At 35.1% G+C, this 44,340-nt stretch carries 38 protein-coding genes and 1 pseudogene; 21 read left to right on the top strand and 18 right to left on the bottom strand.

What is annotated here, in order from left to right; all coding sequences use genetic code 11:
* Positions 1-133 precede the first annotated feature (133 nt).
* The 6 genes from AACY93_RS09160 (at position 134) to AACY93_RS09185 (ending at position 8,069) form a co-directional block, all read left to right on the top strand.
* The gene (locus AACY93_RS09160) at positions 134-1,282 is read left to right on the top strand and encodes an alpha/beta hydrolase-fold protein (RefSeq protein ID WP_286852953.1); all 1,149 of its coding nucleotides are present in this window, start codon (positions 134-136) and stop codon (positions 1,280-1,282) included.
* A 59-nt stretch (positions 1,283-1,341) separates the two neighbouring features.
* The gene (gene radA, locus AACY93_RS09165; RefSeq protein ID WP_286852952.1) at positions 1,342-2,700 is read left to right on the top strand and encodes a DNA repair protein RadA; all 1,359 of its coding nucleotides are present in this window, start codon (positions 1,342-1,344) and stop codon (positions 2,698-2,700) included.
* Between the two features lie 70 nt (positions 2,701-2,770).
* Complete coding sequence (ileS, locus tag AACY93_RS09170) at positions 2,771-6,175, top strand: isoleucine--tRNA ligase (RefSeq protein WP_287005706.1); 3,405 nt, start codon at positions 2,771-2,773, stop codon at positions 6,173-6,175.
* 4 nt (positions 6,176-6,179) lie between these two features.
* On the top strand, positions 6,180-6,563 hold the full coding sequence (locus AACY93_RS09175; protein WP_007646941.1) for a TraR/DksA C4-type zinc finger protein: 384 nt from the start codon (positions 6,180-6,182) through the stop codon (positions 6,561-6,563).
* 178 nt (positions 6,564-6,741) lie between these two features.
* Positions 6,742-7,362 carry a hypothetical protein gene (locus AACY93_RS09180; protein ID WP_287005704.1) on the top strand — a complete coding sequence of 207 codons (621 nt, stop codon included), beginning with the start codon at positions 6,742-6,744 and terminating at the stop codon, positions 7,360-7,362.
* 86 nt (positions 7,363-7,448) lie between these two features.
* A complete protein-coding gene (locus AACY93_RS09185) occupies positions 7,449-8,069 on the top strand; it encodes a lipoprotein signal peptidase (protein ID WP_007646937.1) in 621 nt (206 codons plus the stop codon).
* On the opposite strand, the gene AACY93_RS09190 is transcribed toward AACY93_RS09185, so the two are convergent.
* Genes AACY93_RS09190 through AACY93_RS09205 form a run of 4 tightly spaced genes read right to left on the bottom strand, consistent with a single transcriptional unit; the run spans position 8,070 to position 10,935 of the window.
* Positions 8,070-8,633, bottom strand: coding sequence for a 5-formyltetrahydrofolate cyclo-ligase (locus tag AACY93_RS09190; RefSeq protein WP_287005701.1), 564 nt, complete (start codon positions 8,631-8,633; stop codon positions 8,070-8,072).
* A gap of 6 nt (positions 8,634-8,639) precedes the next feature.
* A complete protein-coding gene (locus AACY93_RS09195; protein WP_287005699.1) occupies positions 8,640-9,614 on the bottom strand; it encodes a succinylglutamate desuccinylase/aspartoacylase family protein in 975 nt (324 codons plus the stop codon).
* Positions 9,614-10,486, bottom strand: a complete 873-nt coding sequence (gene rimK, locus AACY93_RS09200; protein WP_007646933.1) for a 30S ribosomal protein S6--L-glutamate ligase — start codon at positions 10,484-10,486, stop codon at positions 9,614-9,616. Before rimK ends, AACY93_RS09195 begins: the two co-directional genes overlap by 1 nt.
* A gap of 20 nt (positions 10,487-10,506) precedes the next feature.
* Complete coding sequence (locus AACY93_RS09205; protein WP_007646931.1) at positions 10,507-10,935, bottom strand: RimK/LysX family protein; 429 nt, start codon at positions 10,933-10,935, stop codon at positions 10,507-10,509.
* 204 nt (positions 10,936-11,139) lie between these two features.
* Between AACY93_RS09205 and uvrC the strand changes: the two genes are divergently transcribed.
* The 10 genes from uvrC (at position 11,140) to AACY93_RS09255 (ending at position 25,803) form a co-directional block, all read left to right on the top strand.
* The gene (gene uvrC / locus AACY93_RS09210; RefSeq protein ID WP_287005696.1) at positions 11,140-12,933 is read left to right on the top strand and encodes an excinuclease ABC subunit UvrC; all 1,794 of its coding nucleotides are present in this window, start codon (positions 11,140-11,142) and stop codon (positions 12,931-12,933) included.
* Positions 12,930-15,161, top strand: a complete 2,232-nt coding sequence (locus tag AACY93_RS09215; RefSeq protein ID WP_287005694.1) for a patatin-like phospholipase family protein — start codon at positions 12,930-12,932, stop codon at positions 15,159-15,161. The genes uvrC and AACY93_RS09215 overlap by 4 nt, the downstream gene beginning before the upstream one ends.
* 260 nt (positions 15,162-15,421) lie before the next feature.
* Positions 15,422-16,582: a homogentisate 1,2-dioxygenase gene (locus tag AACY93_RS09220; RefSeq protein WP_287005692.1), complete on the top strand. Its 1,161-nt coding sequence runs from the start codon at positions 15,422-15,424 to the stop codon at positions 16,580-16,582.
* Between the two features lie 14 nt (positions 16,583-16,596).
* Positions 16,597-17,757: a 4-hydroxyphenylpyruvate dioxygenase gene (gene hppD / locus AACY93_RS09225; protein WP_286852943.1), complete on the top strand. Its 1,161-nt coding sequence runs from the start codon at positions 16,597-16,599 to the stop codon at positions 17,755-17,757.
* A 147-nt stretch (positions 17,758-17,904) separates the two neighbouring features.
* On the top strand, positions 17,905-18,729 hold the full coding sequence (locus tag AACY93_RS09230) for a DUF3108 domain-containing protein (RefSeq protein WP_286852942.1): 825 nt from the start codon (positions 17,905-17,907) through the stop codon (positions 18,727-18,729).
* On the top strand, positions 18,729-19,652 hold the full coding sequence (locus tag AACY93_RS09235; protein WP_007646922.1) for a tryptophan 2,3-dioxygenase family protein: 924 nt from the start codon (positions 18,729-18,731) through the stop codon (positions 19,650-19,652). Before AACY93_RS09230 ends, AACY93_RS09235 begins: the two co-directional genes overlap by 1 nt.
* Positions 19,652-20,908, top strand: a complete 1,257-nt coding sequence (locus AACY93_RS09240) for a peptidoglycan DD-metalloendopeptidase family protein (RefSeq protein ID WP_286852941.1) — start codon at positions 19,652-19,654, stop codon at positions 20,906-20,908. Before AACY93_RS09235 ends, AACY93_RS09240 begins: the two co-directional genes overlap by 1 nt.
* Positions 20,909-20,912: 4 nt before the next feature.
* Positions 20,913-22,556: a glucose-6-phosphate isomerase gene (pgi, locus tag AACY93_RS09245; protein WP_286852940.1), complete on the top strand. Its 1,644-nt coding sequence runs from the start codon at positions 20,913-20,915 to the stop codon at positions 22,554-22,556.
* Between the two features lie 161 nt (positions 22,557-22,717).
* On the top strand, positions 22,718-25,258 hold the full coding sequence (locus tag AACY93_RS09250; RefSeq protein WP_286852939.1) for a TonB-dependent receptor: 2,541 nt from the start codon (positions 22,718-22,720) through the stop codon (positions 25,256-25,258).
* 104 nt (positions 25,259-25,362) lie between these two features.
* On the top strand, positions 25,363-25,803 hold the full coding sequence (locus AACY93_RS09255) for a hypothetical protein (protein ID WP_007646915.1): 441 nt from the start codon (positions 25,363-25,365) through the stop codon (positions 25,801-25,803).
* Positions 25,804-25,997: 194 nt separating this feature from the next.
* Here AACY93_RS09255 and AACY93_RS09260 read toward each other — a convergent pair whose 3' ends face one another.
* The gene (locus AACY93_RS09260) at positions 25,998-27,050 is read right to left on the bottom strand and encodes an endonuclease/exonuclease/phosphatase family protein (RefSeq protein ID WP_286852938.1); all 1,053 of its coding nucleotides are present in this window, start codon (positions 27,048-27,050) and stop codon (positions 25,998-26,000) included.
* Between the two features lie 138 nt (positions 27,051-27,188).
* Between AACY93_RS09260 and AACY93_RS09265 the strand changes: the two genes are divergently transcribed.
* The 3 genes from AACY93_RS09265 to AACY93_RS09275 all read left to right on the top strand — a co-directional run bounded on the left by AACY93_RS09265 (position 27,189) and on the right by AACY93_RS09275 (position 31,736).
* Entirely contained in the window at positions 27,189-29,720 is a 2,532-nt protein-coding gene (locus tag AACY93_RS09265; protein WP_339611790.1) for a carboxypeptidase regulatory-like domain-containing protein, read from the top strand.
* A 39-nt stretch (positions 29,721-29,759) separates the two neighbouring features.
* Positions 29,760-31,184, top strand: a complete 1,425-nt coding sequence (locus AACY93_RS09270) for a DUF5689 domain-containing protein (RefSeq protein ID WP_286852936.1) — start codon at positions 29,760-29,762, stop codon at positions 31,182-31,184.
* 99 nt (positions 31,185-31,283) lie between these two features.
* Entirely contained in the window at positions 31,284-31,736 is a 453-nt protein-coding gene (locus AACY93_RS09275; RefSeq protein ID WP_238307538.1) for a hypothetical protein, read from the top strand.
* Between the two features lie 88 nt (positions 31,737-31,824).
* Here the strand turns inward: AACY93_RS09275 and AACY93_RS09280 are convergent, their stop codons facing one another.
* On the bottom strand, positions 31,825-32,730 hold the full coding sequence (locus AACY93_RS09280; protein WP_286852935.1) for an endonuclease: 906 nt from the start codon (positions 32,728-32,730) through the stop codon (positions 31,825-31,827).
* Between the two features lie 130 nt (positions 32,731-32,860).
* Here AACY93_RS09280 and hflX point away from each other — a divergent pair, with 130 nt between their 5' ends.
* Positions 32,861-34,072 carry a GTPase HflX gene (gene hflX / locus AACY93_RS09285; RefSeq protein WP_286852934.1) on the top strand — a complete coding sequence of 404 codons (1,212 nt, stop codon included), beginning with the start codon at positions 32,861-32,863 and terminating at the stop codon, positions 34,070-34,072.
* Between the two features lie 36 nt (positions 34,073-34,108).
* Here hflX and AACY93_RS09290 read toward each other — a convergent pair whose 3' ends face one another.
* The 12 genes and pseudogenes from AACY93_RS09290 to AACY93_RS09345 form a co-directional block, all read right to left on the bottom strand.
* Positions 34,109-35,044, bottom strand: a complete 936-nt coding sequence (locus tag AACY93_RS09290; protein WP_286852933.1) for a DUF3078 domain-containing protein — start codon at positions 35,042-35,044, stop codon at positions 34,109-34,111.
* Positions 35,045-35,164: 120 nt separating this feature from the next.
* Positions 35,165-35,680: a DUF2480 family protein gene (locus AACY93_RS09295; protein WP_286852932.1), complete on the bottom strand. Its 516-nt coding sequence runs from the start codon at positions 35,678-35,680 to the stop codon at positions 35,165-35,167.
* Positions 35,681-35,739: 59 nt separating this feature from the next.
* Positions 35,740-36,063, bottom strand: coding sequence for a DUF59 domain-containing protein (locus AACY93_RS09300; protein WP_007646897.1), 324 nt, complete (start codon positions 36,061-36,063; stop codon positions 35,740-35,742).
* A gap of 66 nt (positions 36,064-36,129) precedes the next feature.
* Entirely contained in the window at positions 36,130-36,552 is a 423-nt protein-coding gene (locus AACY93_RS09305) for a SufE family protein (RefSeq protein ID WP_286852931.1), read from the bottom strand.
* Positions 36,553-36,600: 48 nt separating this feature from the next.
* Positions 36,601-37,401, bottom strand: coding sequence for an META domain-containing protein (locus tag AACY93_RS09310; protein WP_286852930.1), 801 nt, complete (start codon positions 37,399-37,401; stop codon positions 36,601-36,603).
* Between the two features lie 53 nt (positions 37,402-37,454).
* Positions 37,455-38,669 (bottom strand): cysteine desulfurase, encoded by a 1,215-nt coding sequence (locus AACY93_RS09315; RefSeq protein ID WP_286852929.1) that lies wholly within the window; start codon positions 38,667-38,669, stop codon positions 37,455-37,457.
* A 63-nt stretch (positions 38,670-38,732) separates the two neighbouring features.
* On the bottom strand, positions 38,733-40,046 hold the full coding sequence (sufD, locus tag AACY93_RS09320) for a Fe-S cluster assembly protein SufD (RefSeq protein ID WP_286852928.1): 1,314 nt from the start codon (positions 40,044-40,046) through the stop codon (positions 38,733-38,735).
* 64 nt (positions 40,047-40,110) lie between these two features.
* Positions 40,111-40,501, bottom strand: a pseudogene (locus AACY93_RS09325) (four helix bundle protein).
* Between the two features lie 28 nt (positions 40,502-40,529).
* Complete coding sequence (sufC, locus tag AACY93_RS09330; protein WP_286852927.1) at positions 40,530-41,279, bottom strand: Fe-S cluster assembly ATPase SufC; 750 nt, start codon at positions 41,277-41,279, stop codon at positions 40,530-40,532.
* A gap of 52 nt (positions 41,280-41,331) precedes the next feature.
* Positions 41,332-41,739, bottom strand: a complete 408-nt coding sequence (locus tag AACY93_RS09335) for a hypothetical protein (RefSeq protein WP_286852926.1) — start codon at positions 41,737-41,739, stop codon at positions 41,332-41,334.
* A gap of 95 nt (positions 41,740-41,834) precedes the next feature.
* Complete coding sequence (gene sufB, locus AACY93_RS09340; protein ID WP_286852925.1) at positions 41,835-43,283, bottom strand: Fe-S cluster assembly protein SufB; 1,449 nt, start codon at positions 43,281-43,283, stop codon at positions 41,835-41,837.
* Between the two features lie 73 nt (positions 43,284-43,356).
* Entirely contained in the window at positions 43,357-43,686 is a 330-nt protein-coding gene (locus AACY93_RS09345) for an iron-sulfur cluster assembly accessory protein (protein ID WP_007646870.1), read from the bottom strand.
* A gap of 386 nt (positions 43,687-44,072) precedes the next feature.
* On the opposite strand from AACY93_RS09345, the gene AACY93_RS09350 reads away from it, so the two are divergent.
* A partial coding sequence (locus AACY93_RS09350) for an AIR synthase related protein (protein ID WP_339611797.1) occupies positions 44,073-44,340 on the top strand: 268 nt, incomplete at its 3' end.

Below are 44,340 nucleotides of genomic sequence, written 5' to 3' on the forward strand. Positions count from 1 at the left end.
AGGTAATTTATTACCTTGCATGGCATCCTTAACCATGTTAAAATGAAACATCCATGACCAAAAATTTTGTCACACAGTGGAATGATTATGGGGATGTTACATGTGACCTTTGAAAAACAATAAATATAAACACATGAAAAAACATATCTACTTATTAGTCTTTATTGCTTGTATGCAATTTATTGAAGCGCAAGTTATATATGAGCCATTTAACTCTGCAAAACTGGGTGAAACACGCGAAATAAAAATTCAACTCCCAAGAGGTTACGACGCGAATCCAGATAAAAAATATCCAATAATTATGGTGTTTGATGGCGATTATATGTTTGAAGCTGTTGCAGGAAACGTAGACTATTATGCGTATTGGGATGACATGCCAGACGCTATTGTGGTAGGTGTGAATCAAGTAGATAGCAGAGAGGCAGACATGTATTATTCTGAACAGAATTCCTTGCCTATAGAAACGGGTGCTGCTTTTTTCGAGTTTGTTGGAATGGAATTGATACCTCACTTAGAAAAAACCTACAGAACCGAAAACTTTAGAGTGGCTGTTGGTCATGGCGAAACAGCAAATTTCATTAATTACTATTTGTTAAAAGGCGATCCGTTGTTTAAGGCTTATATAGTAATAAGTCCAGATTTGGCACCAGAGATGACCAGCTATATTCCTGAAAGACTGACAAAATTTCAAACCAAAATATTTTATTATTTAGCAACCTCCAATAACGATGTGGCCTCTTTAAAAGCAGGTTCTGAAGCTTTAAACACGGCCATTTCAGGAATAGACAATAAAAATGTTCTTTACAATTTCAAAACACTGGAAGAGCCATCTCATTATGCTTTGCCTGCTTACGTGATTCCAGATGCCTTACAAAAAATATTTTTGGTCTATCAACCCATCAGCAAACAAGAATATAAAGACACTATTTTAAAGTTGGAATCTTCTCCTGTTTTGTATTTAGAGGAAAAATATCAAACCATACGCGATCTTTTTGGCATAGACAAACAAATTCTTGTAAACGATTTTAAAGCCATAGAAGCTGCCATAGAAAAAACAGAGCAATTTCAATATTATGAAGACCTAGGAAAAATAGCCAGAAAACAATATCCAGAAACCATGTTGGGAAGCTATTACTTGGCTCGTTTTTATGAAGAAACAGGAGAACCTAAAAAAGCCATGAAAACCTATCAATCGGCTTATGTTTTAGAGGAAATAGGAGGTGTTACCAAAGATTTGGTTCTTGAAAAAGCAGAAGAGATAAAAGCAGATTTTGGCTATTAATTTTTCCGATTTTTTTAAATCGATATAACCTCTCTCCAAAAATAGATAAGAAGAAGCTTATGGCTAAAGTAAAGACAACTTTTTTTTGCCAAAATTGTGGCACGCAATATTCCAAATGGCAAGGGCAATGTACAGCTTGCAAGGAATGGAATACCATAGCAGAAGAGGTGGTACAAAAAGCAGAGAAAAGCGATTGGAAAACAGCAACTTCAGCATCAAAACGTGTTTCAAAACCCTTATTAATTAACGAAATTGATGTATCCCAAGAAGCCAGGATGGTTACAAGCGACCAAGAATTCAATCGCGTGTTGGGAGGAGGGATTGTTCCTGGTTCATTAATATTGTTAGGAGGCGAACCTGGCATTGGAAAAAGTACCTTGTTGCTTCAAATAGCCTTAAAATTGGCTTATAAAACCCTATATGTTTCTGGCGAAGAAAGTCAGAAACAAATAAAAATGCGTGCCGAACGCATCAATCCAAATAGCAGCAATTGTTATATTTTAACCGAAACAAAAACACAAAACATCTTCAAGCAAATTGAGGCTTTAGAACCAGATATTGTAGTTATAGATTCTATTCAGACTTTGCATAGCGATTATATAGAGTCGTCTTCGGGAAGTATTTCCCAAATAAAGGAATGCACAACCGAACTGATTAAATTCGCAAAGGAAACGGCAACTCCAGTCATTCTAATTGGGCATATAACCAAAGATGGTAACATTGCTGGACCAAAAATTTTAGAACACATGGTTGATACGGTTTTACAATTTGAAGGCGACAGGAACCATGTGTTTAGAATATTGCGAGCCCATAAAAACCGTTTTGGCTCAACCAATGAGTTGGGAATTTACGAAATGCAAGGCTCGGGTTTAAGAGAGGTTTCCAATCCTAGTGAAATATTGATTTCCAAAAAAGACGAAGAACTGTCTGGAAATGCAGTTGCAGCAACTTTAGAAGGCATGAGGCCTTTAATGATCGAGGTTCAGGCCTTGGTAAGTACTGCAGTTTACGGAACACCACAGCGTTCGGCAACTGGTTTTAATGCCAAACGTTTAAACATGCTTTTGGCAGTTTTAGAAAAACGAGCAGGTTTTAGATTGGGAGCAAAAGACGTGTTTTTAAACATTACAGGAGGCATTACTGTGGACGATCCAGCAATCGATTTAGCAGTGGTTGCAGCCATTCTATCCTCCAACGAAGACGAAGCCTTGCCAAAAGATTTCTGTTTTGCTGCAGAGGTTGGCTTATCTGGGGAAATCCGTCCGGTACAACGTGTGGAACAACGTATCCTTGAAGCCGAAAAATTAGGCTTCTCAACCATTTTTGTCTCTAAATACAATAAAATATCCCTTAAAAACACGGTTATTAAAATTCAATTGATTTCTAAAATTGAGGATTTGGTAAACTTTATAGTTTAAAAACCTATATTTCAATGCCTATTTTACTAAAAATCATTATTTTCGCAGGTCGAAAAGAATGAATGATACAATGAGTACAAAATTCCCTGAATATAAAGGACTTGACTTGCCAAATGTAGCAAATGAAATAAGCAACTATTGGCAGGAAAATAACATTTTTGAAAAAAGCGTCACAACCAGAGAAGGCAACAAACCCTTTGTGTTTTTTGAAGGACCTCCTTCTGCCAACGGTTTGCCAGGTGTGCATCACGTATTGGCTCGTGCCATCAAAGATATCTTTCCTCGATATAAAACCATGAAAGGCTTTCAGGTGAAGCGTAAAGCTGGTTGGGACACACATGGATTACCTATTGAACTTGGTGTTGAAAAAGAATTAGGAATTACCAAAGAAGATATTGGGAAAACCATTTCAGTAGAAGATTACAACGCAGCCTGTAGAAAAGCAGTCATGCGCTATACAGATGTGTGGAACGACCTTACACAAAAAATGGGTTATTGGGTAGATATGGACAATCCTTACATTACCTACGAACCCAAATATATGGAATCTGTTTGGTGGTTGTTAAAACAGATTTATAACAAAAACCTCTTGTACAAAGGTTACACAATTCAACCTTATTCACCAAAAGCAGGTACTGGATTAAGTTCGCATGAGTTGAACCAGCCAGGAACCTATCAAGATGTTACAGATACAACGGTTGTTGCCCAATTTAAAGCAAAAGAAGACGCTTTGCCTGATTTCTTAAAAAATGAAGGAACAATTTACTTTTTGGCCTGGACCACAACACCTTGGACCTTACCAAGTAACACAGCGTTAACAGTTGGGCCAAAAATAGATTATGTGTTGGTTGAAACGTACAACCAATATACTTTTGAACCTATAAATGTGGTTTTAGCTAAGTCTTTAGTTAATAATCAATTCGATGGAAAATTTAAAAGAGTTGAAACAAAACCAGAATTATTAGATTATAAATCCGGAGATAAAAAAATTCCATATTACGTTGTCAAAGAATTTAAAGGGAAAGATTTAGTAGGAATCACCTACGAACAACTTTTGCCATATGCCTTACCAAACGACAATCCAGAAAATGCCTTTCGCATAATTTCTGGGGACTTTGTAACTACAGAAGACGGAACAGGAATTGTACATACAGCACCAACCTTTGGAGCAGACGATGCCTTGGTTGCCAAACAAGCCTCACCAGAAGTGCCACCAATGTTGGTGAAAGACGACCATGGAAATTTAGTACCTCTTGTGGACTTGCAAGGAAAATTCAGACCGGAAATGGGAGAGTTTGCAGGCAAATATGTAAAAAATGAGTATTACAACGATGGCGAAGCACCAGAGCGTTCGGTAGATGTGGAACTAGCCATTAAATTAAAAGAAGAGAACAAAGCCTTTAAGGTTGAAAAATACAAACACAGTTATCCAAACTGTTGGAGAACAGATAAACCCATTCTTTACTATCCATTGGATTCTTGGTTTATAAAAGTAACTGATGTAAAAGAACGTATGTTCGAATTGAACGAAACCATCAATTGGAAACCAAAAGCAACAGGTACAGGACGTTTTGGCAACTGGTTGGCCAATGCCAACGATTGGAATTTATCCCGATCACGTTATTGGGGAATCCCTTTGCCAATCTGGAGAACCGAAGATGGAAAAGAAGAAATTTGTATTGGTTCCGTAGAAGAGCTTAAAACTGAAATGAAACGTGCTGTTGAAGCAGGCGTTTTAGCAAAAGATATTTTCGAAGATTTTGAAGTAGGAGACAATTCTGAAGAAAACTATGCAAAAATTGATTTGCATAAAAATATCGTTGATGAAATTGTTCTAGTTTCAAAAAGTGGTCAACCCATGAAACGGGAAGCCGATTTAATTGACGTTTGGTTCGATTCTGGTTCCATGCCTTATGCACAATGGCATTACCCGTTTGAGAACGCCGACTTAATTGATGAGAAAAAGGCTTTCCCAGCCGATTTTATTGCAGAAGGTGTCGACCAAACTCGTGGTTGGTTCTATACCCTTCATGCCATTGCATCCATGGTGTTCGATTCGGTTGCCTATAAAAATGTGGTTTCAAACGGCTTGGTTCTCGACAAAAACGGACAAAAAATGTCCAAACGTCTTGGGAATGCCACAGACCCTTTTGAAACTCTATCCACTTATGGTGCCGATGCCACCCGTTGGTACATGATTGCCAATGCCAATCCTTGGGACAATCTAAAATTTGACGTGGATGGAATTGAGGAGGTTAAACGCAAATTCTTCGGAACGCTTTACAACACCTATTCTTTTTTTACTTTGTATGCTAATTTGGACAACTTCAGTTATACCGAAGCCGATATCCCTTTAAACGAAAGACCCGAAATTGATAGATGGATACTTTCAGAATTACATACCTTGATTCAAAAAGTGGATGCATTTTATGCAGACTATGAGCCAACAAAAGCAGCAAGGGTTATTTCAGATTTTACCCAAGACCATTTAAGCAATTGGTTTGTGCGTTTAAGCAGAAGACGTTTTTGGAAAGGGGATTATCAGGCAGATAAAATTTCGGCATATCAAACCCTCTATACCTGTATGGTTGCCATTGCCAAATTAGGAGCGCCAATTGCACCATTCTTTATGGATAGATTGTACATGGATTTAAATTCGGTTACCCAGAAGGAAGCATTTGAGAGTGTTCATTTAGCAGATTTTCCTGTGTTTAACAACAGTTATGTAGACAAGAGCCTGGAACGTAAAATGGAAGCTGCACAAATAATATCGTCTTTGGTTTTGTCGTTAAGGGCCAAAGAAAAGATTAAAGTGCGTCAGCCATTGCAGAAAATCATGATTCCTATTGATTCCAAACAACAAAAGGAAGAGATTTTAGCTGTTGCTAACCTAATTAAACACGAAGTAAACGTTAAGGAAATAGAACTCCTGGAAGACGCTTCAGATATTTTGGTAAAACAAATAAAACCTAATTTTAAAGCTCTGGGACCTCGTTTTGGTAAGGATATGAAATTGATAGCCAATACCATTATTGGTTTTACTGCTGAAGACATTAAAAAAATCGAGCAAAGTGGCCAAATTGAGGTTGAAATTAACGGAAAAAGTATTACTTTAGGACTTGAAGATGTAGAGATCACATCGCAAGACATAGAAGGTTGGTTGGTGGCCAACGAAGGCGCATTAACAGTTGCCCTGGATGTTACCATTTCTGAGGATTTACGAAAAGAAGGGATTGCTCGTGAGCTCGTTAATCGTATTCAAAATTTACGTAAAGATTCAGGTTTTGAAGTGACAGACAGAATAAACGTAATGCTACAAAAAGATGAAAAGATAGTGGATGCTGTACAAACAAATATGTTGTATATTAAAGCAGAAACTTTAACAGAAGAATTAGAAATTATAGATCAAGTAAATAATGGTATAGAAGTTGTATTTGACGATGTAAACACCAGATTATTTATTCAAAAACATTAAGAACATGGCAGAAGAATTAAACGTTAGGTATTCAGACAAGGATTTAGCAGAGTTTAAAGCATTGATTCAAGAGAAAATTGAAAAAGCAAAACACGATTTAGATTTAATAAAAAGTGCATATATGAACGACTTAAATAATGGAACAGACGATACGTCCCCAACTTTTAAAGCGTTTGAGGAAGGTAGTGAAACCATGAGTAAAGAAGCTAATTCGCAGTTGGCCATAAGACAGGAAAAATTTATTCGTGACCTTAAAAATGCGCTTATTAGAATTGAGAACAAAACCTATGGTGTTTGTAGGGTAACAGGAAAACTAATAAACAAAGATCGTTTAAAATTGGTACCTCATGCAACCTTAAGTATTGAAGCCAAAAATATGCAGCAATAAGATTCCAATTAAAAAAAGGATACCATTCAATAAATCTAAACGCTTCAAGAAATGAAGCGTTTTTTCATTTTTTTAAATTTTATCAAGACCCTGTGGTCTAGCTACTTAAATATGTGATAGATGTGGTCATTGTTTGCCAAATGCCCATTATGGGCTTTTATAATTTTATTTTTGCAATATGAAAAAGGTTCTCTACCTCATTCTCTTTTTTTTGGCTTTGCAGGCCCAGGCTCAAAAAGTAACCAATAAATCGTTTTCTTCCAAAGGGGTTTCTACATTGGTAATTAATGGAGATATGGTTTTTAAAATGCATATTGAAACAGCAAAAACCCAAACCATATCCATACGATCTTTAGCAGAAGGAGAACATAGCGAAGAGGTTGTTTTAATCACCCAAATTAAAAGCAATACGCTTTATATTTCCAGTATATATCAGCCTTTATTTGTTGCAGACAATGATAAACTGAGTGCACACAAAGTACTTTCTGTAGAATATAAATTAGTGATTCCAGAACAATTGAATTTATCCATTTCCAGTAGTATAGCATCGGTATTTTTGTTTGGCAATTACAATAAGGTAACCACAGAACTCATGAATGGCTCCTTTTTTGCAAAGAGCTTTAAAGGAGACCTTTTGGTAAATACCATTCATGGAGATATTGAAGTGGAAACCCATCAAGCTACTGCTGAGGCTTCAAGCAAACATGGGAAAGTAGATCAAGCCGTTTTGGGGAACGGAAACAACCAAATAACCTTAAATTCAATAAACGGCAACATAAGGATAAGCAAATCTGAATAATATGTTTATTTTTGCTCAAAGATTTCAACTACCATTAAAAAGGTTTCCACTTTCCTGTCTGCCAACAGGCAGACGTTCTATATGTTATGACCCTAAAAAAATCCATTCTTTTTATCGTTCTTATTTTGTTCATAGACCAAATAAGCAAAATTTATATTAAAACACATTTTGTTATTGGCGAAGAGCTAAAAGTACTGTCGTGGTTTAGAATTTATTTTGTGGAAAACGATGGCATGGCTTGGGGAACCAAATTGAGTGATTTTATATCTTTTATTTCTGATAGAACAGCTAAATTATCTTTAACTATTTTTAGGATAGTAGCCATTTTTGGCATTGGCTACTGGTTGTATGATGCCGTAAAAAAACAACAATCACCTGTGCTTATTTGGGCCATTGTTTTCATTTTTGCAGGCGCTTTAGGTAATATTCTAGACTCCGTTTTTTATGGCGTTTTATTTAATGACAGTTTTGGGCAAGTAGCTTCTTTCTTGCCTCCAGAAGGGGGTTACGATACATTATTGCATGGTAAAGTGGTGGATATGCTTTATTTCCCTATTTGGAAAGGCTATTTGCCGGAATGGTTGCCGTTTTATGGAGGACAATATTTCACCTTTTTCGAACCTGTTTTCAATGTGGCAGATGTAGCCATTAGTACAGGTTTTGGGTTGCTTGTCTTTTTTAATAAAAAAGCATTCTCCAAAGACTGATTAAAATCTATAAACCTGTTTAGGAGTCACGCAATAATCCAAAGCCATGTCACCCTTAAAAATATCTTCAATTTTAGTTTCTGCTTCAAAAAAAGACACCCCAATTTTAAGGGTTTCCGGTTTGCATTCAGCTAAAAAAGAATCATAAAAGCCTTTGCCATAACCAACTCTATGGCCTTCCTCATCAAAAGCAAGAAGAGGTATAAAGACCACTTCTAGGTTTTGTGCAGGAACCTCAATTCCATCTAGTGGTTCTGGAATGTTGTATGCGTTTTTCTTGATTACGGTACTGTCTGTTAACAGAAAATGGATCATTGTGTTTGTAGTGAAATCGCTTTTGGAAATCACAATATGTTTATCCTTGCCTGAAAGTATGTTCAATAAATAATCGGTATTTACCTCTTTAAGTTCTTCAATGGAAAGAAAAATATGATAAAAAGAAAAATCCCAAATAGGAAGCGTTAAAAGCCTATTGGCAATCTGCAGGCTAAACTCTTCAACAGTTTCAGAAGATAATTCCTGACGTTTAAGCTTATAGGTTTTTCGCAATTCGGCTTTGGTCATATAAAATTACTTTTTCAATTTGGTGGTAATATGAAACAGGGCATCCCCTTGATACACAATGGGAGATTCATTCACATTAATGATATAACCAGTATGGTTTGCTTTAACAAAATGGTTAAATTGACCATATGGATCTGTAATATTTCCAATAATATCACCTTTTGTTACTTTTGTACTTATAATAGCAGAAGCTTTAAACATACCAGAATAATTAGCACGTTGCCATTTTCCACCTGTTATAAACAGACTTTCTTTTTTTGGTGCTGTAACCTTGAATTTGGTTTGCAACATGCCAAAATGGTGCAAAATCCGTTTGGCTCCATTTACAGCAGTATTGGTCACGTTATTATCTATGTGAAACGATTTGCCTCCTTCAAACAACAACATGGTTTTGCCCAATTTAAAACAAGTATTCCTAAAAGATTTTTTTAAATGTTTGGAATAAAGCACAAAAGGGGCTCCAAAAATTTTTGCCAATTGATCCAATTCCGGATTGTTTTTAGCAATACGTATTTGAGGCGCGTTAAATCTGCCAGCACCACCTGTATGGAAGTCTAAGATAAAGTCTACTTCTGTAACTATCTCAGTTGTTAACTCAAAAGCCACACGACTGGCAAGTGAGCCTTTCTTTATCCCTGGAAACACTCTGTTTAAATCCCGACCATCTGGGAATTCACGTTTTAAGTTTATAAACCCAAATACATTTATAATAGGCATGCAGATAATGGTGCCACGTTTAGGTTTGTTGATGCCTTTGGCTATTAATTGTCTTACAATTTCAACACCATTTACTTCATCTCCATGAATACCAGCCGTAAATAAAACCACAGGACCTGGTTTTTTGGAGCGTTCTACAAAAACAGGCACATCTATACTAGAGGTAGTATGTAAATTGGCCACTCCAAAATTGAGCTCGCAACTTTCACCAGCTTTTATTTTTTTACCTAAGATGGTTATATATTCTTTATGAACAAATTCCATTATCTGTTTTTTTCTATGTAAGTAATAATAGCTTTTGCAATATTTCTTCCTGTTGCGCCTTCTATACCTTCCAGTCCAGGTGTGGAATTAATTTCCAAGAGTAAAGGACCACGAGCAGATTGCAACATGTCCACGCCACATACAGGAAGCTTTAAGGCTTTGGCAGCATTCATGGCTAATTTTAATTCTGCATCGCTTAGTTTAATGATTTTTGCAGAGCCACCACGATGCAAATTGGATCTAAATTCGCCTTCTTTTCCTTGGCGTTTCATGGCGCCAACAACTTGTCCATCTACAATCAAAGCTCTTAAATCGGCTCCTTTAGCTTCTTTAATAAATTCTTGAACGATAACCCTGGCTTCTAGTCCGTTAAAGGCTTCAAGAACAGATTCGGCTGCGTTTTTTGTTTCAGCCAAAACCACACCCAAGCCTTGTGTGCCCTCCAATAGTTTTATTATTACAGGAACACCTCCAACATGCGCTATCACTTCTTCAACATCCCTGGAATAATTTGTGAAAACGGTTTTGGGCATCCCAATACCAGCCTTGCTTAAAAGTTGTAGACTTTTTAGTTTGTCCCTGGAACGCAAAATTGCTCCAGAAGATACAATGGAAAACACATTCATCATTTCAAACTGTCTCACTACGGCACAGCCATAAAATGTTATGGAAGCTCCTATTCTTGGGATAATGGCATCTACATAATCTAAGTATCTATCTTTGTAATAAATGGTTGGTTTTTCTTTTTCAATAATGATATCGCATTTTAAAGGGTCGATGACTTCTACTTTATGTTGTCGTTTTCGTCCTTCTTCAATCAATCTTTGGGTGGAATATAAATGAGGGTTTCTTGATAAAATAACAATATTCATGGGTGTGCTTTGTTAAATAATTAGATGGCTTGTTTTTTGTTGAATGATACGTGATGCAAATCTACATCCACCAGAAATTTTTTACTTAGAAATTGCCTTCCTATTAAAACAGGAAATTTCATATCGTCCCTAGTGCTTAATGTTAAGTTTATTTTATAGGTTTTGTTAAAAAATACCACTTCAGATTTTATTTTAAACCGGTTTTCTTTATAGCCGTTACTGCTTTTTACATCTGTTTTGGAAAAGCTATCGAAAACAACTTGTTTACCACTAAAATTAGGGTGTCCCTTACTGTAAAAGGTACACTTTAGTTTTTCGCCTTCAACAATTATTTCTGAACAGTGTATGGCAGAGGTATATGCGCCAGTATCAATTTTGGCGTCAATATTATATAAATTTAATTTTGGAAAGTCTATTTTATCAACTCTTCCAATTATAAGTTTTTCCATTTAAACGTATTAAAAAAAAGTGGAGCAAGTTACTTAAATAGTATTCTGAAAATAGGGATTTATTCATTTATTTTAAAAATAATTAACCTCGTTTTTTAAAACTAAAAAAATTAAAAGAATTACCTTTGGTAAAAGCTGTTAAATTAATGATTCTATCTTCAATAGTTTCATCCATACATAAATTAAATAGACCAAATCCTTTTAATGAGCAAAACATCGCTTGAAATACAAATACAAACCTTACCAAATGAACCTGGCGTGTATCAGTATTTTGATGCAAATGGAACTATTTTATATGTAGGAAAAGCCAAAAACCTAAAAAAAAGAGTCAGTTCTTACTTTACCAAGCAACACGATTATGGTAAAACCAAAGTGCTTGTAAAAAAAATAGCTAGCATTAAGCACATAGTTGTAAACACGGAAACCGATGCCCTTTTATTAGAGAACAATTTAATAAAAAAACACCAGCCAAGATACAATGTCATGTTAAAAGACGACAAGTCGTATCCATGGATCTGTATTAAAAACGAACGTTTTCCCAGGGTGTTTTCTACCAGACGCGTTATTAAAGACGGCAGTGAATATTTTGGACCATACACAAGCATGAAAACAGTAAGTACCTTGTTGGATTTAATAAGAGGCTTGTACAAATTAAGAACCTGTAATTACGATCTGTCCAAAGAAAAAATAGAAGCCGAAAAATACAAAGTATGCTTGGAATACCATTTAGGGAATTGTAAAGGTCCTTGCGAAGGGTTTCAAACCCTTGAGGATTACAATGAAGGAATTGCTGCCATAAAAGAAATTTTAAAAGGGAATTTTAAAGATTCCTTATCACAATTTAGACAACAGATGGCCCAATTTTCTGAAAATATGCAATTTGAAGAAGCGCAAATTATTAAGGAAAAAATAGAGATTCTAGAAAATTACCAGGCAAAATCCACCATTGTCAACCCTAAGATAAGCAATGTGGATGTGTTTTCCATTGTTAGTGACGAGAGCTACGCCTATGTTAATTTTTTACAAGTGTCTTATGGCTCCATCATTCGTTCACATACTTTGGAGATTAAGAAAAAACTTCAAGAATCAGACAAAGAATTACTGGAATTGGCCATCATTGAATTAAGACAGCGTTTTCACTCCAATTCGAAAGAAATTTATGTACCTTTTAAAATTAATTTAGGTGAAGACGTGAAGGTGTTTGTTCCTCAATTGGGAGACAAAAAACATATTTTGGACCTATCCATTCGTAATGCCAAATATTATAGGCTGGAACAATTAAAGCAAGTAAAAATTGTAGATCCAGACAGGCATGCCAATAGGATCATGGCTCAGATGAAAGCCGATTTACGCCTAAAGGAGGAACCCAGGCACATAGAGTGTTTTGACAACTCAAACATTCAAGGTACCAATCCAGTTGCTGCTTGTGTGGTTTTTAAAAATGGCAAACCCAGCAAAAAGGACTATAGGCACTTTAACATTAAAACAGTTGAAGGACCAGACGATTTTGCGTCTATGGAAGAAGTGGTTTACAGACGTTATAAAAGATTGTTGGACGAAGGAAGTCCACTCCCTCAATTAATTATTATCGATGGAGGAAAAGGACAACTTTCCTCGGCATTGAAAAGTTTGGATGCCTTGGATTTGAGACAAAAAATTGCAATCATCGGAATTGCGAAACGTTTGGAAGAATTATTTTATCCAGACGATCCAATTCCCTTATATTTAGATAAAAAAAGTGAAACCCTAAAAATCATCCAACAACTTAGAAACGAAGCTCACAGGTTTGGCATAGAACACCATAGAAATAAAAGAAGCAAAAGCGCTTTAAATACAGAGCTGGAAAGTATTCCTGGAATAGGAGAAAAAACCATTGTGGAGCTCTTGAAGGAATTTAAATCCGTAAAACGGATTTCACATGCCAAGTTAGACGAGTTAGAGGATGTTGTAGGTGTTTCAAGAGCTCAAAAAATTTATAATTACTACCATAATTCATGAAATACCTAGTTATTGTCGTTTCTTTATTTTTTACCAGCGTAATGTTCTCTCAGGAAAACACCAAACAAGATGTAAAAATTGGTGTTGTATTAAGTGGAGGAGGCGCCAAAGGCTTGGCACATATTGGAGCTTTAAAAGTTATAGACAGTCTGGGTATTCGGGTAGATTATATTGCAGGAACAAGCATGGGAGCCATTATTGGTTCTTTGTACGCTTCTGGTTATACTGGAAAAGAAATTGATTCTATTTTTAAGGATGTGAATTTCGATAAAATTATAAACGACGACTTGCCTAGAGCTGCCAAGACCTTCTATGAAAGAGATAACTCAGAAAAATATGCCGTAACATTGCCATTTGAGCATTTTAATTTAAAATTGCCAACAGCCTTGTCCAAGGGACAAAACACGCTAAGTTTACTTTCTAAACTCACTTTGCATGTTAGCGATGTGGAAGACTTTAGCAAGTTGCCAATTCCGTTTTTCTGTATAGCTACAAACGTGGAAACCGGACAAGCTGTAATTTTGGACAAAGGAAACCTGCCCCAAGCCATTACGGCAAGTGGCGCCTTTCCGTCATTATTTCAACCAGTTATTATAGATGGTCAACTTTTAATTGATGGTGGAGTGGTCAATAACTATCCCATAGACGAATTAAGGGCCAAAGGAATGGATTTGATTATTGGTGTGGATGTGCAAGACGATTTGGCCTCCAGGGACGATTTAAAATCTGCATTGGACATTCTGCTTCAAATAAATAATTACCGAACCATCAATGATATGAAGCAAAAAGCCAAAAAAACAGATATCTACATAAAACCGGATATTTCAAACTTTACTGTGGTTTCTTTTAGTGACGGAAGGGAGATTATAGATAATGGTGAAGCAGCAGCCTTAAAAGAAATGGATGCTTTAAAGCATGTGGCTTCTATGCAAACCCAAAAAAAGACCAAACATATAACTATAAAATCTGTAGACAGTATTAAAATAAATGCCATTTATGTTGAAGGAAATAAAAAATATACAGATGCATATGTTTTAGGGAAACTTAAATTTAAACAAAACGTTAAGTTACAATACAACAGTTATGTAGAAGGGGTAAACAACTTGGCTGCTACCAATAACTTTGAGAGCGTTGTGCATAAATTACAACCTTCAAGCAATAACGAGGGTTATGATATGTATTTGACACTAAAGGAAAGCTCCATTACAACTTTTTTTAAATTTGCTGTTCATTATGACGATCTCTATAAAACAGCTGCTTTGGTCAACCTGACCAAAAAGCAATTACTGATTAAAAACGATGTGCTGTCTTTCGATTTTATATTTGGGGACAACATTAGGTATAATTTTGAATATTATATAGATCAAGGGTTTTATTGGAGTGTTGGTTTAAAATCCAGTTACAATCAATTTAAAAAAGTGATACCAGCAACAGCACTTTTAACAGACGATGAATTGCAAACCCTTAATGTAAATAAATTGGATGTGGAATTAAAAGACCTTACCAATCAGTTTTATTTGCAAACCCTTTTTACCAAAGATATGTCCTTGTCACTTGGGGCAGAACATAAACGATTGAAAATTACAACCGAAACCGTTTTAACTGGCAACAATGATAAAAAAACCATTTTTGAGAACAGCGATTATTTAAGTTTGTTTGGTAAATTAAAATACGATTCTTACGATAATAAGTATTTCCCCAACCAAGGGTTTTATTTTGATGGAGACTTTCATCTTTATCTGTATTCTTCAGATTTCAACAATAACTTCAATGAATTTTCCATTGCCAAGGCAACCATTGGCTATGCCTATAGCTTTTCAGATAAACTAACGGCAAACATCACTACTCAAGGAGGTTTTAACATTGGCGAAAACGACAACCCTTATTTAAATTTTGCCCTTGGAGGTTATGGAAACGACTTTATAAACAATTTCGAATCGTTTTATGGTTACGATTTTATCTCGCTTTCAGGCAATAGTTTTGTAAAAGGGGTTTTAACCTTGGATTACGAAATTTTCAAGAAAAACCACATCAATATTGCTGCCAATTATTCCAATATTGCAGACAATATTTTTGACGATGGTGAATGGTTTACATCCCCAGATTATTCAGGTTATGCCATAGGTTATGCCATGGAAACCTTTGTTGGACCAATAGAGTTAAAGTACACTTACTCTCCGGAAACCAAAGAAAGCATTTGGTTTTTTAATTTAGGGTTCTGGTTCTAATCTAGTTTTCCACTCCTTCCAAAATGGAAAATTGTTAAAAACGATATGTCATAAATATTTCCGATATTTGTAGAACTATGAAACATTTTTGGTCAGGTTTATTATCACATCTTCAATTTCTTATCAAAAGAAATCCAGAATAAATAGGCACATTTTGTATCTTTATATAAATTTATTTTATTGTATTGAGGGTTTTTTGAGAGAGAGTTAACCTTTTCCCTCAAACCCTTTTATAAGTAACCCATAATATTTTAAAACCAATGCCATTTTATCATAAATTAGGAAACATACCTCCTAAACGACACATACAGTTTAGAAAACCAGATGGAACACTTTACAACGAACAGCTTTTTGGAACAATTGGTTTCGACGGAATGTCAACAAATTCATACCACGAGCAAAGACCAACACAGGTTAAGGCTATCAAAAAACAGTATAGCGTAGCGCCAAAAATAGCCAAAGAAAACAGCATTCAATCCTATCGGTTTAGAGGCTTTCAAATAAAACCGGAAAACGATTACCTGGAAAGCAGGAAAACAGTACTTACCAATAGCGATTGCAGCATCATTCTTGCTGCTCCAAAACAGTCTACGACAGATTATTTTTATAAAAATTCCGATGCAGACGAGCTCATTTTCATCCATAAAGGCACAGGAAAATTGCGTACTCACCTTGGGAATTTGGATTTTAAATATGGAGACTATTTATTGGTGCCTAGAGGAACCATTTATAAAATAGATTTTGATACAGAAGATAACAGGTTGTTTATAGTGGAGTCCAGAAGGCCCATCTATACCCCAAAACGTTATAGAAACTGGTTTGGACAGCTATTGGAGCATGCACCTTTTTGTGAAAGGGATATTCGTCAGCCTCAAGAATTGGAAACCTATAACGAGAATGGCGATTTCTTGATGAAAGTTAAAAAACAAGACGATATTTTTGAAATGGTTTACGCATCACATCCATTTGATGTTGTTGGTTATGATGGTTACAGCTATCCTTATGCGTTTTCTATTCACGATTTCGAACCCATAACAGGTCGTATCCATCAACCACCTCCAGTACACCAAACTTTTGAGACAGATGCCTTTGTTGTGTGCAGTTTTGTGCCAAGGCTTTACGATTATCATCCGTTGGCCATTCCTGCTCCATACAACCATAGCAATATTGATAGTGATGAAGTCCTCTACTATGTAGATGGCGATTTTATGAGCAGAAATGATATTGATGCTGGACACATTTCCTTGCATCCAGCAGGTATTCCTCATGGGCCACATCCAGGAGCAGCAGAACGAAGTATTGGAAAAGTAAAAACAGACGAGTTGGCAGTGATGGTAGACACCTTTAAACCTTTAAAAATCACAGAAGAAGCATTAAAAATAGCAGACGAAGATTACTATAAATCTTGGTTGGATAATTAAAAAACATTAAAAAAATGAGTAAAGAAATAAAATCAGTAGAATACGGATTGGAAAAAATATTTGAAGGCGCCCAAGATTTCCTTCCATTATTAGGAACAGATTATGTAGAGTTTTATGTAGGGAATGCCAAACAAGCAGCACATTACTATAAAACAGCATTCGGATTTCAATCCTATGCTTACAAAGGACTGGAAACAGGATCTAGAGATGAGGTTAGCTATGTTTTAAAACAAGATAAAATTAGATTGGTTTTAACCACGCCTTTAAACAGCAAATCACCTATAAACGATCATATAGTAAAACATGGCGATGGCGTAAAGGTGGTTGCTCTATGGGTTGAAGATGCCAGAAGTGCTTATGAAGAAACTACCAAGAGAGGAGCCAAATCCTATATTGAACCAAAAGTGGAAACAGATGAGCATGGCGAAGTGGTTCGTGCTGGAATTTATACCTATGGAGAAACTGTTCATATGTTTGTGGAGCGCAAAAACTATAAAGGCAAATTTATGCCAGGTTTTAAAGAATGGAAATCTGATTACAACCCAGAACCTACAGGTTTAAAATACATAGACCACATGGTAGGAAATGTAGGTTGGGGAGAAATGAATACTTGGGTTAAATGGTACGAAGATGTTATGGGTTTTGTGAATTTTCTGTCTTTTGACGACAAACAAATCCATACCGAATACTCAGCATTAATGAGTAAAGTAATGAGCAATGGTAACGGAAGAATTAAATTCCCAATTAACGAACCAGCCGAAGGAAAAAAGAAATCGCAGATAGAAGAATATTTGGATTTTTACGAAGGTCCTGGAGTACAACATATTGCTGTAGCTACAGATAATATTATAAAAACCGTTTCCGATTTACGTTCCAGAGGTGTGGAGTTTTTATCAACACCACCAGAAGAGTATTATAAAGCTGTTCCAGGACGTTTGGATGAATTTAGTCACGAACTACGTGAAGATATTGAAACCTTAAAAAATTTAGGGATCATGATTGATGCTGATGAAGAAGGGTATCTGTTACAAATTTTCACCAAACCAGTAGAAGACAGGCCAACACTTTTCTTCGAAATCATTCAACGTATGGGAGCACGTGGTTTTGGAGCTGGGAACTTTAAAGCTCTTTTCGAGTCTATAGAGCGCGAACAGGAATTAAGAGGCACATTATAACAAATATTTAACTAAAATAAACCTAAAAACTCTATCAAATTTTCTGATGGAGTTTTTTTGTTTCATACATTTGGAATGGTAATTGTAAATAAAAGGTTGAAACAAAAAAATAGGTTTCAATAAGTTACATTTACAGATATATAAATTATGAAAAAAACAGTTCTATTACTCTTATCCATTTTAATATTGCAAACCGTTTTTGGCCAAAGCGAAAACAAATCTGGAATAAATGGTAACAAATTTGTTCAGACAGAAAGCTCTTTTGGTCATGGAGAGTGGTTTCGGTTTGAAATGAGTTATAGCGGGTTTTTAAAAGCTGGGGAAGCAACCATCACGGTTAACGAAACCGTTTATAAAAACAAACCAGTGTATCATGTGGTTGGCAAAGGTTGGACAACAGGAGCCATCTCATGGTTTTTTAAAGTGGAAGACAGGTATGAGAGTTATTTCGATAAACAAGACATTAAACCCTATAAATTTATTAGGGACATCAATGAAGGTGGCCATACCAAAAACATAGAAATTGAATTTGATCAAGTCAACCATAAAGCCTACGTAAACAATATCAAGCACAACAGAAAAAAAGTATTCGACACCAAACCGAATATTCAAGATATGATTTCCACTTTTTATTATTTAAGGGACAATCTGGACATAGATAATTTACAAATTGGAAACGAAGTGCATGTGGATATGTTTTTTGACGACGAAAACTATGGCTTTAAATTAAAATATTTGGGAAAAGAAACCATAACAACAGAATTTGGTAAAATAAGAGCACTAAAATTCAGGCCATATGTAATGGCAGGAAGGGTGTTTAAAGAAGAAGAAAGTTTGACACTTTGGGTCTCAAATGATAAAAATAAAGTACCTTTACGTATCCAAGCAGATCTAGCTGTTGGCTCTTTAAGAGCCGATCTGGATGCTTTTAAAGGATTAAAACACCCATTTAAAATATTAGTAACAGATTAATGGAATTAAATAAAGAATTAACCAGTCAATTAAAAGAAAAATTCGATGATCTTGGGCAAGACCTGGAAGTTCACTTAAAAGGGTTATTATATAGCAAACCCATAAATTATTGGGACTACATTCAAACAGATGCCCTTTTGGACCTTCAAACCCAACGTACGGTTTTGCCAGATGAGATGGTTTTTATTATGTACCATCAAATTAACGAGTTGCTGTTTAAAATGATTCTGTGGGAAATTGACCAAGTGGCAAAAAATGAAAACCTGGACGCTGCGTTCTTCTCCAACAAGCTCATGCGAATTAGCAGATATTTTGACATGCTAACATCTTCTTTCGAAATCATGAAAGATGGTATGGAAGTGGAGCAATACAACAAGTTTAGAAACACCTTAACACCAGCAAGTGGGTTTCAAAGTGCACAATACAGAAAAATTGAATTTGCTTCCACAGAGCTTATCAACTTGATAGATAACAGGTTTAGGGCAACCATAGATAGAAACACCTCTTTTGAACATGCTTTTAACCATTTGTACTGGCAAGCAGCAGGAAAAGACTACAATACAGGCAAAAAATCTTATTTATTAACAGTTTTTGAAGAACGATACAAAGATGAATTTATTAGATTTGCCAAATTCTATAACACTAATAATTTGTGGACCAAGTTTAAGCAGCTGCCACAGGAAGTTAGGGAAGATAAAGAGTTAATTAAGGCCATGCGTCATTACGATTACACTGTAAACATAACATGGGTCATGGCACATTACAATACAGCAAACCACTATTTGAACATAGGAGGAAAAACAGCTGAAGCAACAGGAGGAAGTGAATGGGTAAAATACATGCATCCAAAATATCAAAGAAGAATATTTTTTCCAGAACTATGGAGCGAACAAGAATTGAAAGATTGGGGAGAAAATGTCTAATGCTTTTTGCAATTATTTTAACCTTAAATAGTTGCAAAAATGAAAAATCGCCAGTTATTGAAGAAGAATTGGCCGTTGTAGAGCCAATTATTGAAGATGTTTATGAATTTGGTTTCAACCTAAACGATTTTCACGTTAAAAGAGATACCGTAAGAGCTGGAGACAGCTTTGGCGAAATCATGCAACGTAACAACATAGGTTATCCCAGAATATTTCAAATTGCTGAGAAAGCACGCGATAGTTTCGATATAAGAAAGCTTCAAATAGGGAAACCTTATACCATTCTTTGTACCAAAGACTCACTGCAAGAACCTAAATGCTTTATTTACCAGCCAAATAGGGAAGAATACATTGTCTTGAATTTTCAGGATTCCATTCATGCCTACACCAGCAGAAAACCTATAAAATATGTAGAAAAGGAACTTTCAGGAGTTATCACAAGTAATATTTCTGAAACTTTGGCCCAACAAGGTATCAGTTTTGTATTGGCATACAAAATGTCTGACATTTATGCTTGGACTATAGACTTTACCAGGCTGCAAAAAGGCGACAGGTTTAAAGTTATCTATACAGATAAATATATAGACGATACCATTTATGCAGGAATAGACAACATTAAAGCTGCAGTTTTTGAACATAAAAACGAACCGTTTTATGCCTTTGAGTTTGAAACCGATAGCATTAAAAGAATCAAAGATTATTTTAGTGAAGAAGCCAATAACCTTCGTCGTGCCTTTTTAAAAGCTCCAGTGGAATACAAACGCATTTCATCCAGATACAACCTAAGAAGACGAATTGCGCTTTATGGCAACAAAATAAGGCCTCATAAAGGAACCGATTTTGCTGCAGATATAGGAACACCCATTCGTGCCACTGCCAATGGAACCGTTACCAAATCCAGTTTTACAAGAGGAAATGGTAATTACGTGAAAATTAAACATAATTCTACCTACGAAACCCAATATTTGCACATGAAAAAACAAAATGTAAAAGTGGGACAATATGTAAGACAAGGCGATGTGATAGGTTGGGTTGGAATGACTGGAAACACTTCTGGGCCACATGTATGCTACAGGTTCTGGAAAAATGGGGAACAGGTCGATCCGTTTCGTGAAAAACTACCCGAAGCAGAACCTATTTCAGATAGCTTAAAATCCAGGTATTTAGAATATATTGCTCCTATAAAAGTGCAATTGGACCAGATAGAATTTGAAGCTAAAACACCTTCAGATAAGTTAATTACCCAGGTAAATTAATTTTATGAGCTTACCAAAGATTGATCCAACATCTACACATGCCTGGAAAAAACTTCAGGTACATTTTCAATCTATGGAAGAGGTTCATATGAAAGAGCTGTTTGAACAAAATCCAGATAGAGCAAATAAACTATCCCTTGAATGGGAAGATTTTTATGTGGATTTTTCTAAAAACAGGCTAACCGAAGAAACACTAGCCTTATTGTTTCAATTGGCAAAGGAAGTTAAGCTGGAAACTGCCATAAAAGCTTATTTTTCTGGAGAAAAAATTAACGAAACAGAACAAAGAGCAGTACTTCATACAGCTTTAAGAGCTAAGGAAACCGATGAAATTTTTGTGGATGGAGAGAATGTGGTCCCTAAAGTTTTTAAAGTAAAACAACATATAGAAAACTTTACCAATAGTATTGTTAATGGTTCTAAAAAGGGGTACACAGGAAAACCGTTTACAGATATTGTCAATATTGGGATAGGAGGTTCAGACCTAGGTCCAGCCATGGTTGTTAGCTCCATGGAGTTTTACAAAAATCATTTAAACACCCATTTTATAAGCAATATAGATGGCGATCATGTCCATGAGCTTTTAAAAAAACTGAACCCAGAAACCACGTTGTTTGTAGTGGTTTCAAAAACATTTTCCACACAAGAAACCCTTACAAATGCAAATACTATTAAAAGATGGTTTTTAGAATCTGCTAGTCAAGAAAACGTTGCTCAACATTTTGTTGCAGTTTCAACAAATACCGAAAAAGCTAAGGTTTTTGGTGTAAATAAAGACAATATATTCCCTATTTGGGATTGGGTTGGTGGCAGGTTTTCACTTTGGAGTGCTGTTGGACTTTCCATAAGTCTTGCAATTGGATTTGAAAATTTCAATAAGTTGCTTGCAGGTGCCAATAAAATGGACACCCATTTTAAAACAGAACCATTTCAAAAAAATATTCCAGTTGTTTTAGCCCTAATAAGTATTTGGTACAATAATTTTTTTAAGACCGAAACCGAAGCCGTTATTCCGTATTCGCAATACTTGAATAAGTTTTCAGCATATTTGCAACAAAGTTGTATGGAAAGCAACGGAAAATCGGTAGATAGAAATTCAAAAAATGTTTCTTATCAAACAGGAGGTGTGGTTTGGGGAACTCCAGGCACCAATTCGCAACATGCTTTTTTTCAATTAATCCATCAAGGAACAAAACTTATTCCAACCGATTTTATTGGCTTTGCAAACGCCTTGCATAAAAACAAAGCGCATCAGGACAAATTGATTTCCAATTTTATAGCCCAAACCGAAGCCTTATTATTTGGAAAAACAAAGGAAGCTGTATTACAAGAATTGCAAAATCAAAACGTACCAAAGGAACAAATGGAACGCCTTTTGCCTTACAAGGTTTTTGAAGGCAATAAACCAACCAATACCATTTTCATTCATAAATTAACACCAGAGAGCTTAGGAAAACTTATTGCCATGTACGAGCATAAAATTTTTGTACAAGGTGTTATTTGGAATATTTTTAGTTTCGATCAATTTGGAGTGGAATTGGGAAAGCAATTAGCTGGAAATATTTTAGAAAAAATGCAAAAAAACAGCTTTGATAATCTAGATGCTTCTACTTCAAAATTATTACAATTTTATAAGAAATTAACATAAAACATGTTGAAAAACATGTTAATAGCTTTTTCATTGAAAAAGTGTCAATAGCTTATTTATTCCTTATCTTCAAACAACAAAATTTCTTAACAATTAGATAATATTTATCAATTAATTAAGCGTAGTTTTGCAAAAAATTTAAAACAAATCTTTTTAATACAATGAAAAAAATTACAAGATTATTATTTTTAGCAGGAGCATTAATGTTTACTGCTTTTTCAATGGCTCAAACAGTTGTAACAGGAACTGTTATGGATGCTGAAATGGCTGCGCCACTTCCTGGTGCCAACATCGTTGAAAAAGGCACTACCAATGGTGTGTCATCAAATTTTGATGGTGAATTCTCTATCATGACCCAATCAACCGAAGGGGAAATTGTTATTTCTTATGTTGGTTATACCAAGGTGGTTGTTAAATTTAGTGGAAGCACAAATTTAGGAAACATAACCCTTAAGCCAGATAACACGTTAGAAGAAGTGGTTATTATTGGTAGTGGTGTAATCGATTTAGCTGAAGATAGAAAAACGCCTGTGGCTGTTTCTACCATTACAGCAAATCAAATTAGAGAAAAAGCTGGTAACTCAGATTTACCAGAAGTGTTAAAACAAACACCTTCTGTACAAAGTGTACAAGCTGGTGGTTTTGGAGACGGTCAAATGTTTTTACGTGGTTTCGACCAAACAAACACAGCGTTCTTATTAAACGGACAACCAATTAACGGCATGGAAGACGGGAAAATGTATTGGTCTAACTGGTCTGGTGTTTTAGACGTAGCTAATGCTGTTCAAGTACAACGTGGTTTAGGAGCTTCCAAACTTGCTATTTCTTCAGTTGGTGGTACGGTTAATATTGTAACAAAAACCATAGATAGAAGAGAAGGTGGTTTTGTACAACAAATGGTTGGAAACGACAATTATATTAAATCAACTGCTTATTACTCTACTGGAGTAAATGATAAAGGATGGTCTTTAGGCGTGTTGTTTGGTCACTGGCAAGGTGATGGTTATGTAGATTATACACAAGGTCAAGGACAAACCTATTATATTTCTGTTGGGTATCAACCAAACGATAATCACGCCTTAAACTTTATGTTAACTGGTGCGCCACAATGGCATGCTGCTGCAGGAAGTGGAGATATTCAAGACTTTTTAGACAATGGGAGAAGATATAATTCTTGGAATTTTACTGGTGTTGATAGTGATAACAATTTACATGGAGGTGTGTATCCTGGAGGTAGAAATATTTACCACAAACCAGTAGCTAACTTAAGTTGGGATTGGACTATTAACGATAAATCTGAGCTTTCTACTGTACTTTACGGTTCAATGGGTAGAGGTTCTTTCGCACAAGCAAGAACATCGGGAGATGAAGTAACTTATGCAAGAGGTTCAAACAACAACCACAACTGGTATGGTTTGGTTACTAACTACAACAACCAGTTAACGGAGACTTTAAACTTTAACGTAGGAGCCGATGTACGTTTGTATAACGGTATTCATTTTAGAGATGTAAGAGAGTTTTTGTCTGTAGATTCTGTAAGTGCTAGTTCAGGTTATAGTGGTGGTGAAACCTATTATTTAACCGAAGCAGGAGGAATCAATCCTTGGAATGTGTTTTTTAACCCAAATACAGACCACTTACAACGCTTTGGATACGATTACGAAGAGCAAATTAACTATGCTGGTATCTTTACACAATTAGAATACTCTAAAGATAATTTATCTGCTTTTTTCCAAGGTGCCTTATCTAACCAATCTCATGTTAGAACCGAGTATTTAAACACATCAACTCCAGGACAAGGGGAAGAGGGAGACAAAGTAAATAACATTGGATATAATCTTAAGGTTGGCGCTGCTTACACCATTACAGACATGCACAAAGTGTTTGTAAATGCTGGTTTTTATTCCCGTCAACCTTTCCATGATAATTTATATAAGGATGATAGAGGAAGTAATGAATTATTGGATCCAGAAGTTGAAAATGAAGAGATTACTGGTTTAGAAGCTGGTTATCAATTTGGTGGTGAACGTATTCAAGCCAATTTAAACCTGTACCATACTACATGGGCTAACAGAACACTTTTAGGAAGTAACGGTGAAGAAGGTGACGATTTCTTAAGTTATCAAACTTATGGAGTAAAACAAGTGCATATGGGAGTTGAATTGGAAGTATTTACACAACCGTTTGATAATTTAAGAGTTAATGGTTTCCTTTCTTTAGGAGATTGGCAATTTAAAGATAATGGAGTTCAAAAAACTTTTGATAATAATGGAGACCAAGTTGGTGAAGATATAGAAGTGGTAATAGATGGCTTTAATGTTGGTGGCGCTGCTCAGGTAACTGCAGGAATCAATGCTAGTTATGAATTTTTACCAAGATTAAGCGTGGATGGTGCTTGGAACTGGTACAACGATATGTATTCTACAGGATCTTTAACCAAAGCTACAATTGCTATGCCTTCTTATGATTTGGTAGACGCTGGCTTATCTTACAAAATGTTAGTAGGTAAAGATGATAGAAATTCATTGCAATTTAGAGTGAATATCAACAATATTTTCGACGAGGTATATTTGGAATCTGTTAATGGAAACACTGCAGCTTCTTTAAATCCTGAAGAAAACTACAAAGGTGTTAACACTAGCAATACGGGACGTTTTGGTTACGGAAGAACTTGGAACACAAGTATCCGTTTTAACTTCTAGTATTATTTAAATAATATTTTTAAAAACCTCTTCATCTTGAAGAGGTTTTTTTATGTGTTTATAATGACTACATTTGTGTTTTAATCAATAAAACACGTATAGATATGTATAACATGGTAAAAATACTTCACTCTTATTGGGCTTATTTAGTGCTTTTAATATTAGTGTTGGCAGTTATTAATAGTATTGTTAAACTGGCAGGTAAAAAGGAATATGAAGCCAAGGACTTTAGAATTGCTTTGTTCGCTTTAATTGTCTCCCACATACAGTTGCTTTTGGGATTCATCCTTTATTTTGTATCTCCAAGGTTTAGTTTGTTCAGTGAGTCTGGCATGGGAGAGATTATGAAAAACTCTGTGGACAGATTGTATTTGGTAGAACATCCTTTAATAAACATTATTGCTATCGTGTTAATTACTATTGGGTACTCCAAGCATAAAAAGAAACTGTTGTCCAATGCGAAATTTAAAACCATTTCAGTGTTTTATGCCATTGCGCTGGTCTTGTTTTTATCAAGAATCCCTTGGAACACTTGGTTGGCATAGCAAAGAAAAGTCATCAATTAAAAAAAGACGCTTTCGTTCATTTTGAACGAAAGCGTCTTTTTTAATACAAATAACAAAGTTATTGGGAAATTAAGTTGTTGGGAATTTCATTTTATAACTCAATAACACAGAAACCAGCAACTATTTTATTGTTATCCAGGAAGGATTTTAAAAGCTTATTAAAGCAGCTGTCCTTACTGTATTTCTTTAATCAAGAAAATATATACCGGAAAATGATCGCTAAAACCATCGGTAAATCCACCATCTGCAAAACTACGCAACGGATAGCCTTTCCATCTACCTCTTTTGTTCACCAAATAGTTTTTATTGTAAATTCCAGCTTTATAAAACCTGAAAGAGCTGTAATCTTTTTCCAAAAAAGGTTGAGTCATCATAATTTGGTCAAACAAACTCCAGCTATCTCTATAGCCAGTTGTTCCCATTCCGTTCTTAAAAAAGGTTTCATAAGGGTTGTAAATACCTTTTAGTTTTACATCCTCTTTCTCTTCTTCTGCTTTTAAAACGTCTTTGATACTCGCATTATTTGGGTTGTCATTAAAATCTCCCATGATAATTATTTTAGCATAAGGATCAATGGTTTGTAACGAGTCTATTATTTTTTTACTAAGTTTTGCTGCACCAACACGTTTGGGTCTGCTTCTTGCCTCTCCACCACTTCTAGACGACCAGTGGTTTACAATAATATGAATCATTTCATTTTCCAGTTTTCCACTAACTAGCAGTTGGTCTCTAGTATAAACACGTTCTCTGCTGTCGTCGTCAAAGATTATCAGTTCATGGCTGCTGGTGTGTAAAGGGGTGAAAAATTTCTTCTGATAAAACAATCCAACATCAATACCACGACGGTCTGGAGAGTCGTAATGCACAATGCCATAATCTTTATCCAATAGTAAAGGATCGTTGGCAACGTCTTCCATCACTTCCCTGTTTTCAACCTCAGACACACCTATGATAACTGGTGAATTTTGGGCAACATCTGTACCTATGTCAGAAATCACACGAGCCATATTGCTCACTTTCTTTTTGTACACTTCTTGGATATCGCCTTTCATTTCCATGATAGGACTGGCTTCATCGTTTTTATTAGGGTCGTTAATGGTATCAAACAAATTCTCTAAATTATAGAAGGCAACTGTATGGATTTTAAATGTTTTCTTTTCTTGGGCGTTTACAGTTATAAAAGCAATAAATAGCATAGCCGTAAGCCCTAATTTTAAATGTTTCATTTACTTGTATGTTATGTTATAGTTATGTTAATACAAATGTTCTGCCAAAAGTAGATATTTATTATAAATAATGTAAATTTGCAAGCCTTAATTAATGATAAATTAACGCAAATTAAATTATTAACTATAAATTCAAGTATGAAAAAAAGTTTATTTATTTTTCTATTAGGAATTTTTTCAACTATTACAGCAGTGGCCCAAGAAACTGTTGTAAAGGGAAGTGTCACAGAGGCCATTTCTTTTGAACCTATTCCAAGTGTAACCGTAACTGTTGAAGGAACTGTGCTATCTGTTGAAACTGATGAAAACGGTGAGTTTCAATTTTTAGAACAAGTTCCGTTGGGAGAACAAGTGTTGCACATTTCTAAAAGTGGATATATCTCTAAAAGATATCCAATAGTGGTTAACCAAGGGCAAACTGTTAACATCACAGATATGACCTTAACTAAAGATGTTTCTGAAGCAGATTTGTTTACCATTACTTTAACAGACGATGAATTGGATAGTGACGATAGTGGCCTGGATAATATTTCAGGATTATTACAATCGTCTCAAGATGTGTTTCAACGTACTGCAGCATTCGAGTTTAGCTCTTCTTTCTTTAAAGTAAGAGGATTGGATTCTGAGAACGGTTCGGTTTTAATTAATGGAATCGAGATGAACAAATTGTACGACGGAAGACCTCAATGGAGTGATTGGGGAGGATTGAACGACGTGTTGCGTAACCAAGAGTTAACAACAGGTTTGCAGCCTTCTAGCTATAACTTTGGTGGTGTTTTGGGAACTACTAACATGATTGTTAGAGCGTCTCAATATAGAGAAGGTGGACGTGTTACATACTCTTCTTCTAATAGAAGTTATACAAACCGAGTAATGGCCAGCTATGCTTCCGGATTATTAGATGGAGGTTGGGCTTTCACTTTTATGGCTGGAAGACGTTGGGGTAACGAAGGCTATCAAGATGCTACTCTGTACGATGCCAATTCATTCTTTGCTTCGGTGGAAAAAGTAATAAACGAAAAACATAGTTTAAACTTCACTTCTATTTACACACCAAACCGTAGAGGGAAATCGTCTCCAAACACCCAAGAAGTTTACGATCTAAAAGGGATTCGCTACAACGAATATTGGGGATGGCTAGATGGTGAAAAGAAAAACTCACGTATAAAAGAAGTAGAAGAGCCCATCTTAATGTTAAACCATTATTGGGATATTAACAGCAAAACAAGCTTAAACACAAACGTAGGTTACCAATTTGGTAAAATAGGAAACAGCCGTTTGGATTATGCAGGAGGAGCCAACCCAAGTCCAGCCTATTATCAAAATTTGCCTAGTTACTTCTTGGCAGATGCTGATGGTCCAGATTATGCTGGCGCATATTTGGCAGAGCAAGAGTTTATCAATAATGGACAAATAGATTGGGAACGCATTTTAGATGCCAACCTTACCAATAACATTCCTGTTAATGGCGAAGAACCTGGTGCCTATGTCTTGTATGAAGACAGAAGCGATGACACGCAATTTACTGTAAGCTCTGGATATGCCCAAGCACAATTTAAATACAATAAAATAGATTTTTATGTCTCTGGAAGCTTAACAAGCACTACTTACCAAAGAGAAGGTTTATGGGAACATAGCGCATATCCAGGAAATGAATCTTTAGGGAAAGGTGAAAAATTAAACTTTACAGGTATTGGAGCTAAAGGTGGATTTACTTATAAAATTACCGGGAAACATTTAATAGATGTTAATGCAGGCTATATTACCAAAGCTCCAACTATTAGAAACACGTTTTCCAATTCTAGAGAAAATAATAGCATAGTAGATAATATTACTGAAGAAAAAATAACGTCTGCAGATATTAGCTATATTTTTAGATCCCCAATTGTAAAAGCAAAACTTACAGGGTTTTATTCTAAAATTGAAGATGCCAACGAAATTGCCTTTTACTATGCCGACGGGATAACAGGTACCATTCAACAATATAACGAAACATCTGCCTTTGTTCAAGAAGTGTTATATGGTGTTGATAAAAAACACATTGGAGGGGAATTAGGTCTTGAAGCTCAAGTAACACCAACCATTAAATTAAAAGGCGTGGCTTCTGTGGGTCAATATACTTATGATAATAATCCAAATCTCTACTTAACATCCTCTAGTTTTGATAGAACAAGAACTTTTAAATCAAACTTAAAAGATTATAAGGTGGCTGGTGGTCCACAACAAGCATATTCTGTAGGTTTTGAATATAGAGATCCAGATTATTGGTGGTTTGGAGCTACAGCTAACTTTTTCTCAAATACCTATGTGGACGTGAGCCCAATAACTAGAACAGAAAACTTTTATCAAGATAGTGATGGCTTGCCTTTTAACGATTATAATGAAGATATCGCTAGAGAGTTATTGAAACAAGAAGAGTTTGACGATTATATGGTTGTAAACCTTACAGGCGGAAAATCGTGGAAAATAGGAGATTATTACATTGGCTTCTTTGCAAGTGTCAATAACTTATTGGACGAAGTATATAAAACAGGTGGTTTTGAACAAGGAAGATCTGCCAATTACCAACAGTTATTGGAAGACAACTCAAATCCAAAAAGACGTTTCGGTCCAAAATATTGGTATGGACGTGGAACCACTTATTTTTTAAATGTTAACTTTAGATTCTAAAAAAAGAAAAAGAAAAAAATTAATTAAAAATTATTAATCATGAAAACAAATAAATTTTTAAAAATAGTACTGGGATTAATGGTAACCTTTGCCATTGTTTCCTGTGTACAAGACGACGATTATTCGGTTCCTAGCAGCATGGGAAATGAAGAGAATACAGCATTAAATAATTTATTGGCTACTGGAACAGAAGTCTCTATGGCAGAATTAAAACAAATGTATCTTACAGAGCCAGACCCAGGAGATAATGCAGCTGTTCTTATTGAAACCAATATTTATGTGAAAGGCTATGTGTCTTCTTCTGATAAAACAGGAAATTTCTTTAAAGAATTTTTTATTCAAGACAGTCCTTCAAACCCAACCATTGCTATTAAGGTTATTTTAAACGAAGTGGATACTTACAACCAATTTAATTTTGGAAGAGAAGTATATGTTAGCTTAAAAGATCTTTATGTTGGTGAAGAGCGTATAGAAAATGGTGTTATCACAATTGGAGGAGGCACAGAAACGGACCAATACGGAACAACTGTAACCAGTTTGGGAACTATTCAAACAAATTCACACGTTTTTAGATCTACAGTTACTGAAGAAATTGTACCACTTAATCTTACCTTTTCTCAAATAAACGCTAGCCATGTAGGTTTATTTGTTCAAGTAGATAATGCAGAATTTGCAGACAATTTAATTGGAAAACGTTATTTCGATCCATCTCAAGATTTTGATACCAAAAGAACTTTACAATCTTGTGAAGGGTTTTCATACTCGACATTCCAATTGGAAACAAGTAGCTTTGCCTCTTTTAGAGACGAATTATTACCAGTTAAAAATGGCTCTATTGCTGCTGTAGTTAATAAAACATACGATGGTTCAGGACTTGTATTGGCTTTAAATACTACAGATGATGTAATGTTTAACAATGATAGATGTACACCTTTGGACATTAACGATTTCACTGTTGTCGCTGAAGAAGATTTTGAATCAGCTGTAAACAATACCAATTTAGACTTTCCAGGATGGACTAACTTTGCAGAAGCAGGTGGATGGGTTTGGAGAGAAAAAACGTTCTCAGGCAATGGCTATACAGAATTCAGCACTTACAACTCCGGAGACGCAGTCAACATTGCTTGGTTGGTAACTCCTGGTATCGATATGTCTGGTCTAGAAAACGTTTTTGTGAACTTTGAAGCTGCACAACACCATTTAGAATCACCAGATAATACTTTAGAGATTTTTGTTTCTACAGATTTTGATGGTTCTGATGTGTTAGGTGCCACTTGGGAGCCGGTTTCAGCCAATTTACCTTCTCAAGCTAATTCTTGGTACGAGTTTGTGGATTCAGGATTAATTGATATCTCTGCTTATTCCGGTACTGTGTATGTAGCTTTTAAAGTTACAGGTTCTGGTACAGATACCACTTTGGATGGTGCTTATCAAATTGATAACTACAAAGTATTGGCTAACTAATTTTAGCCATTGTTTCATCGATTTTAAATCATCAAGAACCTGTAGTTCAGAAGATTAATTATTTCGGTGGTTAATGGTATTATATGCCAAATGTCCATTATGGACTTTCATATATTAAAACCTGCCAATGGGAAACATTGGCAGGTTTTTTTAATTTTTATCTCCACATTCTTTATGACACTTTTCGACGCATTGTTCTTCAACGTATTTAAACACTATAAGGAAGCTAAGAGCAAAAAAGCAAATCAAATGGCTACCTTGTATATCTCTATTTTACAAGTAGCTATTTTATTGGTGTTAGGTGCGTTTTTTGCAGGTTTTTTTAATCAAATGAACATGGATACCATGTCTCAGGATAAAGCTTGGTTTTTGTTTGTTTTGGCAGCTGTTTTTATTTTCTTTAAAAATTGGATTCAATATGCTGGCAGAAAACGTAAAGTATTAAATGCCAAAATGCTTAAAAAGAAAGGGACTAACTATTCTATGGTTATGCTTTGGTTATTGCCAATAGCTTGTGTGGTTCTGGCTTTGGTAATTTTACAGGCTATTTAGTTTTTTTGCCAGGAACCAGTTTTGCATCTTTGTGTCTTTGCGAGAAGAAAGGATTAATAATTGCTCAGCAAATCTTCGTGTTATAACTCTAGCCCAAGACAATATACACTGGAAAATGATCGCTATATCCACCATGATATCTGTTTCCTTGAAACGTTCTATTTGGACTGCCTTTATGCTTGCCTTCAGAATTCTTTAAAAAAGCTGCATCAAAAATATTAGCGCTATTAAAAGATAAACTGTTTTTTTCAACATTAAAAAAAGAAGTGGTTAAAAGTATCTGGTCAAACAAATGCCATTGTTTGTTATGGATGGTTGAACCTCGACTAAAAGACCTAAGTGCTTCAAAAGGATTTTGTAATTTGTGCTGATTTACTAAACGTTTCACGCTCTTACTAGTGGGATTATCGTTAAAATCCCCTAAAACAATAATCCTAGCTGATTTATCTTTAGTTATTATGGAAGTGAGAATCTCACTTACTTTATGTGATGCAGCCAAGCGTTTGTATTCCGTTTCTTTATCGTTTTCTCGTTTAGAAGGCCAATGATTTACTAACAAATAAATTTTCTCAGTATTTAAAAAGCCTGAAATGAGTAAAATATCCCTTGTGTATTCTGTTTTTCCAAAAGCATTTTTCAATTCAAAAGAATAGGGTTTGGAGCTTTCAACTTTAAAATATCCAGAATCATACAACAAAGAAATATTTATGCCTCGTTCATCCCTAGATTTATAAAAAACATAATTGTAGTTACAGCCCTTTAAAGGTGCTGATTGAATCAAATCTTCCAAAACGGTTTCATTTTCAACTTCGGCTAAACCAATAATTGTAGGGTGTTTATCAGTTTCAGCCTTCCCTATTTCGAACAACGTATAACCAATATTGTTTAATTTTTCAAGATAGCGTTTTACTGTCCATTTTTTATCTCTTGTTAAGGACAAGTCGCTAAAAGGTTCAAATAAGTTCTCTACATTGTAAAATGCAATACTGTGCATGTTTTTTAGCATTAGTGAAAATTGGTGAAACCTGACAACCTTGTGTCTTTAGTTTAAACGTATTTGAGGATTTAAAAATATAAAAATTAAAATGCTTACAATTACGTAACTTTGTACTTTATTAACATATATGATAGAAAAGAAAGATATAGCATTAGAAAGAGCTGTTTTAATAGGAGTTGTAACAAAAGAACAAGACGAAGCGAAATCCAAGGAATATTTAGATGAGCTAGAGTTTTTAACCTATACAGCAGGAGGTGAAGTAGTAAAACGGTTTACTCAAAAAATGGATATGCCCAATCCTAAAACCTTTATAGGCACAGGTAAAATTGAAGATGTTAGGGTGTTTATTAGTGAAAATGATATTGGTACAGCCATTTTTGACGACGAATTGTCTGCTGCACAAGAACGTAACATCAGTAAAATTTTGGGTTGTAAAGTCTTGGACAGAACCAATTTAATCTTGGACATTTTTGCACAGAGAGCACAGACCAGTTATGCCAGGACACAAGTGGAATTGGCACAATGCGAATACTTACTACCTCGTTTAAAAGGAATGTGGACACACCTTGAAAGACAAAAAGGAGGTATTGGAATGCGTGGTCCAGGAGAAACAGAAATTGAAACAGATAGACGTATTGTTAGGGACAAAATTGCACTTTTAAAAGAAAAAATAAAAACCATTGACAAACAGATGGCTGTGCAACGTGGCAATCGTGGTAAAATGGTTCGTGTTGCTTTGGTAGGTTATACCAATGTGGGAAAATCTACCTTAATGAACGTGATTAGCAAAAGCGATGTCTTTGCCGAAAACAAACTGTTTGCAACCTTGGATACAACCGTTAGAAAAGTGGTGATTCAAAACCTGCCTTTTTTATTAAGTGATACAGTTGGGTTTATTAGAAAGTTGCCCACTCAATTGGTTGAAAGCTTTAAAAGTACTTTAGATGAAGTTCGTGAGGCAGATTTACTGCTTCATGTTGTAGATATTTCACATCCTAATTTTGAGCATCACATAGAATCTGTAAACAAAATTTTGGGAGAAATTGATAGTTCAGACAAGCCAACCATTATGGTGTTCAATAAAATAGATGCCTATAAGCCGGAACCTTTTGATGAAACCGATCTCGAGACCGAAAGAACCGAAGCAAATTATACCATACAAGAATGGAAAAAAACCTGGATGAACCGGGTTGGAAACAATGCTTTGTTTATTTCTGCTTTGAACAAAGAAAATATGGACGACTTTAAAAAACGGGTTTATGATGAGGTTCGGGAAATTCACGTAACACGTTTTCCGTACAACCATTTCCTGTATCCGGATTATAACGAAGAAGAATAAAAAAGGCGCCAATTGGCGCCTTTTTTTTAATATTGTTTAGAAATTATAGCTTAAACCAAAGGTGGTGTAAACCTGTACAGCATTATCAACATTGTCGAAATCTGGTGCAGTACCTGTTCCATCCCATTGGCCCAACGCATAATTAAGCGCTTCTTGCTTACTGTCTCTTAAACCTAGCTCAAAACCAAGACCAATTCCTTTCCAAACGGTATAACTAAGAGAGTTGATCCAAGTCCAGTTTGATAAATCAGAATCTTCATAACTCATAAATGCAGAAAGATTTGAGTTAAATTTCAATCCTCCAAATGAACGGTTGTAGTTAGCAACTACTTTAGCACCCAAAGATGATTCAAAAATAGCATCGTTATCAGCAAAAACAAAGTTATAGTTTAAAGGATGAACCACAACAACCAAATTCTCGATTGGTGTCCAAGTAATACCAACACCTAAATCCAAGTATCCAGGATCGTTAAAGTTTTTAATAATGGTTGTTCTATATTCAGCCAAGGTTGATGCAGCTAAACTTTTGGTTATTTTATAACCAAAAAGGGAGGTTACGTTAAACACATCGCTGGACTCCCTAAAATTATCATCGTCATTTGGATCGTCTTTATCATCAAACTTTACCCAACTTAAGTTAATGTTTGCCGTATTGTACCAAAAATAGTTGTCCCTATCTAATTTAGCATGAGGATTTACTGTAATGCTAATGTTTCCTGCAGAATTGTTAGGAGAGCCTTGCGCATACCAGTTATTAAAGTTAGAGAAACTGGCACCAATTGTACCAAAAGCACCAAATTTCCAGCCTGGATAGGTGTCTATTTGTTTTTGAAGGTCGTCTACACGTGCTTGAATAGCACTAATAGAATCTTTCTTAGCTTTTTGCTCAGATTTTAATTCTTCTTTTGTTTGAGAAAATCCAGCTGAAATAGTAAATACCACAACCAAGATTGAAAGTAATTTTTTAGTCATTTTTAAGAGTTTTTATGGATTAAATAATTATAAAAGCCTGCAAATATAGATGTTACATAACATTTATCAAAAAAAAATGAATTAATAAATAAATGTAATCAATTAAATTGAAATGAATATCTATAATGTTTTTTGTTGTTTAAATAAGGGAACAGAAGAACAAGCTTCTCCGTACATAATGGATTTTGCAACGGGCTTTAGTTTCTCTGTAATCATTAAATAAGCATTTTTTGGAACAGGTTTGTTGGAACAACCTTTAATGATCACAGGTTTATTTTTGAAAGGGCTTACATCCAATTGATTGATTATGTCTTGGTAAATGGCTGTCTCCAACAGCTCCAAATCCCCAATAATGGTTTTCTTGGATATGGATTCCAGTTCCAAAACAATAAGCATATAAGCCCAAGCCGGAATTATGGCATCTGTAGAGCAGGTTAAGGCAATGTATTGATCTTGGTATTGAGACCAAGAGTGTTGTTTAACATATTCCCTAAAGTCTTTTTCACGCAGGACAAAACCTTCAAAAAGCCAGTCTTTAATATCCAACAATTGTCTTTTTCCTTGTGGATAATAATCTTCCAGGTCCAAAACTTCCAGCTTGCTGTTCGCAACACGATTTATAATCTCTTTTTCCACGTTTTGTAGTTTGTTTTAATGTTGTAAACGGAACTTTGTTTATAGAATACCGAAAAGTTTTACAGCATTCCAAGTTCAAGTTTGGCCTCCTCACTCATAAGTTCTTGACTCCAGGGTGGATCGAAAGTAATTTCAACCTCTGCAGTTTTTACTTCGTCTAAAGATTTTACTTTTTCTTCAACTTCCAATGGAAGTGTTTCTGCTACTGGACAGTTTGGTGTTGTTAGTGTCATTAAAATCTTCACTTCATAATCTTCGTTTACAAACACATCGTAGATTAAGCCCAGTTCATAAATGTCTACAGGTATTTCCGGATCGTAAATGGTTTTTAAAACTCTTACTATTTTTTCGCCCAAAGCGTTGGTATCTATGCTTGTTTCCATGGTTTTTTTTGTTCAATGTTTAAGGTTCAACATGCTTTAAAATTTAAAATTTTGAACCCTGAATATTTAATTCAATTGCGTTTGGTATGCAAAAGCATACATTTTTAATTGTTTTATCATACTCACCAAACCGTTGGCCCGTGTTGGTGATAAATGTTCTTTCAGACCAATTTTATCAATAAAATCGGTATTGGCATCAATAATATCTTTAGGATGCTGATTAGAGAACACACGAATTAATATAGCAATAACACCTTTGGTGATAATGGCATCGCTATCTGCCGTAAAAACAACCTTGTTGTTTTCCATGTTTGCGTGTACCCAAACTTTACTTTGGCAGCCTTTAATAAGATAATCATCTGTTTTGTATTGCTCGTCTATAAGAGGTAAGGTTTTCCCTAAATCTATCATGTATTGATAGCGTTCCTCCCAATCGTCAAACATGGCAAATTCCTCTATAATATCGTTTTGAATGTCTTGAATGCTCACTGCTTATTATTTTATACAAAAGTACAATAACTATTGCTTCTAATCAATTTATTGCTTTTTTTCAGCAAGTCCCAAAAGAGTTGAAACCAATGAAGCAATGTATTGGTTTGGTTCTCCATGATCAAATTCTGGGGTTTGGTAAGTATCACCTTGATAGCTTACTTTTAAAATGGCAATGGCAGCAGCATCCACAAATCTTTTTTCTGAAGGTGCTTTTAAGCTGTTTAATTTTTCCAACTCCAAGGCTCTAACTTCTTCAAGAAGGGTGTTGATTTCTTCTTGGGAACAGGTTCTAACTGTTGGTGTGGATGCTCTGTCTTTTTGAATGGAGATTTTTCCGTTTTCAAAAACATACTCATTAAACAGGCCTCTGGACATGGCTGTATAGGTTATTTTGTAACCAGTGTCCTGTTCTGAATTGTCCTCCAGTATTTTAGTGGCTTTTATAAGCGTTTTATCTGAATTCAGTAACGTAAGCTCCCTATTGTTCAATGAAAGGGCGTTGGTATTGCTCAAGGCTTCCAACATGGTTTTTTCTATTTGGTTTTCGGTTTCCCTGCAAGCCATCCTGGTGGAGGCCAGTGGACCAAAAGAGATTGTGTTTTCACTAATTTTATAAGTTCCTGTAAATCTATTGCACCCAGAAAACCCAGATACTGTGTTTGTTTTTTCATCAAATAAGAGTGTCAATTCTGAGGTCGTATAGTTGGTTTCGTGAATGGAAGTCACCAAATAGTTTCCCGAAATCTGATCCATAACTTCTCTGTTATTTCCCATAGCTGTTGCATCTTTTGAGTTTCCACAAGACATGAACGTAAAAAAACTTAGTAAAATGGTTATATATTTCATGATATTGTTTTTTTAATTTAAAAATAAAAGATACAAAAAGGAAGCCAAAGTGTTTAGGCCAACATCATTTTTGCTTTCTTAACTCCTGCAACCAAAATATCCACTTCTTCTTTGGTGTTATAAAATGCAAACGATGCTCTAACAGTTCCGGGAATTTTAAAGTAAGCCATGATAGGTTGTGCACAATGGTGACCTGTTCTTACAGCAATACCTAACTTATCTAAAATGGTTCCAATATCGTATGGATGAATGCCTTCAATATTAAATGAAATGACTGAAGTTTTGTTTTTAGAAGTCCCGTAAATTTTTAATCCTTCTATTTCCATAAGTTTTTCTGTGGCATATTCCAAAAGCTTGTGCTCGTAAGCAGCAATGTTATCAAATCCTATGGCATTTAAATAATCTATGGCAGCACCAAAAGCAATACCACCACTAATGTTTGGTGTTCCAGCTTCAAATTTATGAGGCAAGCCAGCATAGGTTGTTTTTTCAAAAGTAACATCTGCAATCATTTCGCCACCACCTTGGTAAGGTGGCAATTTGTTAAGCCATGCTTCTTTTCCATAAAGCATCCCTACTCCTGTTGGGCCACACATTTTATGTGCAGAAGCCACATAAAAATCCACATTTAATGCTTGAACATCTGGTTTGACGTGTGGACAAGCTTGAGCTCCATCAATTAAGACAGCTGCTCCAACTTGATGGGCTTTTTCAATAATGAGCTCTATAGGATTAATGGTTCCCAAGGCATTTGAGATATGATTTACAAAAACCAGCTTGGTTTTATTTGAAAGCAATTTGCTGTATTCTGTCAAAACCAATTCGCCTTCATCATTCATGGGAATGACTTTTAAAATTGCTCCAGTTTTTTCACATAACATTTGCCAAGGCACAATATTACTGTGATGTTCCAAGGCCGAAACTATAATTTCATCATCTTTATCCAATAATGAAGCAAAACCGTGGGCCACCAAATTGATGCTTTCAGTAGTGCCAGAGGTCATGATAATTTCATGTGCATGCTTGGCATTAAAATGGTTTTGAATTTTATTTCTGGCTTCTTCGTATTTGTCAGTAGCTTCCTGACTTAAGGTATGAACACCTCTGTGAATATTGGCATTGTAGTTGGAATAATAATCCACTATAACATCTATTACCTGAATGGGTGTTTGTGAAGTGGCTCCATTATCTAAATACACTAAAGGTTTGCCATGTACTTTTCTAGAAAGTATGGGGAAATCTTTGCGAATTTCTTTTATTGGAAACATTATTTGTTTATTATTGATTTGAGATATAGAGTTTCATTTAAGAGGTTCCTGCCTTTGCAGGTATTAAAGGTCAAACCCAATATTAACACCTAATTTGGTGGCTATAATTTTATTGATTCGTTGTTTTATTTCAGGAATTTTAACCGAACTCAATACATTATTACTAAAGGCATACATCAATAAAGCCTTGGCTTCTTTTTTTGGAATCCCTCGAGATTGCATGTAAAACAAAGCGCTTTCGTCCAATTGTCCGATGGTACAACCATGGGAACATTTTACATCGTCGGCAAAAATTTCCAGTTGAGGTTTCGTATTTATTGAGGCTTTATCACTTACTAAAATGTTGTTATTGGCTTGAAACGCATTGGTTTTTTGCGCTTCTTTGTTTACCAAGACTTTTCCGTTGAATACACCTGTTGCATTGTCGTTAAAGATACCTTTGTAATCTTGATGACTCTCACAGTTTGGTTCTATATGATGCACCAAAGTGTTGTGGTCCACATGCTGTTTGTTACCAATAATGGTCACTCCTTTTAAGGTAGAATCGATGCGTTCTCCATTTTGATAAAAATTAAGGTTGTTACGTGTTAATTTACCACCAAATGAAAACGTATGAACCGAACAATGACTCTCTTGCTTTTGGTTGATGAAGGTATTGTCTATTAAAGACGCATTTTCATTGTCGTTTTGAATTTTGTAATAATCTACTATAGCCCGTTTATTTGCAAAAATTTCAGTCACACTGTTTGTTAAAACCGGATTATTGGTTAAACTTTGGTGACGTTCGATAATTTGCACATGGGAATTCTCGTTAACCACAATTAAATTACGTGGTTGATGCATGATAGCTGTTTCATTTCCTGTAGAAAAATGGATGATTTGAATAGGTTTCTCTACCAATTTGTTTTTAGGAATATGAATATAAGCCCCTTCTTGGGAGAAAGCCGTATTTAAAGATGTTATGCTGTCTTTAGTGGCTGCTTTGTTGAAATAATTATCAATAACCAATTGGTATTTGGGTTTGTTTAAAGCTGCAGACATTAAACAAACATCTATGCCATCATGTGTGGTTTGAGATAAATGCGATGAGTATTTTCCATCTATAAACACAATTTTATAACTGTCTATTTCGTGTATAAAATACTTTTTAACATCGTTGTATTCAATGTTCTTTTCGTGTTTGGGAAACACACTGTAATCGTGCTTTAAAATGCTTTTTAAAGATGTGTATTTCCAGGCTTCTTCTTTTTTGGAAGGAAACCCTTGACTTTCAAATATTTTTATGGCTTCACTTCTAACATTGTGAACCGGTGAATCTATATCCACACGATTTTCAAATGCTAGAAAGGATGAAATGAGTTTGTCTTTTAATTCCATTTTTTTTATTGTTTCAAGTTTTTTGTTTAAAGTTTCAGGTTGCTCACTTATTCACTTTAAAACTTTATTTAAACTTGTTTCCTTTAAAATCTTTTTTTGTTTAAATATGAAATAAATGCAGCTATTCTTTTGCTTAATTTTTCATATTCATCTACTAATAATTTTAGTTTTTCTTCTGAAATATATTCAGAATCATAAACTCTATATAATTGAGATCTTGCTTCTCCTGCAGAACCTTTTGCGATAGAAAGAAATTGTCTAAATTCAAGATTTCCGTCTCTTTCAAAACCTTCAGCAATATTGTCCATTATAGAACCTGAAGACCCTTTAATTTGATCTTTCAGTCTAAAATCATTTTTTAAATCTGTTTCAATTGTAATGTCTTTGATTATATTAAATAGTCTTCTGGCTTCCTGCCATGTTTCTAAATCTTCAAATCGCGATATGGTTGTCATAAACCTGAAACATTAAACTTGAAACTTTTTAAACCAACTCCTGTTTAATCCAGTCGTAACCTTTTTCTTCTAGCTCATGCGCCAATTCCTTTGTACCAGATTTTACAATCCTTCCATTGTGCAAAACATGAACAAAATCTGGAACGATGTAATCCAATAATCTTTGGTAATGTGTAATAACAATGACAGCATTGTCTTTGCTTTTCAATTTATTTACACCATTTGCAACAATACGCAAAGCGTCAATATCTAGACCAGAATCTGTTTCATCAAGAATAGCAAGTTTTGGTTCTAACATGGCCATTTGAAAAATTTCGTTACGTTTTTTTTCACCTCCTGAGAACCCTTCGTTTAAGGAACGAGACAAAAACTTTCTGTCTATTTCCAACAATTCAGATTTTTCGCGAATTAATTTCAGCATTTCATTGGCAGGCATTTCTTCCAGTCCTTTTGCCTTACGGGTTTCGTTAATTGCTGTCTTCATGAAGTTGGTTACGGAAACTCCTGGGATTTCCACTGGATATTGAAACGATAGAAAGATGCCTTTATGAGCGCGCTCTTCTGCTGCCAATTCCTCAATGTTTTTGTCTTCAAAAAGTATGTCTCCATCTGTAACTTCATATTCTTCTTTCCCAGCAATAACTGAAGCCAGAGTACTTTTACCAGATCCATTTGGTCCCATAATGGCATGTACTTCTCCAGGATTTACTTCTAAATTAATGCCTTTTAAAATGGCTTTATCTTCAACACTTGCGTGTAGGTTTTTTATTTTTAACATAATTTATTTATTCAAAAAAAATCAGTGTTTTAAACACTAATTCCTGTTCTTATTATTTATCGGTTCCTATTACAATATCTTTTTTGTTTGGGTTTGGCTTGCTCACATTAATGATTTCCTTAATCTCTATACGAAAAGGCCAACCTTCTTCTCCATCTGGTTTTGGTATCACGTTCCCTCTAATTTCTACAGGAACCATGTCTGTATCCTCTGTTTTATAGCCTTTAACCATGTCGTGCAATTCATGCATTTTTTGGTTTATAACAACACCATATACTTCTTGAGGTGTTTGTAAAACAGCTGCATCGGCATAATACACAAAATCACCAGTTAACAAGGTTAAGCGTTCGGTTTGCTGTTCTGTAGCAGTGTTTTCAGTATTGGTTGTGCCTGTTTTGGAATCGTTTTTACAACTGTAAAGCGTTGTGATTATTAAGAATAAGATGACTGTTTTTTTCATGATTATTATTAATTAAAATTTAGATGCTTCAACGTTTCCATCGTTATTGTTTTGGTGGATGGGTACGCTCAGCATGATACTTCATTCCAATAAGTTTAACCAACAGATCCTTCTAAAGAAATTTCCAATAATTTTTGGGCCTCAATAGCAAATTCCATTGGGAGTTTGTTTAAAACATCTTTACTAAAACCGTTTACAATTAGTGCAATGGCTTTTTCTGTATCGATACCACGTTGGTTGCAATAAAAAATTTGGTCTTCACCTATTTTACTGGTTGTTGCCTCGTGTTCAATTTGTGCCGATTTGTTTTTTGCTTCAATGTAGGGAAACGTGTGTGCACCACACTCGTTGCCCATTAACAAGCTGTCGCATTGTGAAAAGTTACGCGCATTGTCTGCATTGGCATTTATTTTTACCAAGCCTCTGTAAGAGTTTTGTGATTTTCCTGCCGAAATACCTTTAGAGATGATGGTTGATTTGGTATTTTTCCCCAAATGAATCATTTTGGTACCAGTGTCTGCCTGTTGGAAATTATTGGTTACGGCAATGGAATAAAATTCACCAACCGAATTATCCCCTTTTAATATGCAACTAGGATATTTCCAGGTAATGGCAGAACCGGTTTCAACTTGTGTCCAGGAAATTTTTGCGTTTTTCTCACAAATCCCTCTTTTGGTTACAAAGTTATATACACCTCCTTTACCTTGGTCGTTTCCAGGATACCAATTTTGAACGGTTGAATATTTTATTTCGGCTCCATCAAGTGCAATAAGTTCCACAACAGCTGCATGCAATTGGTTCTCGTCCCTACTTGGAGCAGTACAACCTTCCAGGTAACTAACGTAACTGTCTTCGTCTGCAATTAAAAGTGTACGTTCAAATTGTCCGGTTCCAGCTTGATTGATTCTAAAATAGGTGGATAACTCCATAGGGCAACGAACACCTTTGGGAATGTAGCAAAAACTACCATCACTAAACACGGCTGAATTTAATGCAGCATAAAAGTTGTCTTTTTGTGGCACAACCGTTCCGATGTATTTTTTAACCAATTCTGGATGTTCTCTTATGGCTTCACTAATGGAGCAGAAAATAATTCCTTTTTCGTTTAGTGTTTTTTTGAAAGTTGTTGCTACAGATACGGAATCAACAACCACATCCATGGCGACTCCAGCCAGCTTTTTTTGTTCGTCTAACGAGATTCCTAATTTTTTGAAAGTGTCCAATAATTCTGGATCCACTTCGTCTAAACTGTCGTATTTAGGTTTGCTATTTGGCGCAGAATAATAGGATATGGCTTGAAAATCCGGTTTTTCGTAAGTAACATTTGCCCATTCCGGCTCAATCATTTCTTTCCAGGCACGAAAAGATTCCAGCCTCCAATCTGTCATCCATTGTGGTTCTTCCTTTTTCAAGGAAATAGCTTTTACTATTTCTTCATTTAAACCAACAGGAAAGGTGTCAGATTCAATATCAGTATAAAAACCGTATTCGTATTCCTTGGTTTTTAGTTCTTCTCTTAAATCGTCTTCTGTATATTTAGTCATAGATTCTAATTATTTTTATAAAGTCTTCACAAAAGGAAGACTTATCTGCCAATAGGCAGGTTTGGGTAAGCTGTTATAGTGAAAAAGATTCACCACAGCCACAAGTTCTATTTGCGTTTGGATTGTTAAAAACAAAGCCAGCGCCATTTAAGCCTCCGGAATATTCTAAAGTGGTTCCTATGAGGTACAAAAAGCTTTTTTTGTCAACAATAATTTTCACACCATTGTCTTCAAATACTTTATCTCCTTCCAGTTGCTCCTTATCAAATTTTAAATCGTAGGACAAACCAGAACAACCACCACTTTTAACACCAACCCGCACGAAATCCGTAGCTGAATTAAAGCCGTCTTCAGACATTAATTCCACTACTTTCTTTTTTGCTGTTTCCGATACTTTAATCATAAATAAAATAGATTAATTCACGTGTAAATATTAATTTTTCTATTGTTGCCAGTTGCTTTCATTCATAAAGACTGGCTTAAAGTACCAGGTTCTTTATTAAGAAAGTTTCTAAATAGAAACGCAAAGATACAATATATGTCCTATTTTACCATGGAACATAACATTATATTAGCAAATACTTAGATAGGTTTTTGTTATGGATTTTACAGAAGCATAAACTTAATAAATAACAAACTTTAAAAAAGCGTGTCACTGTACATTAGGTGGTTGGTGAAGTCTTGTTTTCTCTTGAGTTTTCTAATGTATTTGCATGAATCTATGTTGCTTGTTTGATTTAAATATAATTTTTTTCTGCATATCAGCAAGAAGGTTCTTATTTTTGCAATATGATAGAAGATAAAAACCAAAACAGAACAGATTTGGGTTCCTTGGGGGAATTTGGCTTGATAGACCATTTAACTAAAAATTTTACCATAAAGCAAAAGTCTACCATAAAAGGTGTTGGTGATGATGCTGCTGTTATGGATTTTAAAAAAGAACAGGTTGTGGTTACAACCGATATGCTTGTTGAAGGTGTACATTTTGATTTAAGTTATGCGCCATTAAAACATTTAGGTTATAAGGCCATTATTGTGAATCTATCTGATGTTTATG

Source organism: uncultured Xanthomarina sp., assembly GCF_963971605.1.
Lineage (GTDB): Bacteria > Bacteroidota > Bacteroidia > Flavobacteriales > Flavobacteriaceae > Xanthomarina > Xanthomarina gelatinilytica.

Excerpts from the sequence above, each read along its gene's own strand:
- AACY93_RS09240 (WP_286852941.1), top strand. The coding sequence starts at position 19,652 with ATGCTTTTTGCAATTATTTTAACCTTAAATAGTTGCAAAAATGAAAAA.
- AACY93_RS09250 (WP_286852939.1), top strand. The coding sequence starts at position 22,718 with ATGAAAAAAATTACAAGATTATTATTTTTAGCAGGAGCATTAATGTTT.
- AACY93_RS09190 (WP_287005701.1), bottom strand. The coding sequence starts at position 8,633 with ATGACCAAAGCCGAATTGCGAAAAACCTATAAGCTTAAACGTCAGGAA.
- AACY93_RS09280 (WP_286852935.1), bottom strand. The coding sequence starts at position 32,730 with ATGCACAGTATTGCATTTTACAATGTAGAGAACTTATTTGAACCTTTT.
- AACY93_RS09265 (WP_339611790.1), top strand. The coding sequence starts at position 27,189 with ATGAAAAAAAGTTTATTTATTTTTCTATTAGGAATTTTTTCAACTATT.
- AACY93_RS09270 (WP_286852936.1), top strand. The coding sequence starts at position 29,760 with ATGAAAACAAATAAATTTTTAAAAATAGTACTGGGATTAATGGTAACC.
- AACY93_RS09230 (WP_286852942.1), top strand. The coding sequence starts at position 17,905 with ATGAAAAAAACAGTTCTATTACTCTTATCCATTTTAATATTGCAAACC.
- AACY93_RS09180 (WP_287005704.1), top strand. The coding sequence starts at position 6,742 with ATGAAAAAGGTTCTCTACCTCATTCTCTTTTTTTTGGCTTTGCAGGCC.
- AACY93_RS09175 (WP_007646941.1), top strand. The coding sequence starts at position 6,180 with ATGGCAGAAGAATTAAACGTTAGGTATTCAGACAAGGATTTAGCAGAG.
- radA (WP_286852952.1), top strand. The coding sequence starts at position 1,342 with ATGGCTAAAGTAAAGACAACTTTTTTTTGCCAAAATTGTGGCACGCAA.
- sufC (WP_286852927.1), bottom strand. The coding sequence starts at position 41,279 with ATGTTAAAAATAAAAAACCTACACGCAAGTGTTGAAGATAAAGCCATT.
- sufD (WP_286852928.1), bottom strand. The coding sequence starts at position 40,046 with ATGGAATTAAAAGACAAACTCATTTCATCCTTTCTAGCATTTGAAAAT.
- AACY93_RS09255 (WP_007646915.1), top strand. The coding sequence starts at position 25,363 with ATGTATAACATGGTAAAAATACTTCACTCTTATTGGGCTTATTTAGTG.
- AACY93_RS09290 (WP_286852933.1), bottom strand. The coding sequence starts at position 35,044 with ATGACTAAAAAATTACTTTCAATCTTGGTTGTGGTATTTACTATTTCA.
- hppD (WP_286852943.1), top strand. The coding sequence starts at position 16,597 with ATGAGTAAAGAAATAAAATCAGTAGAATACGGATTGGAAAAAATATTT.
- AACY93_RS09335 (WP_286852926.1), bottom strand. The coding sequence starts at position 41,739 with ATGAAAAAAACAGTCATCTTATTCTTAATAATCACAACGCTTTACAGT.
- ileS (WP_287005706.1), top strand. The coding sequence starts at position 2,771 with ATGAGTACAAAATTCCCTGAATATAAAGGACTTGACTTGCCAAATGTA.
- AACY93_RS09205 (WP_007646931.1), bottom strand. The coding sequence starts at position 10,935 with ATGGAAAAACTTATAATTGGAAGAGTTGATAAAATAGACTTTCCAAAA.
- AACY93_RS09345 (WP_007646870.1), bottom strand. The coding sequence starts at position 43,686 with ATGATTAAAGTATCGGAAACAGCAAAAAAGAAAGTAGTGGAATTAATG.
- hflX (WP_286852934.1), top strand. The coding sequence starts at position 32,861 with ATGATAGAAAAGAAAGATATAGCATTAGAAAGAGCTGTTTTAATAGGA.
- AACY93_RS09275 (WP_238307538.1), top strand. The coding sequence starts at position 31,284 with ATGGACTTTCATATATTAAAACCTGCCAATGGGAAACATTGGCAGGTT.
- AACY93_RS09315 (WP_286852929.1), bottom strand. The coding sequence starts at position 38,669 with ATGTTTCCAATAAAAGAAATTCGCAAAGATTTCCCCATACTTTCTAGA.
- AACY93_RS09260 (WP_286852938.1), bottom strand. The coding sequence starts at position 27,050 with ATGAAACATTTAAAATTAGGGCTTACGGCTATGCTATTTATTGCTTTT.
- AACY93_RS09185 (WP_007646937.1), top strand. The coding sequence starts at position 7,449 with ATGACCCTAAAAAAATCCATTCTTTTTATCGTTCTTATTTTGTTCATA.
- AACY93_RS09215 (WP_287005694.1), top strand. The coding sequence starts at position 12,930 with ATGAAATACCTAGTTATTGTCGTTTCTTTATTTTTTACCAGCGTAATG.
- AACY93_RS09300 (WP_007646897.1), bottom strand. The coding sequence starts at position 36,063 with ATGGAAACAAGCATAGATACCAACGCTTTGGGCGAAAAAATAGTAAGA.
- uvrC (WP_287005696.1), top strand. The coding sequence starts at position 11,140 with ATGAGCAAAACATCGCTTGAAATACAAATACAAACCTTACCAAATGAA.
- rimK (WP_007646933.1), bottom strand. The coding sequence starts at position 10,486 with ATGAATATTGTTATTTTATCAAGAAACCCTCATTTATATTCCACCCAA.
- AACY93_RS09235 (WP_007646922.1), top strand. The coding sequence starts at position 18,729 with ATGGAATTAAATAAAGAATTAACCAGTCAATTAAAAGAAAAATTCGAT.
- AACY93_RS09160 (WP_286852953.1), top strand. The coding sequence starts at position 134 with ATGAAAAAACATATCTACTTATTAGTCTTTATTGCTTGTATGCAATTT.
- pgi (WP_286852940.1), top strand. The coding sequence starts at position 20,913 with ATGAGCTTACCAAAGATTGATCCAACATCTACACATGCCTGGAAAAAA.
- sufB (WP_286852925.1), bottom strand. The coding sequence starts at position 43,283 with ATGACTAAATATACAGAAGACGATTTAAGAGAAGAACTAAAAACCAAG.
- AACY93_RS09195 (WP_287005699.1), bottom strand. The coding sequence starts at position 9,614 with ATGGAATTTGTTCATAAAGAATATATAACCATCTTAGGTAAAAAAATA.
- AACY93_RS09220 (WP_287005692.1), top strand. The coding sequence starts at position 15,422 with ATGCCATTTTATCATAAATTAGGAAACATACCTCCTAAACGACACATA.
- AACY93_RS09310 (WP_286852930.1), bottom strand. The coding sequence starts at position 37,401 with ATGAAATATATAACCATTTTACTAAGTTTTTTTACGTTCATGTCTTGT.